This is a genomic window from Pigmentiphaga soli (genome assembly GCF_039541095.1).
Lineage (GTDB): Bacteria > Pseudomonadota > Gammaproteobacteria > Burkholderiales > Burkholderiaceae_B > Pigmentiphaga > Pigmentiphaga soli.
In genome coordinates this window covers 1-56498 of sequence record NZ_BAABFO010000026.1, presented here as the reverse complement: position 1 = coordinate 56498, position 56498 = coordinate 1, and the positions used below count along the sequence as shown (strand labels likewise).

The following is a 56498-nucleotide window of genomic DNA, read 5'->3' as shown; positions in this document are numbered from 1 at the left end:
CGCGATAGGCCGAGAACGGCAGCCCCGAACGTTCGATCTGATCGCGCATCTGGCTGACGGTGACCTTGTTGTCTTCGGCGATGCGGCTGATGGCGCGGTCGAGCGTGAAATCGTCGATCTTGATGCCCGACTGCGCGGCCTCCTGCAACTGCGTGCGCTCGACGATCATCCGTTCGAGCACCTGCCGCTCGATGGTGCGATCGTCGGGCAGCGGAATGTTCTGGCGCGCCAGCGTGGCGCGGGCAGCCTGCACCCGGGCGTCGAGTTCGAGCCGCGTGATGGCTTCGCTGTTGACCACCGCGACGATCGAATCGCCGTTCTCGATCCGCCGGCCGGAAGGCGCCGGCGACGGCGATGGCGTGAGCATGGGTCCCGGCGAGGTTTGCGGCGGGCTGCCCGGCTGCATGAGCGAGCCCCCGGGCTGCGGGATATCGGGCGCATCGGGCAGCTGCCCCATGCCGTTGAGCGCGTCGCCGGGCAACCGCAGGCCCTGGGCGGCCACGGAACCGGCCGCGGCCGCCAGCGCCAGCGCGACGGCGCGGCGGCAAATGCGAGACATGACCTTGCAAGACATCATTCGTACCTTTGGAACACGCTGCCCGGCGGGGGCGGCGGGTTGATCGATTCATAGCCCGGAATGCTCCGGCGCAGCGTCATGAGGGGACTTGCTCCGATCCCGCCGAAGCCGGTGAGTTCCAGCTGGACGAACATCGCGGTGGTGGCGTTGTTGCGGGCCACCGCGTAGCGCTGCGCAACCACCCGCACCGCATAGCAGCAGCCGCCGCTGTACTCGAAGCCCGCCACCGACTCGGCGATGCGGTTCTCGAGCAGGGAATAGTCGAAACGGCCGATCGCGAACCAGCGCGGCGCGATCGGCCACTGGAAGGCGATGTCGACCTGCTCCTGGCCCGGCACCTCGTAGGCCTCGCGCTTGTAGCGATACGCCAGCGAAATCGTGCTCAGGCGCGCCGGGTTCCACCGCGCCCCCACCGTGGAGCGGGAGATCCGGCTGATCTTCGGATTGTATTGCACCGTGGTCTCGCCGCTCAGCGTCGAGGTCAGCGCGCCGTACACCGACACCAGGAAGTCGGAACGGCCGTCGGAACTGGGCTCCATGCCGGGCAGGGTGACGCGCTGGTCGCTGAAATACAGCCGCTGGGCGCCGGTGATGCGGGCCCGCTCCACGCCGGTCTTGGGATCGAGCCAGCGCGAGGTCAGCGCGGCGGTGAGCTGGTTGGCCTCGGCGATGCGGTCGGAACCGGCGAACAGGTTCTCGGAGAAGATCTGCGCGAAATTGAAGTCGGCCAGCGCGGTGTCGAACACCGGCAGCTGGCTCTGGTCGCGGTACGGCACGCGCAGGTAGAACAGACGCGGCTCCAGCGTCTGCTTGACGGCCTGGCCCAGCAGGTTGCTGTCGCGCTCGAAGATCAGGCCGGTGTCGACCGACATGATGGGCAGCGTGCGCGACGGATCGGTCGACGGATTGCCTTGGAACGACTGGATATCGTAGTGCGTGGAATGGATGCCGATCTTCGGGATGAAGAAGCCGCCCGGCCGCACGATCGGGTAAGACACCGACGGATAGGCATACAGGCGCGTGCCCGAAACCTGGGTCGAGTCGGGGCTGACGAAGCGGGTGGCGTCGGCCTCGAACCTGACGTCGAAGCCGCCCCAGTCGTAGCGCGCGCCGGTCAGGTGGAACTGCGGCGACCGGTCGTAGGGCGGCACGATCGGCGCCAGCGGATCCTGCAACGTCTGGTAACGAATGCTGCGCGCGTAGGCATCCCAATACCCGCTGTGCCAGGTCAGCGCGAACGATTGTTCCAGCGTGGCGGTGGTCGACAGCCCCGTGCCCAGCGCCGACAGGTCGCGGAAATAGGCGTCGTCGGAGGCGCGCGAGTAGTTCCAGTTGAACCCCAGCGTATCGGTCAGCTGCTGGCGGTGCTGCGACGAAAACAGGTAGCGGTCGTCTTTGTAGACGGCGTCGTCGGGCAGGTAGGTCAGCCGCGTCTCGCCGCTGAACCTGGGTTCGAGATAGCGGAACTCGCCGCCCAGCTGCAGCCCGCGGCGCGCCATGTACTTGGGCGTCAACGTCGCGTCGCGGTTGGGCGCGATGTTGAAGTAATACGGCAGCATGAATTCGGGGCCGGTCTTGCTGGTGATCCCGAAGGTGGGCGACAGGAAGCCCGATTTGCGCGCGTCGTTGAGCGGGAACGAGATCAGCGGCGAGGCCAGGATCGGCACGCCCTTGAAATACAGCACGCCGTTGCGGCCGGTGGCCTCGCCGGCGTTGTAGTCCAGGTCGAGCTGGGTGGCCTTCACCCACCAGTCGGGCTGCTCGCAGGTACACCCGCTGTAGCGCACGCCCAGCGCGCGCAGCCGGTTCTGGCCCAGCAGCTCGAGGCGGTCGGCGGTGCCGGAGGAGCCCGTCTGGACGAAGCGGAAATGCGGCTGTTCGACCTCGCCCACGCCCGAACCCAGGTTCAGCTTCAGCCGCGGCCCGGTGATCAGGTTGCCCTCGCGCAGCAGCCGCACGTTGCCCTGCGCTTCCAGGTCGTTCTCGACCTGGTGGTATTCGATGCTGTCGGCCTTCAGGATGACGTCGGCGCGGCGCACCTGCGCGTTGCCGTCGAGCCGGTAATTTTCCTGGCCCTCGCCTTTCAGGCTATCGCCTTCGAGGAACACCGGCAGCGAGTCGGGATCGCGCGCCGGCCGCTCCTGCAGCGACGGCGACAGGCGCAGGCCCTGCCCCCCCAGCGGCGCCGGCGCGGATGCCTGGGGCGGCGGGCTGCCCTGCGCGCAGGCCAGGGGCGCCGCCACGGTCGCGGCCACTACGCTGAACCACCGGATCACTTGCACGGGTATAGAGAAATAGAGAAGACCAGGGAGAAAAGACGCAAGAATATACGACATGGCGCGGCGGGGCCGCGCGCAAGCAGGCAAGACGATAGCAGGGAATCGACGCCCGGTATTATAGGAGCCATGAATCCCGTTACACCCGCCCCCGCCGGCCCGGCCGGCAACGATCCGCGCCTGGCGCTGCTGACCGCCTGGCTGCGCGCCCTGCCGGCCGGACTCGGCCTGGACCCCGGCACCGTGCGCCCGGCTTCCAGCGACGCCAGCTTCCGCCGCTACTTCCGCGTCGACGCCGCCGGCCGCACCCTGGTCGCGATGGACGCCCCGCCCGGCCGCGAGGACTGCCGCCCCTTCCTGCACGTGGCCGGCCTGCTGCGCGCCGGCGGCCTCAACGTGCCGGAAGTGCTGGCGCAAGACCTGGAACAGGGCTTCCTGCTGCTGTCCGACCTGGGCCACACCACCTACCTGGCGCATCTGCAGGCCGGCTCCACGCCGGCGCGCATCCACCAGCTCTACCTGGACGCGCTGGCCGCGCTCACGGCCATCCAGCGCTGCGCCACCGACGGCCTGCCGCGCTACGACCACGCCCGCCTGGAAACCGAGCTCGGCCTGTTTCCCGAGTGGTACGCCGCGCGCCATTGCGGCATGCCGCTGGGCGAGGCGGACCTGGCCGAGCTGCATGGCGTATTCCGCATCCTGATCGACGCCAACCTGGCGCAGCCGACGGTCCTGGTGCACCGCGATTTCCATTCGCCCAACCTGATGATCACCGACCTGCCCGGCGCGCCGGCGGCCTATGGCCCCAATCCCGGCGTGCTCGACTTCCAGGACGCGGTGGCCGGCCCCATCACCTACGACCTGGCCTCGCTGCTGACCGACGCCCGCACCACCTGGGACGAACCGCAGCAGCTCGACTGGGGCATCCGCTACTGGGAAATGGCGCGCAAGGCCGGCCTGCCGGTGCCGGCCGACTTCGCCGATTTCCACCGCGCCTACGAATGGATGGGGCTGCAGCGCAACCTGCGCATCCTGGGCGTGTTCGCGCGGCTGTCGCACCGCGACGGCAAGCACGGCTACCTGGACCACATGCCGCGCGTCAACGGCTACGTGCGGCAGGTGGCCGAGCGCTACCTGGCGTTCAAGCCGCTGGTGCGCCTGCTCGACAGGCTGAAATGAACCCACCCCCTACGCGCTTCGCGCGCCCCCTCAAGGGGGCGGCACTGGCGGACCGGCAAAGCCGGATCCGCTGTGCCCTGGATCGGCAGCAGCTTCATGCGGCGCGGGTCGTGCGCAGCACGGCGGAGAACTGAGATGCGCGCCATGATCCTGGCCGCCGGCCGCGGCGAACGCATGCGGCCGCTGACCGACACCACGCCCAAGCCGCTGCTCGAAGCCGGCGGCAAGCCGCTGATCGTCTGGCACATCGAACGGCTGGCCGCCGCCGGCCTGCGCGACATCGTCGTCAACCACGCCTGGCTGGGCGCGCAGATCGAGGCGCGGCTGGGCGACGGCGGCCGGTGGGGCGTGCGGCTGCGCTACTCGCCCGAAGCCGTCGCGCTCGAAACCGCCGGCGGCATCGCCCAGGCGCTGCCGCTGCTGGGGGAAGACCCCTTCCTCGTCATCAACGGCGACATCTGGTGCGACTGGGCCCCTGCCGGCGCCGCCGCGGCCGCCCGCCGGCTCGACGCCGAATCGCGCCAGGCCTGGCTGCTGCTGGTCGACAACCCGCCCCACCACCCCGACGGCGATTTCGAACTCGGCGCCGACGGCTCGGTGCGGCCGGGCGCCGATGCCCCTCGCCTGACCTTCGCCGGCATCGGCGTCTACCGGCCAGCGCTGTTCGAGCGGGTGCCGCGCGGCGCCCCGGCCCGCCTGGCGCCGCTGCTGGTCGACGCGATGCGGCGCGGCGCCGTGGCCGGCCAGCGGCATACGGGCCGCTGGGTGGATGTCGGCACCCCCGAGCGACTGGCCCACCTGGACGAGGAGTTGCCTCCCCCTGGCGGACCGGCGGAGCCGGATCCGCGGCGTCCTGGTTAGGGGCGGCGGCACTACAATGAGGGCCCGCGCCTTCAACGCTGCATGGATTCTCCGCCATGAGTCTTCCCGTCCAGGACATCGCCCCCTTCGTCGAACGGCGCCGGCAGGTGCTGCGCGCCATGCACGCCCGTGGCGGCGGCATCGCGATCCTTCCCACCGCGCGCGAGGCCATCCGTAACCGCGATGCCGACTACCCCTATCGGCACGACAGCGACTTCTATTACCTGACCGGCTTCATCGAGCCCGAAGCCTGGCTGGTGCTGATCGCCGGCGAACGCGACCGCGCGCTGCTGTTCTGCCGCGACAGGAATCTGGAACGCGAGATCTGGGACGGCTACCGCGTCGGCCCCGAAGCCGCCCGCGAGCGCTTCGGCTTCGACGAAACCTTTGCGGTCGACACGCTCGACGCCACGCTGCCGGGGTTGCTGGCCAACCAGCCGGCGCTGTACGTGCCGCTGGCCGACGACCGCCGCTTCGACCTGCGCCTGCGCGGCTGGCTCGACGGCGTGCGCCGGCTGGCGCGCAGCGGCGCCAGCGCGCCGGCCGCCCTGCACGACCTGCGGGCGCTGGTGGCCGAGATGCGGCTGATCAAAGACGCCAGCGAAATCGCCACCATGCGCGCCGCGGCCGAAATCTCCGCCGCCGCCCACGTGCGGGCCATGCGCACGGCCCGCCCCGGCCAGCACGAATACGAGGTGGAGGCCGAGCTGCTGCACGAATTCCGCCGCCGCGGTTCCCAGGCGGTGGCCTACAACTCCATTGTCGCCACCGGCGCCAACGGCTGTGTGCTGCACTACCGCGCCGGCGACGCCGTGCTGCAGGACGGCGACCTGCTGCTGATCGATGCCGGCTGCGAACTCGACGGCTACGCTTCCGACATCACCCGCACCTTCCCGGTCAACGGCCGCTACAGCGGCCCGCAGCGCGCGCTGTACGACCTGACGGTGGCCGCGCAGGCCGCCGCCGCCGCGCTGACCCGCCCCGGCGCGCGCTGGAACGAACCGCACGAGGCCGCGGTGCGCGTGCTGGCGCAGGGCATGATAGACGAAGGCCTGCTGTCCGGCTCGCTCGACGGCGTGATCGAATCCCAGCAGTACACCCGCTTCTACATGCACAAGACCGGCCACTGGCTGGGCATGGACGTGCACGACGTGGGCGACTACCGCGACCCGGCCGCGGGCGGCGCGCAGCGGCCCTGGCGCGCGCTGGCGCCCGGCATGGTGCTGACCATCGAGCCCGGCATCTACGTGCGCCCCGCCGACGACGTGCCCGAACGCTTCTGGAACATCGGCATCCGCACCGAAGACGACGCGGTGGTCACCGCCGACGGCTGCGAGCTGATCACCCGCGGCGTGCCGGTCGACGCCGCCGAGATCGAAGCGCTGATGCGCGGATGATGGCGGCGATACTCCCCGTGCCGGCGCAATCCGGCGTCGCCGGCGGCCCGCCCCCCGCCGCGGCCGCCGACCTCACCATCATCGGCGGCGGCCCGGTCGGCATGGCGCTGGCCCTGTTGCTCGCGCGCGACGCACGCGAACCGGGGCGTATCGTGCTGTGCGCGGCCGAACGCGCCGCCGGCGCCGCCGCGGCCGACCCGCGCGTGCTGGCGCTCAACCACGGCAGCCGCGTGCTGCTGCAAGCGCTCGGCGCCTGGCCGGCCGGCGGCGCCGACATCCTCGACATCCACGTCTCGCAGCGCGGCCGGCTCGGCCGCACGCACATTTCCCACAGCGACTTCGGCGTGCCCGCGCTCGGCACCGTGGTGCGCTACGGCGCGCTGGCCGACGCGCTGGCCCAGGCCGTGGCGCGCAGCGGCGTCGCCGTCCGCCACGGTACGGCCCGCATCGCCGCCCAGGAGGAATCCGTCGTCCTGGTCGAACAGGACGGCGCGGGCTGGCCGACCGCGGTCTGCGTCCAGGCCGAAGGCGGCGCCTTCGGCGAGCAGGCCCGCGGCGACGTCCACCGCCGCTACGGCCAGCATGCGGTGCTGGGCAGCGTGCTGGCCGCGCGGCCGCGCGCCGGCTGGGCCTGGGAACGCTTCACGCGCGAAGGGCCGCTGGCGCTGCTGCCGTACCCGGCCGCGCCCGGCGCGGCGCCCGACCCGCGCCGCCACGCGCTGGTCTGGTGCTGCGCGCCCGACCGCGCCCAAGCGCTGTGCGCGCTGGACGATGCGGCGTTCGCGCACGAACTGAACCATGCCTTCGGCGAGCGGCTGGGCCGGCTGGCGCCGGCCGGACCGCGCCACGCCAGCCCGCTGGGCATGAACCTGCGCCGCGAACCGGTCCACGGCCGCGCGGTGGCCATCGGCAACGCCGCCCAGACCCTGCATCCGGTGGCCGGCCAGGGGCTGAACCTGGGCCTGCGCGACGCCGCCCGCCTGGCGCAAACGCTGGCGCCGTGGCTGAACGCCACCGCCGGCGATCCGCGCCCGGCGCTGGCCCGCTACGCGGCCGCCCGCCGCGCCGACCGCTGGCTCACCGCCGGCCTGACCGACTTCCTGCCGCGCGTCTTCGCCTCCGGCCTGCCGCCGGTCGAGCACGCCGCCGGACTGGCCCTGCTCGCGCTCGACGCCTCGGCCGCGCTGCGCCGCCCGCTGGCGCGCCATCTGCTACAGGGATTACGAGCGTAGCCCGCCGCGCGAGGATGCGGAGCCTGCGCTCCACCGCCTCGCCCGGTAGCGGTACAATCCCTCCCCTTTCCCATTCTTCCTAGTCACCGCGGCCCGCGCCTGCAGCAGGAGCGAGCGGCCGCCTTTCCGCCATGCGCATCGGTCCCTACGAACTGCCGAACAACGTCTTCGTCGCGCCGATGGCGGGCGTGACCGACCGCCCGTTCCGGCAGCTGTGCAAGCGTCTGGGCGCGGGCCACGCGGTCTCGGAAATGGCGGCCAGCAACCCGCGCCTGTGGCACAGCGTCAAGACCTCGCGCCGGCTCGACCACCAGAGCGAAAGCGAACCGGTGGCGGTGCAGATCGCCGGCGCCGACCCGGCCATGATGGCCGAGGCGGCCGTGTTCAACATCGAGCGCGGCGCCCGCATCATCGACATCAACATGGGCTGCCCGGCCAAGAAGGTATGCGACGTGGCCGCCGGCTCGGCGCTGCTGCGCGACGAAGAACTCGTGGCCCGCATCGTCGGCGCCGTGGTCGAGGCCTGCGCGCCGCGCGGCGTGCCGGTCACGCTCAAGACCCGCACCGGCTGGCGGCGCGCCGAACGCAACGCGCTGCGCGTGGCGCGCCGGGCGCAGGAACTCGGCATCGCGGCGCTGGCGCTGCACGGCCGCACGCGGGAAGACCTCTACCAGGGCGCCGCCGAGTACGACACCATCGCGCAGGTGAAGGCGGCGCTGGCGATCCCGGTGATCGCCAACGGCGACATCGACTCGCCGGAAAAGGCAAAAGCGGTGCTCGACGCCACCGGCGCCGACGCCGTCATGATCGGCCGCGCCGCCCAGGGCCGGCCATGGCTGTTTCGCGAGATCGACCACTACCTGCGCACCGGCCACCGGCTGCCCGGCCCCACCCTCGACGAAATGCGCGCGCTGCTGCTCGAGCATCTCGACGACCACTATCGCTTCTACGGCGAATTCACCGGCGTGCGCACGGCCCGCAAGCACATCGGCTGGTATCTGGGGGGCCTGCCGGGCGGGCGCGAGTTCTGCGCCCGCATGAACCTGATCGACAACACCCGCGACCAATGGCAAGCCGTCGCCAGCTGGTTCGACCAGGCGCGGGAAGCCGGCGCAACGAGGCTGGCCGCCTGAGCACGCAAGAAGGAAAAACAATGAAAGAACATACGTTGGAAGAGTGCGTGCGGCATACGCTGGAACGCTACTTCCGGGATCTCGACGGCGAAAGCCCCAGCTGCATCTGGGACATGGTCCAGACGGCGATTGAACGGCCGATGCTGGAGGTCGTGCTGCAGCGCGCGCAAGGCAACCAGTCGCGCGCGGCCGACATGCTGGGCATCAATCGCAATACACTGCGCAAGAAGCTCGACCATTACCAGATCAAGTTCTGACCGGCCCCCGCGAGGCACCGCCCCCACCGTCCATAACGACCACACCATGACCATCGAACGCGCCCTCATCTCCGTTTCCGACAAATCCGGCATCGTCGACTTCGCCCGGGCGCTGGCCGAACGCGGCGTGCAACTGCTGTCCACCGGCGGCACGGCCAAATTGCTGGCGCAGGCCGGCCTGCCGGTACAGGAAGTGTCCGACTACACCGGCTTTCCCGAAATGATGGACGGCCGCGTCAAGACGCTGCACCCGAAAATCCACGGCGGCCTGCTGGCGCGCCGCGACGATCCGGCCCATCTCGACGCCATCGCCGGCCACGGTATCGGCCGCATCGACCTGCTGGTGGTCAACCTCTACCCCTTCCGCGAAGCCGTGGCGCGCCCCGACTGCAGCTTCCAGGACGCCATCGAGAACATCGACATCGGCGGCCCGGCCATGCTGCGCGCCGCCGCCAAGAACCACGGCACCGAGGCCGGCGGCGTGGCGGTGGTGGTCGACCCGGCCGACTACCCGCGCGTGCTGGAAGAACTGGATCGCGACGGCCGCACCTCGTACGCGCTGCGGCTCGACCTGGCCAAGAAGGTCTTCGCCCATACCGCCGCCTACGACGGCGCGATCGCCAACTACCTGACCAGCCTGGTCGACGCCCCGGCCCAGGACGCCGTGCCCGAGCGTGCCGCCTATCCCGACGTGCTGACCATCCAGGCGCGCAAGGTGCAGGCCATGCGCTACGGCGAAAACCCGCACCAGTCGGCCGCCTTCTACAAAGACGCGGCGCCCGGCGCGGGCCTGCTGGCCAACTACCGCCAGTGGCAGGGCAAGGAACTGTCGTACAACAACATCGCCGACGCCGACGCCGCCTGGGAATGCGTGCGCAGCTTCGACACGCCGGCCTGCGTCATCGTCAAGCACGCCAATCCCTGCGGCGTGGCGGTGGGCGCCGGCCCGCTGGAGGCCTACCGCCAGGCCTTCAAGACCGACCCCACTTCCGCCTTCGGCGGCATCATCGCCTTCAACCGCGCGGTCGACGCCGACACCGCGCGCGAGGTGGCCAAGCAGTTCGTCGAAGTCGTGCTGGCGCCTGCCTATGAAGACGGCGCGCGCGAGGTCTTCGCCGCCAAGCAGAACGTGCGGCTGCTCGAAGTGCCGCCCGGCGACGCCATCAACCCGATCGACGTCAAGCGCGTGGGCGGCGGCTGGCTGGTGCAGCAGCCCGATGCGTACAACGTGCCGCGCGACGCGCTGCGCGTGGTCACCCGCAAGGCGCCCACCCCGCAGCAGATGGACGACCTGATGTTCGCCTGGAAGGTGGCCAAGTTCGTCAAGTCCAACGCCATCGTGTTCGCCGGCAACGGCATGACGCTGGGCGTGGGCGCCGGCCAGATGAGCCGGGTCGACTCGGCCCGCATCGCCTCGATCAAGGCGGCCAACGCCGGCCTCACGCTGCAAGGCTCGGCGGTCGCCTCCGACGCCTTCTTCCCGTTCCGCGACGGCCTGGACGTGGTGGTCGACGCCGGCGCCGGCTGCGTGATCCAGCCCGGCGGCAGCATGCGCGACGCCGAAGTCATCGCCGCCGCCGACGAACGCGGCATCGCGATGGTCCTCACCGGCACCCGCCACTTCCGGCACTGATGAGCCCCCCCCTACACGCTTCGCGCGCCCCCCAGGGGGCGGCACCGGCGGACCGGAAGGAAAGCCCCCCCCCGGGCGGCCTTCGGCCGCTCCCCCCCAAGGGGGCGGCACCGGCGGACCGGCGGAGCCGGATCCGCGGTGCCCTGGATAGAGCGGCGCGGGATGAGGCGCCGGGGCGGGCGCGTGGCGTTATGGGGCATCGGGATCATGCGCATACTTGGGGTTGATCCGGGCCTGCGGCGCACCGGCTTCGGCGTGATCGAGGTCGAGGGCGCCCGGCTGCGCTACGTGGCCAGCGGCACGATCGTCGTGCCGGCGGACTCGGACTTGTCGGTGCGGCTGAAGGTGATCCTGGATAACTTGCGCGACATCGTGCGCGATACCTCGCCCCAGGCGGCCGCTATCGAGAAGGTGTTCGTCAACGCCAACCCGCTGTCCACCCTGCTGCTGGGCCAGGCGCGCGGCGCGGCGCTGTGCGCGCTGGCCGACAGCGGGCTGGGCGTGCACGAATACACGGCGCTGCAGATCAAGAAATCGGTGGTCGGCACCGGCCGCGCCGCCAAAACCCAGGTGCAGGCCATGGTGCAGCACCTGCTTGCCTTGAACGGCGCGCCGGCCGCCGACGCCGCCGACGCCCTTGGCTGCGCCATCTGCCATGCCCACGTGGCGCCGCTGGCCGAACGGCTGCGCGGCGCCGCCGTGCTCGACCAACCCGCCTTCGGCCGCCGCGGCACCCGCCTGCGCGCCGGCCGTATGCTCGGAAGCCCCTGACGCCATGATCGGACGCCTGACCGGCACCCTCGTCGAAAAACTGCCCCCCACCATCTGCGTCGACGTGGGCGGCGTCGGCTACGAACTCGACGTGCCGATGAGCACGCTGTACGCGCTGCCCGAAACCGGCGCCCGCGTCACGCTGCTGACCCACCTGGCCATCCGCGAAGACGCCCACGTGCTGTACGGCTTCGCCACCGCGGCCGAACGCGCCACCTTCCGCGAATTGATCAAGGTCAGCGGCGTGGGCGCCCGCATCGCGCTGGCGGTGCTGTCGGGCATGACCGTGGCCGAACTGTCGCAGGCCGTCACGCTGCAGGAGGCCGGCCGGCTCACGCGCGTGCCAGGCATCGGCAAGAAGACCGCCGAGCGCCTGCTGCTCGAACTGCGCGGCAAGCTCGGCGCCGACCTCGGCCCCGCGCACGCCGCGGCCCCCGACGGCCAGGCCGACGTGCTGAACGCGCTGGCCGCGCTGGGCTACTCCGACCGCGAGGCGCTGGCCGCGGTCAAGACGCTGCCCGCCGGGGTGGGCGTATCGGAAGGCATCAAGCTGGCGCTGAAGGCCCTCGCCCGCTGAGCCGGCGATAACCCCTATACTGGTCGCCAGCAGACTCACACGACCCCATGGCCATCCAGTCCGACAAACTCCACGCCCGCGACGACGGCGCGCCGGATACCCGGGTGATCTCCCCCCGCGCCGCCTCGCCCGGCGAGGAGGCGATCGAACGCGCGCTGCGCCCCAAGGCGCTCGACGAATACGTCGGCCAGCGCCGCATCCGCGACCAGCTCGAAATCTTCATCGCCGCCGCCCGCCAGCGCGGCGAATCGCTCGACCACGTGCTGCTGTTCGGCCCGCCCGGCCTGGGCAAGACCACGCTGGCCCACATCGTCGCGCGCGAAATGGGCGTGCAGCTGCGGCAGACCTCCGGTCCGGTGCTCGAACGCCCGGGCGACCTGGCCGCGCTGCTCACCAACCTGGAACGCAACGACGTGCTGTTCATCGACGAGATCCACCGGCTGTCGCCGATCGTCGAAGAAATCCTGTACCCGGCGCTGGAAGACTTCCAGATCGACATCCTGATCGGCGAAGGCCCCGCCGCGCGCAGCGTCAAGCTCGATCTGCAGCCCTTCACGCTGGTGGGCGCCACCACGCGCGCCGGCATGCTCACCAACCCGCTGCGCGACCGCTTCGGCATCATCGCCCGGCTGGAGTTCTACACGCCCGACGAACTGGCCGCCATCGTCACGCGCAGCGCAAGCCTGCTCAACGCCCGCATCGGCAACGACGGCGCCCACGAGATCGCGCGCCGCTCGCGCGGCACCCCGCGCATCGCCAACCGCCTGCTGCGGCGGGTGCGCGACTACGCCGAGGTCAAGGCCGGCGGGCGCATCGACGCCGGCGTGGCGCAGGCGGCGCTGTCGATGCTCGACGTCGATCCCGCCGGGCTCGACGTGATGGACCGCAAATTATTGGAGGCCGTGGTCCACAAATTCGACGGCGGCCCGGTAGGCCTGGACAGCCTGTCGGCGGCAATAGGCGAAGAACGCGACACCATCGAAGATGTGATCGAACCCTACCTGATCCAGCACGGCTACCTGCAGCGCACCTCGCGCGGCCGGGTGGCCACCCAGGGCACCTACCGCCACCTGGGGCTGGTACCGCCGTCGGCGGCGGGCGGGGGCGGCCTGTTCGATTGACGCCGCGCGCGGGCAAACAAAAACCCGCGCCGGGCATACCCCGGTTCGCGGGTTTTTTCGTGCGGGAGCACGATCTGGAGGACCGCCGGCGGCGATGCCGCAACGGCCCGGAAAAGGGCGGAAGCGTCGACAGATCCCAGACGGCGCCACCCACGCACCCGAAGCCGGCCAGGCTCACGATCAACGCTTCCTGTTGGTCAGACGCAGCCGGGCCGCCAAAGTTTCCCGCTTTACACGCCGTCACATTTCATGCCGATCGACGCACGCGCGGGTCGCTGGCGGCGGCCGGGTTGATTACAATTCCGATGCGCCGCGGCCCGCCCGCCGCAACGCAGCATGCGCCGCTACCACTCTGAACGTTCACTGAAAGGCACTTCCGCAGTGTTCCCCTCCGCCACGGCCGATGCCCTGTTTACCGTCCGCGTGTACTACGAAGATACCGACGCGGGCGGCGTCGTGTACTACGCCAACTACCTCAAGTTCTTCGAGCGCGCGCGCACCGAATGGCTGCGCGAACTCGGCTTCGAACAGCAGCGCCTGGCCGAGCAGGCCCGGCGCATTTTCGTCGTGCGCGGCCTCGACATGCAGTACCGCCGCCCGGCCCGGCTCGACGACGCGCTCACCATCCGCAGCCGCGTGGCGCGGCTGGGGCGGGCCTCGATGGACTTTTCGCAGTCGTGCGAACGCGGCGATGAACTGTTGGCGGCCGGGCAGGTCCAGGTAGGCTGCATCGACCGCGTCACCTGGCGCCCCGCGCCGCTGCCGGAAGATCTGGCCAGGGCCCTGGCGCCGCTCGCTCTAGAATCACAGGCGGCGGCCTTCTGAAGCCGGCGCCTTTCCTCCCAGTTTTCCCAGCCCATTCCGGTTTGCTAAAGGACTTTGCATGAACGTCAACCAGGACATGTCGATCCTGTCCCTGATCCTGCAGGCTAGCTTCACGGTACAGATAGTGATGGCGATCCTGGCGGTCGTCTCGCTGATGTCCTGGACCTACATCTTCCGCAAGAGCTTCGCGATCAAGCGCGCCAAGAGCCAGACCGACCGCTTCGAGGCCGACTTCTGGTCCGGCGGCGACCTCACCATGCTGCACCAGGCCGTCTCCACCCGCCGCTTCGAACACGGCGCGCTGGCCCGCATCTTCGAGGCCGGCATGTCGGAGTTCCTGAAAGGCCGCCAGAGCAAGCTGACCGACGTCAACACCCTGCTCGACGGCGCGCGCCGCGCGATGCGCGCGGCCTACCAGCGCGAGATGGACTCGCTCGAATCGCACCTGAGCTTCCTGGCCTCCACCGGCTCGGTCAGCCCCTACGTCGGCCTGTTCGGCACGGTGTGGGGCATCATGCACGCCTTCCGCGGCCTGGCCAACGTCGAGCAGGCCACGCTGTCCAACGTCGCGCCCGGCATCGCCGAGGCCCTGGTGGCCACCGCCATCGGCCTGTTCGCGGCGATCCCGGCGGTGGTGGCCTACAACCGCTACTCGCACGACATCGACCGGCTGTCGATCCGCTTCGACAGCTTCATCGACGAGTTCCTGAACATCCTGCAAAGACAGGTGCGCTGATGCCCTCGATGCGCTCCCGCGGCCGCAGCGGCCGCCGTTCGATGAACGAGATCAACGTCGTGCCGTACATCGACGTCATGCTGGTGCTGCTGGTGATCTTCATGGTCACCGCGCCCATGGTGTCGCCCGGCGTGATCGACCTGCCGCGCGTCGGCAAGGCCTCGCAGGTGCCGGTCAAGCCGCTGGAAGTCGTGCTGGCGGCCGACGGCAGCGTCTCCGTCCGCGACCGCCAGCGCGGCGAAAGCCAGCCGCGCAAGATCGCGCGCGGCGAACTGGCCCGCATCGCGCGCGAGCGCCAGGAGGCCCAGCCCGGCCAGCCGGTGGTGATCTCGGCCGACCGCAAGGCCGAATACGAATCGGTGCTCAAAGTGATGGACGAACTGCAGCGCGAAGGCGTCTCGCGCGTCGGGCTGCTGGTCCGCCAGCAAGGATCCTGACCGAGCATGGCGCCCAACGATCCGAGCCGCCGCCCCGTCGACGTCCCGCCCGAACCGGGCAAGTGGCGCGCCATCGCGCTGGCGGTGCTGATGCACCTGCTGCTGCTGGCGGCGCTGATCTTCAGCCTGTCGTGGAACAACCGCACGCCGGGCCCGGTGCAGGCCGAACTGTGGACCGACCTGCCGGCGCCCAACCGTCCCGAGCCGCAACCGCAGCCCGAGCCCACGCCCCAGCCCGAGCCGGTCAAGCCCCCGCCCCCGCCGCCTCCACCGCCGCAACCCCAGGTCCAGCCCGACCAGCCCGACATCGCGATCGAACAGGAACGCAAGCGGCGCGAACAGGAACGGCGCGACGCCGAGCAGCGCCAGGCCGACGCGCGCGAACAGCAGCGCAAGCTGGAACAACAGCGCGAGCAGGCCGAAAAGGCCGCGGCCGAGAAAGCGGCTGCCGACAAGGCGGCGGCCGCGAAAAAAGCCGCCGCTGAAAAGGCCGCAGCCGACAAGGCTGCAGCGGAAAAAGCCGCGGCGGAAAAAGCGGCCGCCGACAAGAAGGCCGCCGCTGAAAAGGCCGCAGCCGACAAGAAGGCGGCCGCCGAAAAAGCCGCCGCCGCCGAACGCGACCGCAAACTGCGCGAAGCTTTCCGCAACGACACCGCGCGCGCCGCCGGGCTCGAAGGCGGGCGCGCGGGCGGCACCGCCGACCGCAACCAGGCCGGCGGCGCCGGCGGCAACCCGGGCTATGCCGACCTCGTGCGCGCTTGCATCAAACCCGGTGTAGTCTATAGTCCCTCCGGCGACGCCTCGGGCGGGAACCCGACTGCCGTCTTCCAGGTCCAGTTGCTACCCTCCGGCTCTCAGGCGGGCGCGCCGACGCTGAAACGTTCGTCCGGGATACCGGCCTTCGACCGCGCGGTCGAGACCGGCATCAGGCGCTGCGACCCGTTCCCGCGCCCGCCGTCCGGCCGCTTCGAGTCCAACATAGAAGTTCAATATCGGATGTTCGACTGATGACACCTGCTTTCCATGCCTCCCTGCCCGACGGCGCCGCCGCGCCCCGCCTCTTCCGCGGCGTCCACCGCCTGCTTAGGCTCGGCATGCTGGCGCTGGGCGCAGCCGCCGGCGCGCTGCTCGCGCCCGCCGCGCAAGCGCAGCTGACGGTCCAGATCTCGGGCGTCGGCGCCAGCCAGTACCCGGTAGCCGTCGCCAACTTCGAATCGGCCGACCAGCAAGGCAAGGCGGTGGCCGACATCATCCGCGCCGACCTCGGCCGCACCGGCCTGTTCAAGCTTATCGACACCGGCGACACGCCGCTGTCCGAATCGGCGATGATCGGCTTCGCCGCCTGGAAGACCCGCGGCGCCGACTCGCTGGCGGTCGGCAGCGTGCAGCGCGCGGCCGACGGCCGGACGGACGTCCGCTACCGCCTGGTCGACACCGTCAAGGAAGCGCAGATGGACGGCGTGGCGTTCTCGACCTCGCCGGCCGAAATGCGCCGCACCGCGCACCAGATCGCCGACCGCATCTACGAAAAGCTGACCGGCGACCGCGGCGTGTTCGCCACACGCATCGCCTACGTGCTCAAGCGCGGCGACATCTACGAACTGCAGATCGCCGACGCCGACGGCCAGAACGCCCAGACCGCGCTGCGTTCGCGCGAACCCATCATCTCGCCGGCATGGTCGCCCGACGGCTCGCGGCTGGCCTATGTCAGCTTCGAATCGCGCAAGCCCGTGGTGTATGTACACACCATCGCCACCGGCCAACGCATTCCGGTAGCCAATTTCAAGGGCAATAACAGCGCGCCGGCCTGGGCGCCGGACGGCAGCCGGCTGGCGGTGGTGCTCACCCGCGACGGCCTGTCGCAAATCTACCTGCTCAACGCCGACGGCTCCGGCCTGCGGCGGCTCACCCAGTCGCCCGGCATCGACACCGAGCCCACCTTCACGCCCGACGGCCGCGCCATCCTGTTCACCAGCGACCGCGGCGGCAGCCCGCAGATATACCGCCTGAACCTCGACACCAATCAAGTCGAGCGCGTCACCTTCAAAGGCAATTACAATATCTCACCCAAATTGTCGCCCGATGGCAAAACCTTGCTGTACGTTACCCGCCGCACCGGCTACCAGATCGCGTCGCTAGACCTCGCCACGGGCAATGAATTCCTGCTCACCAATGGCGGCCGCGACGAATCTCCCAGCTTCGCGCCCAACGGCAAGATGATTCTCTACGCTACCGCGCAAGGCGGACGCGGCGTGCTCGCCGCGGTATCGAGCGATGGCCGCGTCACGCAGACGCTATCGGTATTGAGCGGCGACGTCCGCGAACCCACTTGGGGGCCCTTCCTGAATAATTAGAACCGGCCCGTCATGGGCGGTGTCGCGCCGCCGCATCGTTGTCACCTCTTGCTACGATCCAGCGCGCTCGCTCCATGTAACACTTCCGAGGTGTAACGATTTGGTCGGTACGGCAGATTATTACTCCACTTTTTTCGGAACCACCCCCAAGGAAAAAAACATGTCCAACAGCGCACTCAAACTGCTTGCCGCCGTGGGTATCGCCCTCGCGGTCACTGCTTGCAGCAGCCCGGTCAAGCTCGACGAAAATGCCGGCGCACCGGTCGAAGACCGCAGCGCCATGACCAACCCCAATGCCAACGCCAACGGCGTGGCGCGGGTCGACACGACGCAGCAAGGGCTCGATCCGCTCAACGATCCGAAGGGCGTGCTCGCGCAGCGTTCGGTCTATTTCGATTTCGACAGCTACACCGTCAAGGATGAATACCGCCCCGTGATCGAAAACCACTCGCGCTACCTGTCGGCCCATCCCGACCGCAAGGTCGTGATCGAAGGCAATACCGACGATCGCGGCAGCAGCGAGTACAACCTGGCGCTCGGCCAGCGCCGCTCCGAGGCCGTCCGCCGCGCCATGGTTCTGCTGGGCGTGCGCGACAACCAGGTCGAAGCCATCAGCTACGGCAAGGAAAAGCCGAAGGCCACGGGCAGCGACGAAGCCTCGCGCGCCGAAAACCGCCGCGCCGACATCGTCTACCGTTAAGGATCTGCCGCAATGACGTTTCGCGCTTCCTGCCGCGCAGCGGCCATCGCCGTCGGCCTGGCCGCGGCGATGGCCAGTTTCCAGGCGCCCGCCGCGTTGTTTTCCGACGACGAGGCGCGCCAAGCCATCATCGACCTGCGCAAGGAAGCGCGCGACCGCGCCGACCAGCAGGCCAAGCAGCTGAGCGATGCGCTGGCCCGCATCGAAAACAACCAGCGCGCCCAGCTGCAACTGGCCGACCAGATCGACCAGTTGCAGCAGGAAATCGCCAAGCTGCGAGGCCAGATCGAAATCCTCACCAAACAGGTTGCCGACACCCAGCAGGCGCAGAAAGACCTGTACCTCGACATCGACACCCGCCTGAAACGGATCGAGCCGCAACAGGCATCGATCGACGGCCAGGAAGCGATGGTGGACCCGAACGAAAAACGTTCGTACGACGCCGCCATCGACCTGTTCCGCAACGGCAATTACACCGACGCCATTCCCGCCCTCTCGGCCTTCCTGCGCCAGTATCCGCAAAGCCCTTACGCGCCGGCCGCGCAGTTCTACGTCGGCAGCAGCTACTACGCGCTGAAGGACTACAAGTCCGCCATCGCGCAGCAGCAGGCGCTGGTCAAGAACTACGCCACCAACGTGCGGGCGCCCGACGCCCTGCTGGTGATCGCCGGCAGCCAGGTCGAACTCAACGACCGCCGCGGGGCCCGGGCCACGCTTGAACGGATCCTGCGGGATTATCCGGGTACACCGGCGGCGCAGACGGCGAAGGATCGGCTGGATCTGCTCAAGTGAAACAAGAGCCGTCCATCGGTGCGCTGACACGTTGGAGCGGCTCCTCTTGTTTGACAGGCCCATTCTGCGCTGCCATAATTAAAAGCTTCGGGTCGTTAGCTCAGCTGGTAGAGCAGCGGACTTTTAATCCGTTGGTCGTGGGTTCGAATCCCGCACGACCCACCATTTCAAAAGGCTTCGCTCGTCGAAGCCTTTCTTCCTTCAATGACTAGCTCACTGTTGATCACGGGGGGCGCCGGATACATCGGCTCGCATACGCTGGTAGAGCTGATCGCGACCGGGCACCGGCTTGTCGTTCTGGACAATTTCTCCAACAGCTCGCCCAAAGTCCTGCGCCGGGTGGAAGAATTAACCGGTACCCAGATAGAGCACGTGCCCGGCGATATTCGGGATGCCGCCACGCTGGATACCGTATTCCAGCGGGCTGCCGATGCCGGGTATCCGGTCGATTGCGTCGTACATTTCGCCGGGCTCAAGGCGGTGGGCGAGTCGCACCGCGATCCGCTGGGCTATTACGATAATAACGTCCGGGGCAGCCTGGTCCTCCTGCAGGCGATGGACCGGGCCAATATTGAAAAAATCGTATTCAGTTCTTCGGCCACGATATACGGGCCAGGTACGCTGCCCTACGTGGAAGATTGCGTGTCGGCCCCCGCCAATCCCTATGGCAGGACCAAGGCGGTCGTGGAACAATTGCTGCGCGACTGGTGCGGCGCAGGCGCCAGGCGAACCGCCATCAATCTCCGGTATTTCAATCCCATCGGCGCCCATGTCAGCGGCCGTATCGGCGAGGCACCGCGCGGAACGCCGAACAATCTTTTCCCGTATATCACGCAGGTCGCCGTCGGCAAACGGGACAAGCTGGTCGTTTTCGGCAATGACTATCCCACCGTCGACGGGACCGGGGTGCGCGACTATATTCATGTCGTCGACCTCGCCATCGCCCACGTCCGGGCGGTCGACTACGCCCGCCGGTCGGCACCGGGCTGCACCGCCTTCAACCTGGGAACCGGCCGCGGCACCAGCGTCCTCGAGCTTATCGGCATGTTCGAAAAGACAACGGGCGTGAAGATTCCGTACGAGATCCAGTCCAGGCGCCCCGGCGACATCGCGGAGGCATGGGCCGATCCCACGCTGGCCCAGAAAACGCTGCAATGGGCCGCATCCCGGGGCGTTGAAGAAATGTGCCGCGATGGATGGCGGTGGCAGTCGCAGAATCCGGATGGCTACGGCGATTGACCCGGCTTGCGGCGCAGCCCGCATCGCCATCTTGATGTGTACCTACAACGGCCGGCATTTCCTCGAAGAACAACTCGAGTCAATTGCCCAGCAGCGCTATCGGCACTGGTGTCTGTGGGTGTCGGACGACGGATCCACCGACGGTACGGCTGAACTATTGGCTCGTTATCGGGCAACGTGGGGTGCCGACAAGATCCATATACTTAAAGGGCCATCCTGCGGGTCCGTGGCGAATTTCATGTTTCTCATTCGCCATCCTGGCATTACAGCCGACCTTTATGCCTACGCCGACCAAGACGATGTATGGCTGCCGCACAAGCTGGAGCGGGCCGCGGCGTGGTTTGACTCGCAACCGCGCAGCCGGCCGGCGCTTTATGGCACCCGAACTGAGCTAATCGACGCGCAAGGCCATAGCCTGGGATTGTCGCCCCTATTTACACGACCGCCCGACTTTCGCAATGCGCTGGTACAGACCATGGCGGGAGGCAATACTATGGTCATCAATCAGCTGGCGCGGCACTTGCTGATGCAGCTTCCTCACGACACCCTGCCGTCGTACCACGACTGGTGGACTTACATGGCGATCAGCGCGGTAGGAGGTGGACTACACTACGATCCGCGTCCTTCGCTACGCTATCGACAGCACGGCAATAACCTGAACGGCGAAAACCGCAGTTTCAGAGAACGGATGCGTCGCCTGGCCATGCTTTTGCGCGGCGATCTGCGTACTAACAACACGACCAACCTGCGCGCGCTCCGCGCCTTAAATGCGAACCTCCCGCCGGAACACAAAGACGTGCTGTGCCATTACGAAATGGTGCGCGAGGGAAATCTCCTGCAACGTCTGTACGCTCTGGCTCAGAGTGGCATTTATCGCCAATCGCGAACGCAGCAGCCTGCGCTCTATCTGGCGGCGGCGCTGCGCAGGCTATAAGATCAGCGTAACCCCAAGCGGATCATCAATTCGCCCCACAGCGTTTGGTTGCGGGCAGAACCCTTCTTCCGCAGCTCAAGGATGATCGCTTCCACCAATTCAGGCTCCACCCGGCCTTCTAGCGCCATCCGTATTTGCGGTAGGTCGAAAATCTCATGGTAGTACACGTCCCGCTTTAAAAACGGGGCGTCGAACATAGTAATCAATTGCAAACCCACTGAATGAGGGATGCTGCTTGCCTCCAACCGCTTCCGGAGTTCGTCAATTAGCACCAGGCTTCGCTCTTCGCCGTCAGGCTCCATCGAAAGAAGCGAACGCTTAAGCGGACCGAAGAAAGGATCCGAAAGCAGGTGAAAAATCCGGGGTAGTTGGAAATCCGAGCTGAAAGCCGCCAGGAATTGCTCGGTGAGGCGCTCTTTTGAATAGATAATTCGAATATTCTTCGCTTGCCGATAGAGCACCTTGCTTAGACCACACTCCCCCTTGCGGATGGCGTGAAAGCGCGAATTGTACCGGCGGTATTTCGTCCAGTAAGCGCGACAGGCCGGAGAACAGAACACGGAGGTGGCGATTTCGATGAAGAACGATCCGATGTGCCGGGCGGTCTCGGAATTCTCGCACAGGCCCACCACGTCGGCCCTTTTCACTGCCTCCTCCAGTTCACGTGTGAACTGTTCGGTAGCGCCGATCGGAAAAAAGATGCTGTCATTGACCATCAAGACTCGGTCGTATTCTGCAATCGCGTCGAATCCGATTGCCAGAATGGCATCACAGAACGATCCGAAATCGCGTCCGAAGTTGGGCCTTTTGATTCGGAAGCGGCAAAGAGAATCCAGCATCTTCTCTTGATCCGGTGGCAAATCGTGCGGGATGGAAATCGCGACGTCGTAGCCCAATGAAATGAGATACTGTAGTTCCCGAACCACGAAGGTAGAGAGCCCTCGGGGCTGGAAAATGGCGAAGAGGGCGAGTTTGTTCGAACGCCTGGGCCCCGTCTTGACCAGCTTTCCTCGCTTCAGGTGATTGAACGTCCAATATTGCAACCGGTCCAGGATCCAGACGATGAGCCTATGAATCGACGTGACCCGAATAAGTCTGGAAAGCCGGGCGATCAACTGCTGGCGAGTCATGAAATGGCGGGTCCTCAGTTAGACAGGCAGCCGAGCCGCTGCGTCATTCAGTTTTATAGACTTTTTGAGAGGTACCAACGTCGGAACGAAGCTTGATGATACGTTCCACGTCGGCATCGCCTTGCTGGGAGTCGCGCGCGGCAAATAGCGCACGCCCGCGCTCGTCCACTCCCGCAGCAGGCTGACATAGATAATAGACGGCAAAACTCTTCCGGAAAATATCCTCCGGCTGGGAAAGCGGACGGCTCATGCCATGCCACGAATTCTGGGTAGTGTCGAACAATACCGCGCGGTTGAATCTAGGCTGCACCTCCTTCTGCAAGACGCCCGGTCGCCGCTTCTGTTCATCATGGTCCCACAGGCCGAGATAACCGCCATGTTCAGCCTGCAGCCGTTCGGACAGATAGATGATGATGTTCAACTTGCGCTGGAGTCCCAGCTTGGGATGAAGAGAATAATCAAGATGGGGATTCAGGTTGCCGCCAGTGGCATGCATATGCCACCCTCCTCCGTGGAGGCCATTGTCGGCGTACAGCCGGATATCGAGAACCGGCTCGATGAGCGAGATGAATTCGCGTGAATTCAGATATGAAAACGCTTGGTACGTGAGCTTCGGGAAGGCATTCCAGTCGTTGAGGGCCTTTTTATCCTCGATCGGATTTTTGTAATAAAACCACTTCTCGCTATCATACGGCAGGAATTCTGCCTCCAACGCACGGGCCAGTTCTGGATCGAAAAAGTTATCGATGACGCAGTGGTCAAAAGGCTCCGCATTCCTGAAGCTTTGCAAGCCCGCGGCAAGCGCCTGTTTGTTGATCATTCTATAGCCTCTTACAGAATTTCGTCCGAAACGACGCGCCCGTGCTCCAGCCTTATGACCCGGTTGCATACGCGTTCAATGAGTTCGGGCTGATGGGACGCCAGCACCAGGATCCGCGCCTTGGCTATGACCTCTTCCAGGCGCCGGCTGGCCTTTTCCTGGAAGGCGGCGTCGCCCACCGACAGCCACTCATCCATCAGGAGGATGTCGGCCTCGACCGACGTCGAAATCGCGAACCCCAGCCGCATCCGCATGCCGCTGGAATAGGTCCTGATCGGCAAATTGAGATACTCGCCCAGACCGCTGTGCTCGGCAATGCTGTCCATGCGGCTACGCATCGCCGAGGGGGGAATGCCAAGATAGACGCCGCGCAGCAGGATATTCTCGTACCCCGACGCCTCATCGTCCATTCCGAGCGACACGTCGAGCAGGGAGGCGACGTGGCCTGTCATCGAGGCGGCACCGGCGGTAGGCGCGTACACGCCCGCCAGTACCTTGAGCAGCGTGCTCTTTCCCGACCCGTTGTGCCCAAGCAGGCCCAGCTTGCAGCCGGCCGGGATGTCCAGATTGATGTCGTCGAGCGCACGTATCACGGTCAGCTTGCGGGAGGAAGCCGCGAAGCGCCCGCCGGTGCCCAGGCTGATCAGCGAGCTCTTCAACGAGCGATTGGGCGTCCCGTAGAGCGGGAAATCGATGCTGACGTTGCGCAGAGTGATGGAGGCCATACCGTTGTCAAAGCCAGAAAGTGATGCGCAGCCGGTATCGCCCGAACAGCAGAAGCGCCACTGCCGAGGATACGACCATGATCAGGATGGCCCCGATCCATACCTGCAGGCCGCCGGTACTGCCGAACAGAGGCTGGCGGACGATCTCGATCAAATAGTAAACCGGATTCAGCCGGACGATCAGCGCCCGCATCCCCCCGCCGAGGATGTCGGCCTTCCAGAAAATCGGCGAAAGGAAAAAGAGTATCTGCAAGACCGACGACACGACTTGATTCAAGTCACGGAAACGGGTGCAGAGAACGCCGATCGTCAGCGACATCGAGAACAGCGTGATCGTGAGGATGACGAAACCCGGTATCAGCAACAGGACATTGGCCGAGAAGTTGAACCCGAACACCAGGAAGGTCACCGCGATGATCACCGCATTGTGTGCGAAGATGATGATGTTTCTTGTCAGGATGCGCAGCACACAGGATGTCAGCGGGATCCTGACCTGACGCAGGATATTCTCGAACTGGGTGAAAGAAGTCACCGCCTCGTTGATCTGGCCGGAGAACAGAAGCCAGAACACCTGCCCCACGGCAAAGTGGGGCAGGTAATCCGAAATGCTGCTCTTGAATATGCCGGCATAAAGAAAACCCATCGATGCCACCAGGATGCCGGTACTGATCGTTACCCACCAGGGCCCGAGAGTGGACCGGCGGTAACGCAGTCTTATGTCCTGCAGTCCAGCCCACAGCCAGAGCTGCGACTGAATCATCGATTGCCGAAAATCCTCGAAAGCCGAATATAGAAAAGACATAGAATGAAAAGCGATCCCTCGGGACGCCGGCTAGATTTCCTGCATGCAAAGGCGCAGGGCCTCGCGCCAGTCGGGAGCCGAGAGCCCGAAGGTCTGCCGGAAGCGGTCGCCGGCCAATCTGGAATTGGCGGGACGCCTGGCCGGAACAGGATATTCTGAAGACGGAATGCGCGTGACCGCGGGCGCGGCGGCGGCATGCTGCCGGGCAAAGATCTCTTCGGCAAAATCCGCCCACGATGCGGCCCCGGAGGCCGTCAGGTGGTAGATGCCGCTCCGCTCGGCGGCCCATTGCGCGAAGCGTTCCGCATCGCGCGGACCCTGGGCAATGGCATGCGCGGTCAACGTCGCGATCGTCCGCGCCCATGTGGGCGCCCCGATCTGGTCGGCGACGATCCTGAGCGAGGCCTGTTTCTGCGCCAGGCGCAGCATCGTCAGCAGGAAATTGGCCCCTCGGCGGCTGTACACCCAGCTGGTACGGAAGACGAAATGCGGCACGCCCGATTCCGCCAGCGCCCGCTCACCCGCCAGTTTAGACGCGCCATAGACGTTCAAGGGCGCAGTGGCGTCCGACTCGATATACGGCCCTGCCTTGGACCCGTCGAACACATAGTCGGTCGAATAATGGATGACGGTCGCATTCAGCAGCCGGGCCTCTTCGGCCAGCACCGCGGGCAAACCGGCATTGAGGTGGTGAGCCGCTGCGGCGTCGGTCTCGGCCCGGTCGACGGCGGTATAGGCGGCGGGGTTGACGATCAGGTTCGGGCGCAGATCGCGCAGGAACGATCGGACCTTCGCGAAATCCGAAAGATCGAGCTCGGCGCGCAACGGCGCACAGATCCGCCCCAATCCTTGCAGGGAACGCACAAGTTCGAAGCCGACCTGGCCGTTGGCGCCGGTAACGAACACGACAGGCTCAGCCATGATGCGCGCGCTCATTCGAACAAGTCCGCGTCCGCCAGCAGCGGCGCCCGCGCATCCTTTTCCGCCAGCAGCGGCGTGCCGGAAAACTGCCAGTCGATCCCGATGGCCGGATCGTTCCACAACACGCTGCGTTCGTGATCGCGATACCAGTAGTCGGTGGTTTTATACAGAAATTCCGCATGGTCCGACAGTACCAGGAAACCATGGGCGAAGCCTTCCGGCACCCATAGCTGGCGCTTGTTTTCGGCGGACAGCCTGACGCCGACCCAGCGGCCGAAGGTGGCGGAACTCTTGCGCAGGTCCACCGCCACATCGAGCACTTCGCCGAGCACCACCCGGACCAGTTTCCCCTGGGGATGCCTGATCTGATAATGCAGCCCCCGCAACACCCCATGCGAGGATCGCGAGTGGTTGTCCTGGACGAATTCGACGCTGCGTCCGATGGCCTGTTCGAATTCCCGGCTATTGAAGCTCTCGAAAAAAAACCCCCGGGCGTCGCCGTAGACCGCAGGCTCGATGATCTTGACGTCCGCCAGCGCGGTATCGACTACTTTGATGACCATAACACCTTGTCGCGAAGTATATTCAGCAGATACTTGCCATAGCCGTTCTTGGCCAAGGGTTGCGCGAGACTGCTCAACTGATCGGCGTCGATCCATCCGAGCCGGAAAGCGATCTCTTCGGGACAGGCCACGACCAGCCCCTGGCGCTTTTGCAACGTGGCGATGAACGTGGCGGCCTCGATCAGGGAATCGTGCGTTCCCGTGTCGAGCCAGGCATATCCGCGCCCCATGATCTCTACGTTCAACCCGCCTTGCTCGAGGTATTTGAGATTCACGTCGGTGATCTCGTATTCTCCGCGCGGCGACGGCCTGACTTCGGCCGCGATATCGCAAACCCGATTATCGTAGAAATACAGCCCCGTCACGGCATAGTTGGAACGGGGGGTGAGCGGCTTTTCTTCGATCGACAGCGCCCGGAATTCGCGGTCGAACTCGACCACGCCATAGCGCTCCGGATCCTGGACATGATAGGCAAACACCGTCGCGCCGTCGGCCCGCGCATTGGCGCGATCCAGTTGCTTGACGAGTTCGTGGCCGTAGAAAATGTTGTCGCCCAGGATGAGGGCCGACGGATCGTTGCCGATGAAGTGACGGCCGATGACGAAAGCTTGCGCCAGGCCGTCGGGCGACGGCTGCGCGGCGTACTGGAGATTGATTCCCCACTGGCTGCCGTCTCCGAGCATCGCCTCGAAGCGCGGCAGATCGGCGGGAGTGGAGATGAGAAGGATGTCCCTGATGCCCGCGATCATCAGCGTGGAAAGCGGGTAGTAGATCATGGGCTTGTCGTACACCGGCAGCAATTGCTTGGATACGACATGCGTCAACGGATACAGGCGCGTGCCGGACCCGCCGGCGAGGATGATGCCCTTGCGGCTCATGCGGCGACCCCCGCCGACCGGTCGGCATAATTCAGTTCGACCCATTTGCGATAGTCGCCCGATTTCACCCCGTTCACCCAGTCTTGGTTGGCCAGATACCATTCGACCGTCTTGCGCAGCCCCGTCTCGAACGTTTCCATGGGACGCCAGCCTAGGCTGCCCATGATTTTCCCGGCGTCGATCGCATAGCGGCGGTCATGCCCCGGCCGGTCGGTCACGAACTGGATCAGTTCCCGATACGATCCCTTGGGGGCGGGCTTCAATTCGTCCAGCAGGTCGCACAAGGTATGCACCACCTCGAGGTTGCTCTTCTCATTGCAACCTCCGACGTTGTAGGTTTCTCCGGCCGCTCCGTTCGCCAGCACTTCCCTGATTGCCGAACAATGGTCGGCCACGTAAAGCCAGTCCCGGATGTTCTGTCCGTCGCCATACACGGGCAATGGCTTGCCGCTCAAGGCGTTGTCGATCATCAACGGAATGAGCTTTTCGGGGAACTGCAGCGGCCCATAATTGTTGGAACAATTGGTGGTGAGGACAGGAAGTCCGTAGGTATGGAAGTAGGCCCTTACCAAATGATCCGAACCCGCCTTGGACGCCGAATAAGGGCTGTTTGGCGCATACGGCGTGGTTTCCGTAAAGGCCGGATCGGCCGGGCCGAGCGAGCCGTAGACTTCGTCGGTGGAAACGTGGAGAAACCTGAAGGCTTCACGCCGCTCTGCGGGCAGGGAGACGAAATAGGCCTTCGCCGCCTCCAGCAATGTGAAGGTACCGACGACATTGGTCTGCACGAACTCGGCCGGGCCATGGATCGAGCGGTCCACATGGCTTTCCGCGGCGAAATGGAGTACGGCGCGAGGCTGGAAAGTGGCCAACAGGTCGTCGACCACCTGACGGTCGCAAATATCGGCCTGCACGAACTTGTGCCGATCGTCCCCTTGCAGGCTCCTCAACGAGCCGAGATTGCCTGCATAGGTGAGCTTGTCCACATTGACGACCGGCTCGGACGTAGAACGCAGCCACTCCAGAACGAAATTTGCACCGATGAAGCCGGCGCCGCCCGTGACCAGAATCATGAACAACCCTTTCTTAAAAGCGACAGTATCGAGGTCGAGGCGCCCGCGATGGCGCATCTTCGATAAGCGGAGAACCGGCCCACATGCGCCACAATGCCAATCTGGCGCGCCGCAGTGCCATCGCACCGCCATCGGGACACGGCTCTCGGGGATCCAGGGGGCAACAATCGCCAGCGGCAGCAGAGCGTCGGTAGTCGCGTATCTTAGCCGTTTTCCAGGCCCTCACCAACTGACGGCGAGGCTCTCAGGGGCACGCCGACCGCGCTGCGCTGATGAGACGGCACGATCTGTTGCAGTGTGATTCAATTAGGCCTGAACAGAGTGCCGAGCCTGGCCGCGATGACGGCGGCCGCGCCGCTACGTGACCGCCGGAGGCCGTGTCGTGCTTCATCCCCCGCCATCGGAAGGCGCCTTCCCCGAAGCCGTCCGGCTTCCGGTGCCCGAAACGTTGTACCGCAACGCCCTCGAGTCCCTTCCCTGCGGCGCCTTCGTCTGCGACGCCCGCGGCATCTTCCGCCTGGTCAACCCCGCCTACGAACGGCTCACCGGCTACTCCGCCGCCGAACTCGTCGGCTGCCGCAGCTTCGAATCCCTGCACGACCCCGCCGAACTGGCGCGCCGCCGCGGCCAGCTGCTGTCGCGCCCCGAACTGGCCGGCACCGCGCTGGCGGGCGGCCCCTTCGGCGCCGACCTCGGTCCCGACTCCGACTGGATCTACGTCCAGCGCAACAATACCCGCATCCACGTATCGCTGGCGCTGTCGCAACTGAAAGACACACTCGGCCAGCCCGCCGGCTACGTCGGCGTCGTATTCGACAACACCCGCCGCGCCCGCCACGAGGCGCGCCTGTGGTACCTCTCCTACCACGATCCGCTCACCGGTCTGCCAAACCAGAGCCAGCTGGAAGAACACCTGGGGCTGACGATCCAGCGGCGCAGGGCCAGCGGCGAGCCGGTGCTGCTTACCTTCCTCGAGATCGACAACCTGCGCAAGCTGTACGACACGCTCGGCCAGCCCGCCGCCGAAGTGGCCGTGCGGCAGATCGCGCAGCGCCTGCGCGAGGCCTGCGAATCGCACCAGATGCTGTGCCTGGTGGGCGGCACGCAGTTCGCGATCGTGTCGGCCGGCACGGCCCGGCTCGAGCCGCAACGCGAAGCGGCCCTGCTGGCCGCCGCCAGCGAGCCGATCGATTACCTGCGCACCGCGCTGCACCTGACGGCCAGCATCGGCAGCAGCGCCTTCCCCGATTCGGGCGACGAACCCGGCACGCTGATGCGCCGCGCGCAGCTCGCGCTGAGCGCGGCGCGCACCGAAGGCGGCAATTGCGCGCGCCATTTCGACTTCAGCATGCAGACCCGGTCCGCGCACCGGCTCGACATCGAAGTGCTGCTGCGCGAAGCGCTCGCCAAGCAGCAGTTCTGGCTCGCCTTCCAGCCGCAGGTCAACCTCGCCACCGGCCGCATCATGCTGGCCGAGAGCCTGCTGCGCTGGCGCCATCCGGTGCGCGGCGCGATCGGCCCGGCCGAGTTCATCCCGGTGGCCGAAGAGATGGGCCTGATCCTGCCGATCGGCGAATGGGTGCTGCAGAACGCCTGCCGCCAGGCCGCGCGCATGGTTTCCAAATTCGGCACCGCGCCGCGCATCGCCGTCAACGTATCGCCGGTACAGTTCCGCCGGCAGGACGTGCTGGGCGTGGTCCGCCAGGCGCTCGACGCGGCCGCGCTCGATCCGCGCCATCTCGAAATCGAAATCACCGAAGGCGTGCTGCTCAACGACACCGAGCACGCGGTGGCGACACTGTCCGGCCTGCGCGAGATGGGGGTCGAGATCGCCATCGACGACTTCGGCACCGGCTACTCCAGCCTGTCATACCTGACCCGCTTCCAGGTCGACCGCATCAAGATCGACCGCTCGCTGGTCAACGCGATGACCTCGGTACGCAACGGCGACGCCATCGTCAGCGCCATCATCGCCATGGCCCATGCGCTGGACATCCGCGTCACCGCGGAAGGCGTGGAAACGCAAGCCCAGGCCGAACGGCTGCGGGCGCTGGGCTGCGACGAAGCGCAGGGCTATTGGTTCAGCCGGCCGCTGACGCCGCAGGCGCTGGAAAATACGCTGGCGCCAGTGGGCGCCTGACCCCGTCCCCAAAGCACCGGAGATAAAGCATGGAATTCCGACAACTCGGCCGCTCCGGCCTCAAAGTCCCCGCCCTCAGCCTCGGCACCGGCACCTTCGGCGGCACCAACCAGTTCTTCCAGCGCTGGGGCCAGACCCAGGTCGACGAGGCGACCCGCATGGTCGACCTCTGCCTGGACCACGGCCTGAACTTCTTCGACACCGCCGACACCTATTCGCAAGGCGCCGCGGAAGAGATCCTGGGCCAGGCGCTCAAGGGCCGGCGCGATCGCGTGCTGATCTCCACCAAGGGCACCTTCCCGACAGGCGATGGCCCCAACGACAAGGGCTCTTCGCGCTTCCACCTGATCCAGGCCTGCGAGGCCAGCCTGAAGCGCCTGCAGACGGACCACGTCGATCTCTATTTCATTCACGGCTTCGACGCCCTGACGCCGGTGGACGAAACGCTGCGCGCGCTGGACGACCTGGTCACGGCCGGCAAGATCCGCTACATCGGCGCGTCGAATTTCTCCGGCTGGCATCTGATGAAGTCGCTGGCCACGTCCGAGAAGTACGGCCTGGCGCGCTACGTGGCCTACCAGGGCTATTACTCGCTGGTGGGGCGCGACTATGAATGGGAGCTGATGCCGCTGGCGATCGACCAGGGCGTGGGCACCATGGTGTGGAGCCCGCTGGGCTGGGGCCGGCTGACGGGCAAGATACGCCGCGGCCAGACCGGGCAGGGCCGCATCGCGGCGGGCGGCGCGCAGGGCGGGCCGCCGGTTGCTGACGAGAAGCTGTATGCCGTGGTGGACGTGCTCGACGAGATCGCCAAGGCCCGCGGCAAGACCATTGCGCAGGTGGCGCTGAACTGGCTCCTGCAACGGCCCACGGTGGCCAACGTGGTGGTGGGCGCGCGCAACGAAGAACAGCTGGCGCAAAACCTGGGCGCGGTGGGCTGGTCGCTCGACACCGGCGAGATCGCCAGGCTGGATGCCGCCAGCAAGACCACGCCGGCCTATCCCTATTGGCACCAGATGGGCTTCGACGAGCGCAATCCGAAGCCGACCGCGTGGTAGCGTCCGCACCGGAATTTTGTGCGAAAGAGTAATCGCGCGGCTTCAACATGAGGCCGCGTCGATAACATTGCGATCGATGACACTCCGTCCGGCGCCAGCCGGAACCACAAGGAGGTTCGATCCGATGTCCAAGCCTGGCATTTCCGCGCCTCGGCGCATGTTCCTGCGCACCGCCCTGGCCAGCGCGCCCGCCGCGCTGGCGGCCGCCGGCGCCGCCGATGTGCTGGTCCCGGCCCAGGCCGCCGAAAACCCGCCCCCCTACACGCCGAAGTTCTTCCAGGAACCCCACTGGAGCACGCTGCAGCGGCTGGTAGACGTGCTGATTCCGCCCGGCGACGAAGGCCCGGGCGGGCTGGAAGCCGGCGTGGCCGAATTCATCGACCAGCAGATGGATACGCCCTACGGCCAGGGCAAGCTCTGGTACATGGACGGCCCGCACGATCCCAAGGCGCCGGGCAACATGGGCTACCAGCTGCCCTATGCGCCGCGCGATCTCTACCCCAAGGCCCTGGCCGCGTTCGAAGCGGCCGTGCGGCAGGCCCACGGCAAGCCCTTCGCCGAACTCGACGCCGACGCCAGGGAAGGGGCCGTGTCCGATCTCGAACAGGGCAAGCTCGCGCTGACCGACGACATTCCGGCCGCGGCGTTCTTCGCGCTGCTGCTGCAGAACGTGCACGAAGGCTATTTCTGCGATCCGGTACACGGCGGCAACAAGGGCATGGCGGCGTGGAAGATGGTGGGCTTTCCCGGCGCGCGCGGCGATTACTACGACTGGGTCGACCAGTACAGCAAGAAGTATCCGCTGGGCCCCGTTTCGATCCGCTAAGCAAGGCATTCATTCCCATGGCAGACACAACGATGAAGCCGACCGACGTCGTGATCGTCGGTTTCGGCTGGACGGGCGCGATCATGGCCAAGGAGCTGACCGAGGCCGGCCTGGCGGTGGTGGCCCTGGAGCGCGGCGCCTACCGCGACACCTATCCCGACGGCGCCTATCCGAAAACGATGGACGAACTGCCCAATCTTCAGCGCTGGAAGCTGTTCCAGAACCTGAACCAGGGCTCGTTCACCTTCCGCCACCGCCCGGGCGACACGGCCCTGCCCTATCGGCAGATCGGCGCCTTCAAGCCGGGCGCCGGCGTGGGCGGCGCCGGCCTGCACTGGTCGGGCCAGCACTGGCGCGTGCTGCCGGAAGAACTGCGCATCCGCAGCTACTACGAAGAGCGCTACGGCAAGAACTTCATCCCCGCCGACATGACGATCCAGGACTGGGGCATCACCTACGAGGAACTCGAACCCCACTTCGACTTCGTCGAGAAGATGATGGGCACCTCCGGCGGCGCCTATCGCGTCAAGGGCAAGGTGGTGAACCTGCAGGGCAACCCGTTCGAGGCCGACCGCTCCGACGATTACCCGCTGCCGCCGCAGAAAGACCACTACGCGGCCACGCTGTTCAAGGCGGCCGCGCGCGAGGTCGGCCTGCATCCGTTCTCGGAGCCGTCGGCCAACGCCTCGCAGCCCTACACCAACCAGTACGGCTGCCAGATGGGCCCCTGTACCTTCTGCGGCTACTGTTCGGGCTACGCCTGCTACAACTATTCCAAGGCCTCGCCGCAGGTCAACATCATGCCTGCGCTGCGCCGGGAAAAGAACTTCGAGCTGCGCCCCGACAGCCACGTGCTGCGCATCGAGCTGGACAGCGACCGCAAGCGCGCCACCGGCGTCACCTACCTGGACGCCTCGGGCAAGACGGTGTTCCAGCCGGCCTCGATCGTGATCGCCAGCACCTTCGCCTACAACAACGCGCGGCTGTTCCTGCTGTCGGGCATCGGCAAGCCCTACGATCCGGTCACCGGCACCGGCGTGGTGGGACGCAACCTGGCCTACCAGACCATGGCGACCATCCAGCTGTTCTACGAGCCCGGCAAGAACACCAATATGTTCATCGGCGCCGGCGGCAACGGCGTGGCGGTGGACGACTACAACGAGTTCGGCTACGACCGCGGCCCGCTGCAGTTCGTGGGCGGCTCGCCGGCGTGGTGCAACCCGGCCGGCGCCAAGCCCATCTCGGGCATCCCGGTGCCCGAGGGCACGCCGGCCTGGGGCCGCAAGTGGAAGGCGGCGGTGCGCGACAGCTTCCTGAACTACGCGTCGTTCGACATGCACGGCACCAATATGGTCTACCGCGACGTCTATCTCGATCTCGACCCGACCTACAAGGACGCCTACGGCCAGCCGCTGCTGCGCTTCACCTTCGACTGGAAGGACAACGACATCCGCATGAGCCGCTACGTGACCGGCCGCATGATGGAAGTGGCGCGCGCGATGAACCCGAAATCGATCAAGGTCACCCAGAGAAACTTCGGCGATGCCTTCGACCTGCGCCCCTACCAGACCACGCACTGGGCCGGCGGCGTGGCGATGGGCGCCGATCCGGCCACCAGCGTGGTCAACCGCTATCTGCAGAGCTGGGACGTGCCCAATGTATTCGCGGTGGGCTCGGGCGTGTTCCCGGTGGGCCTGGGCTACAACCCTACCGGCATGGCGACCGCGCTCGCGTACTGGTCGGCCAAGGCCATCCGCGAGCAGTACCTGAAACAGCCGCGCCCGCTGGTGGACGCCTGAAAGCGAGCCGACGATGAAACCCTTCCTGCGTAGGTCCATCCCGGCGCTGGCGGCTGCGGCGGTCATCGTGGCTGTTGCCGCCACCGGCCATGCCCAGCCCACCTCGGGCTCCCAGCCCATCGCGGTGGGCCGCGCCCTGCCCAACGTCAGCCTGCCGCCGCACGTGCCGCCGGCCACGCCCACGCCGGATCCCGACCTGCCCGCCTCGGCGGGCAAGGACGTGCTGCAGGGCGCCTACCTGGCGCGCATCGGCGACTGCACCGCCTGCCACACCGCCAGGAACGGCGCGCTGTTCGCGGGCGGCCTGCCGCTGGCGTCGCCGATCGGCACCATCTATTCCACCAACATCACGCCCGACAAGGAACACGGCATCGGCGACTGGAGCTACGACGATTTCGCCCGGCTGATGCGGCGCGGCATCAGCAAGGACGGCCACACCGTCTACCCCGCCATGCCCTACCCTTCGTATTCGCGCCTGACCGACGACGACCTGCGCGCGCTCTACGCCTATTTCATGCAGGGCGTGAAGCCGGTGGCCCAGGCCAACAAGAAGAACGACATCCCGTGGCCGCTGTCGATGCGCTGGCCGCTGGGCATATGGCGCACGCTGTTCGCGCCCAGGCCCGAGCCGTTCGCCGGCGATGCCGGCGCCGACGCGCAGATGCTGCGCGGCGCCTATCTGGTGCAAGGGCTGGGCCACTGCGGCAGCTGCCATACGCCGCGGTCCTTCACGATGAAGGAAAGGGCGCTGACCGACCGCGACGGCACCGCCTACCTGGCCGGCGGCCAGATCGTCGACGGCTGGACGGCGCCGTCGCTGCGCAACGAGCACGGCGGCGGCCTGGGCGACTGGAACGAGGCGGAGATCGTGGAGTTCCTGAAGACCGGCCGCAACGGGCGCACGGCTTCCTTCGGCGCGATGAACGAGGTGGTGCACGATTCCTTCCAATACCTGACCGATACCGACCTGGCCGCCGTCGCCAAGTACCTGAAGTCGCTGGCGCCCGCCAATAACGCCGCGCCCTACCGGTACGACCCGGCCGTCGCCCAGCAGCTCTACGAGGGCCATCCCGCCTCCACCGGCGCCCAGCTCTACCTGGACCGCTGCGCCGCCTGCCACCGCTCCAACGGCACCGGCAACGGCAAGGCCTTCCCCGCGCTGGCGGGCAACCCCATCCTGCAGACGGCCGATCCCACCTCGGCCATCCACATCGTCCTGTCGGGCAGCAGCCAGCCCTATACCGAGGCCGCGCCGTCCATGCTGACCATGGCGCCGTATGCCGACATTCTTTCCGACCAGCAGATCGCCGACGTGGTGACCTTCATCCAGCAGAGCTGGGGCAACCGGGGCGGCACGGCCACGGCGGACCAGGTGGCCAAGGTGCGCAAGACGGCCACGCCGGTGGAAGCGCCGCCGCCGGTGGGCCGGCGCGGCGACCGGCCGTAGCGGATGCCGGCTGGCGGCGCTCGCAAGCATCAATCGACGATGGCGGCGCCGAATGCCGATGTCGGCCTTGCCCTCGTTCTTGAAGGAATAGACGAGACTGGGCCTGAACCCACACGCGGCGGTACTGGAGATGAAATCGTCGCAAAACCGGTACAGCGCGTGGGATTTCTACCGGCCGGCTCTCGCCAGCGTCCTGCGTGCCTGCAGCACCACCGGCGCGTCGACCATCTTGCCGTCCAGCCGCACGGCCGCGCCTGCCGATGCCGCATCGGCTTCCAGAACCCGCCGCGCCCATGCCAGTTCGTCATGGCCAGGTTGCATCGCCTGGTGCACCACCGCAACCTGGCGCGGATGGATGCACAACTTCCCGCCGAAGCCGAATCGCAGCGCGCGGCGCGTGTCCCGGCGCAGGGCATCGTCATCGTCGATCGACACCGTTACGCCGTCCACCGCGGGGGCCAGCCCGTGGCATCTCGTGGCGACGGACACGGCAAAGCGAAGCGGAGCCAGCTCGGCCTGGTCCTCCGAGCACCCCATGCCCGTGTCGGCCTGGAAGTCTATATGGCCCACCACCAGCCGCAGAACGCCCTGGGCGGCGGCGATGTCGGCGAGCGAGCCATAGGCAGCCGCCGATTCGATCAGAGGCAGGATTGCCGCGCCCGGCGCCGACGACAGCACGGCACCGAGCATCGCGCCGCTGTCGGCCTTGGGTACCATGATGCCCGCCGGGGCCTCCAACCTTGCCAGCCAGCGCAGATCCTCGCGGCCTTGCGGCTCGGCTGGCGTGTTGATGCGGATTACCAACGGTACGCCCGCGTTGCGCAGCGCCGGCCACGCATCGTCGATAGACGCTCGGGCGCTTTCTTTTTCGGCCGGGGGCACGGCGTCTTCGAGGTCGAATACCACGGCATCCGCGCCGCTCTTTACCGCCTTGTCGAAACGTTCGGGCCGGTTGCCCGGCACGAAAAGAAAAGTCCTGGCGTCAGCCAGCGGGGTCGGGGCGGTGCGCATCGCGTCTCCTATGCCGTGCCTTCCCGGCAGAGGGCGTCGATGGCGTCCGGGGCGTAGCCCAGCTCTCGCAAGATCGCCTCCGTATGTTCGCCCAGGTCCGGCACGGCTTCCATTTTCGGCGCATACGCGGGATTCCTTCCAGGCGGCAGCAAGGCCGGGATCGGGCCTTGGGGAGTGTCCACCTGGACCCAGCGCCGGCGCGCCTCCAGTTGGGGATGCTGCCAGATGGCCCGCATATCGTTGACGCGCGCATTGGCGATCTGGGCCTCTTCCAGCCGCTGCACGACCTGGCTGGCCGTAAGCGGAGAGAACGCATCCAGAATCAGGCGCCGCAACGCCTCTCGATTGGCCGAGCGGCGCGTGTTGGACGAGAATCGTTCATCGGTGGCCAGTTCGGGCCGTTGCAGCACCGTCTTGCAGAAGGCCTCCCATTCCCGCTCGTTCTGCAGGCCCAGCATGACGGCCACGCCGTCGCCGGCGGAAAACGGACCGTACGGATAAATGGTGGCATGCGACGCGCCTGTCCGCGCCGGCGGCGGAGCGCCATCGAAAGCATAGTAGAGGGGAAAGCCCATCCACTCGACCATGCTTTCGAGCATCGATATATCGATGCTGCTGCCCAGGCCGGTCCTGCCCCGCTGGATGATCGCGGCCATGATGCCCGTGTACGCATACATGCCGGCGGCGATGTCGGCGATGGAACAGCCCGCCTTGACCGGCTCGTCGCCGGTGCCCGTGACCGACAAAAAGCCCGATTCGCTCTGGATCAACAGGTCGTAGGCCTTCTTGTCGCGATAAGGCCCGTCCTCGCCATAGCCGGAAATGTTGCACACGATCAGGCGTGGATGCCTTTCGCGCAAGGCATCGAAAGACAGACCCAGCCGGTCGGCGGCGCCGGGCGCAAGGTTCTGGACCAGCACATCGGCTTTTCCGAGCAACCGGTCCAGTACGTCCGATGCCAGCGGATGCTTGAGGTCCAGCGCCAGGCTTTCCTTGGAGCGGTTGGCCCAGACGAAGTGCGAGGCCATGCCTCGTACCCGGTCGTCGTAGGCGCGGGCGAAATCGCCCGTGCCCGGGCGTTCGATCTTGATTACGCGCGCGCCGAGATCGGCAAGCTGCCGGGTGCAGAACGGCGCCGCGATGGCATGTTCCAGCGTGACTACCGTCACGCCATCCAATGGACGGGACATGGCGCACTCACCTCAGAACGATCGTGGCATGCCAAGCACGTGCTCGGCCACATAGGCATAAATCAGGTTGGTGGAAACCGGCGCCACCTGGTAGAGCCTCGTCTCGCGGAATTTCCGTTCTACGTCGTACTCATTGGCGAAGCCGAAGCCGCCGTGCGTCTGCAGGCAGACATTGGCCGCCTCCCAGCTCGCCTTGGCCGCCAGGTACTTGGCCATATTGGCCTGCGCACCGCAGCTCTGGTGCGCATCGAAGCGCCGCGCCGCCTCGAAACGCATCAGGTTGGCCGCCTCCACCTCGATGAACGCATCGGCGATCGGGAACTGCACGCCCTGGTTCTGACCGATCGGACGGTCGAACACCACCCGTTCACATGCGTATTTCCGGGCCTTTTCTATGAACCAGTAGCCGTCGCCGATGCATTCGGCGGCGATCAGCGTTCGTTCGGCGTTCAAGCCATCCAGGATGTAGCGAAACCCCTTGCCTTCTTCGCCGATCAGGTTCTCTTCCGGTATTTCGAGATTCTCGAAGAACAGTTCGTTGGTCTCGTGATTCACCAGATTGGGAATCGGGCGAACCGTCAGCCCTCGCCCGATGGCCTCATGCAGGTCGACGATGAAGATCGACATTCCCTCCGACTTCTTCCGTACCTGGGCCAATGGCGTGGTGCGCGCGAGCAGGATCATCAGGTCGGAATGCTGAACCCGCGAAATCCATACCTTCTGGCCATTGACCACATAGCGCCCGTCTTTCTTGACGGCGGAGGTCTTGATGCGGGTCGTGTCGGTACCCGTGGTCGGCTCGGTCACGGCCATCGACTGGATACGCAATCTGCCGGCGGCTATGTCGGGCAGGTACTTCTCTTTCTGGGCCGCGCTGCCGTTGCGCAGCAAGGTTCCCATGTTGTACATCTGGCCATGGACGGCGCCCGCGTTGCCGCCGCAACGGTTGATCTCTTCCATGATGACGGTGGCTGCCGTCAATCCCAGGCCGGCGCCGCCGTACTGTTCCGGGATCATTGCGGCAAGCCAGCCGGCGTCGATCAGCGCGTCGACGAATTTTTCGGGATACCCCTTTCTGGCGTCGACTTCGCGGAAGTATTCATCGGGGAACTGCCGGCACAGCTGGCGCACCGCGTCGCGGATTTCCTGATACTGGTCGATTTCGTTGAACATGATGAAGATTTCCTATACGGACTCAGTCCAGCGTCGCCGACGCGTCCATCGCCAAATGCCCTTCTGCCGACCGGGCCCAGAGCCGGACGGTCTTGTCGCTTTCGAGCCGGCCGCACACGCAGAAGGGAGCGTTGTCGAACAATGGGCTCGCGGCACGAAACCCGAAAGAGGAAACGCGCGCCTGCGGCAGTTCGCGGCGCAGCAGGTCCAGCAGCAGCGTGGCGATCAATGGGCCATGCACCACCAATCCAGGGTAGCCCTCGGTCTGGATCGCATAAGGACGGTCATAATGAATGCGGTGCCCGTTGAAGGTCAATGCGGAATAGCGGAACAGCAGCACCGGGTCGGGCAGGACATCGCGCCTCCATGAGCAATTCTCCGGTGCGGCCGCAGGCACGGTGGCGGCCTCTCCGGGCTTCTGCGCCTGGCGATAGACGATGTCCTGCCGCTCGGCGATCGCCAGCCGCCCCTCGGCATGAATCTCGTGGTCGATGTTGACGAACACGAGCGGGCCGGTGCGGCCGGCCTTCATGCTGACGTCGGAAACGCGGGAAATGCGCAGCAGCGGCTGCCCCACGCGCAGCGGCTGGTGGAACCGCAGCCGGCTGCCGGCCCACATGCGCCGCGGCAACGGTACCGGCGGCAGCATGCCGCCTCGCCGGGGATGGCCGTCGGGGCCGATTTCCGACTGGCGGACCACGGGCAGAAAGTACAGCCAGTGCGAGCCTGGCGGCAGCTCGCCAGGCCGGGCCGTGGCCGCATCATCGCTGTCGAGCGTTGCCGCAAGCGCCCTGAGCGGCGCCGGCGTCGCCACGTCCTCAAGCGTTTCGGTACGACCTATCCAGCCGCGAAGATGGTCGATGTCCAACCGCATCCTGTTGCCCCCTGGATGAACAATGCCTGCCTATCTGAACAATGCCTGCCTATCCTCCTGCCTTTGCGTCCCGGAGGGGGATGCATGCGGATCGGCAAGCACATTCTGACCAGTCGCTCGCTATCTGTGAAATACTTGTTCGAGCTAGTCGATATAGGTTTTTGACTTAGCCCATCTTCGGGCGGGGAATATGGAATTCCGGCAGTTTCGCTATTTTGTGGCCGTGGTGGAGGCCGGCAGCCTGCTCAAGGCGTCGGCCAGGCTGCATGTGGCCCAGCCGGCCCTGGGCCAGCAGATCATGGCCCTGGAGCGGGAACTGGGCACCCAGTTGTTCGACCGGTCCAGCCGGGGCATGGCCCTGACCGAATCGGGAAGGCTATTCCTGGCTCATGCCCAGATCGTGCTGGCCGACGCCGAACGCGCCCGCCTGGCGGTACGCGAGTCCGTCGACCTGCCGCGCGGCGACGTCGCCCTGGGCCTGCCTACCACGGTGGCCCTGGTCGCCACCTTGCCGATTCTCCAGGCGTGCCGGGAAAGACTGCCGCACGTCCGGCTGAAGCTGGTGGAGGCTTATAGCGGGTTCCTGCGCGAATGGCTGCTATCGGGCCGGCTCGACATCGCCTTTCTGTATGGCGACATGTCCGAACCTGGGCTGGCCAAGCAGCTGCTTCTCGACGACCGGCTCATGTTCGTGACCCGTGCCGACGGCACGCGCCTACCCAGGCGGCTCTCCCTGCAGGCGCTCGCGCGCTGGCCGTTGGTCCTGCCCGGCGTGGAGCATGGATTGCGCCGCCAGATCGACGCGGCATGCGCGCCGCTCGGGCTGCAATTGAACGTGGTGGCGGAGATCGAGTCGCTGGGAAGCGTAAAGCGCGCCGCCGAAGTCGGCATAGGCAGCACTATCCTGCCCTTGGGGTCCGTAGCCGAAGAGGTCGCAGCCGGAAGCCTGCGCGCGGTACGGATCGACGATCCTGGCATGCTGCGCCGGATGGTATGCGCCACCAATATAGGCCGGCCCCAGACATTGGCCGCGACCGCGGTATTGACGCTGGTGCGCGAGGTCGTGCGCGACATGACGATTTCCGGCGCCTGGCCTGCCCGTTGGCGCGGCACCGCGGAAACGGCGCCGGACCGCCCATAAGGCGACGGTCAGCCGTTTTCGCCCGCGGGCGCGGCGGGTTCATGAGGCCCGCTATCCTGAGGGACGTCGGCCTGAGCCAGCGTCTGCGCCGGCCCCGGCATCACCCGCTCTTCGCTCAGCACGCCGGGCAGGTGCGCGCGCGGCGGCAAGGCGCGACCGCGCGCATGCTTGGGCAGCGCATCGGACGAGGTCCACTGCGGATCCGGTATCTCGGAAAACACCTGGCGCAGCCGTTCGCCCCAGGTGGACGAGATCATGCGGAAATAGGCGTTGTCGTTGTCCAGCATCGCGAACTTGGTCACCCGCAGCGTATCGCGATGGTAGACCAGCAGGTCGAGCGGCAGGCCCACCGACACATTGGACCGCAGCGTCGAATCCATCGAGATCAGCGCGCATTTGGCGACTTCGTCGAGCGGCGTGGAAGGCTCGATCACGCGATCGATGATCGGCTTGCCGTACTTCGCCTCGCCGATCTGGAAATAGGGATTCATGGTCGACGCTTCGATGAAATTGCCCGCCGCGTAGACCTGGAACAGCCGCATCCCCTGCCCGGCGATCTGCCCGCCCAGCAGGAAGCTGCAATTGAATTCGATGTTGAAATCATGGAGGGCGCCCGCATGGACGCGGTGTACCTCGCGTACCGCGTCGCCCACCAGCTGGGCCGCCTCGAACATGGTGCGCACCGTCCACAGCGTGGGCCGGTCGGGCTCGGGCGGGTCGGTCAGGATCTGCACCACCGACTGGGTCAGCGACAGGTTGCCGGCCGTCATCAGCACCAGCACGCGCTCGCCCGGCTGCTCGAACACGGTCATCTTGCGAAAGGTGCTGACGTGGTCGATGCCGGCATTGGTGCGCGTGTCGGACAGGAACACCAGGCCGTCGCTGACGCACATTGCGACACAGTAAGTCATGCTGAAGTTACGTTCGTTGGGGTCAAACGCCTAGTTTAGCCGCTTCACTGGTCGCAGCGACCGCCTACGCTGACGTCCACCGCCATCGATTCGCCGCCGCCGCCCACCCGCATGCCGCGCACCGGCGCGGCGGCGTCGTAGTCGCGGCCGACGGCGATGCGGCAATAGTGTTCGCTGGCGAAGCGGGCATGCAGCGCGTCCACCGACACCCAGCCCGAGTCGCCCAGCCAGACGTCGGCCCAGGCATGGCTGGCGGCCTGCGACACGTCGCCGGCGTCGATGTAGCCGCTGACGTAGCGCGCCGGCAGGCCGAGCGTGCGGCAGCAGGCGATCAGCAGGTGGGCGTAGTCCTGGCACACGCCCTGGCCCAGCGCCAGCGCCTGAGCGGCGGTGCTGCCGACCTCGGTGATGCCGGGCTGGTAGGCCATGCGCTCGCCGATGGCGGCGGCCAGGTCGAGCAGGCGGGCCGGCGTATCGAGCCCGTCGAAACGCGAGGCCAGCGCCCGGATCGCGTCGTCGGGCTCGGTCAGCCGGGTGGCGCAGGTGAAATGTTCCAGCGGGATGCGGCCGGGCCCTTCCAGCAGGCGGCCGTCGCGCAGCGGCGTGGTGTCGACCTCGCCGCGCACGGCGAAGGAAATCTCGGTGGTCGGGCGCATCAGCACCAGGGTGCGCACCGTGTTGCCGTAGGCGTCGATCGAGGCGTCGAGCTTGCCCGGCGCCGAGAAATCCCAGTCCACCACAACCTGGCTGGGCGTCGACACCGGCACCAGCCGCAGCTGCTGGATCGAGTACTGGACCGGACTGTCGTAGCGGTAGGACGTGACGTGGCGGATCGACATGCGCATGGCGGCACTACCTTGTAGTTCAGACGTTCGGAGGCAGCAGGAAAGTCGAGCTGATCTTGTTGCCGAGGATGTATACGCGCAGCAGGAATTCGGTCAGGTATTCGTGCAGGCCTTGCTCGAGGATGGGCAGGATGTCGGCGTACACCAGCTCGGCGCGCAGCTTGCCTGCGTAGCGTTCGCAGTCGCGCGAGTTGCCGTTGCTGAGCATGGCGAGGTTGGTGCAGACGCCGTCGATGGAGGCCAGCAGGGAACGCGGCATCGACGGATTCAGGATCAGAAGCTCGGCCACCCGCGGCGGCGTCAGCACGTCGCGGTACACCTGGCGGTAGACCTCCAGCGCGGACACCGAACTCAGGATCGAGGTCCAGTAGTAGAAATCGTCGAGCTGGCCGCCGTCGACCGCATGGCCGTCGCGCCCGGCGTTGACGAAGCGTACGTCGAGGATGCGCGCGGTGTTGTCGGCGCGCTCCAGGAAGGTGCCGAGCTGGTTGAAGTAGAAGGCCTCGTCCTGCAGCGCGGTGCCGAGCGTGACGCCGCGCGACAGGTGCGAGCGGAACTTGACCCATTCGAACACCTCGCTCGGCTCGGCCTCCAGCCAGCCTTCCGACAGGCGCTTGCTGAAGTCCAGCCAGGTGTGGTTGATGGTCTCCCACGACTCCGTGGTCAGCGCGCCGCGCACCGCGCGCGCGTTCTCGCGGGCGTTGTGCAGGCTCGACAGGATGCTGGAAGGGTTGCCGGGATGGGCCACCATGAAATGCAGCACGTTGGCCGGGGTCAGCGCGTCGTATTCGCGCGCGAAGGCCTCGCCCAGCTCGGAAATGTCGAGCACGGCGCGCTGGCTGCCCAGCGCGCTGTCGTCGGACTGCGGCAACAGCAGCGCCTTCATGGTCACGTCCAGCATGCGGGCGGTGTTTTCGGCGCGCTCCATGTAGCGCGCCATCCAGAACAGGTGGTCGGCGGTGCGGCTGAGCATGTCTATTTCTCGGTGATCCAGGTGTCCTTGGTGCCGCCGCCCTGCGACGAGTTGACCACCAGCGAGCCTTCGCGCAGCGCGACCCGCGTCAGGCCGCCGGCGACCATCGACACGTTCTTGCCCGACAGCACGAAAGGCCGCAGGTCGATGTGGCGCGGCGCGACGCCGGCATCGACGTAGGTGGGGCAGGTCGACAGCGCCAGCGTGGGCTGCGCGATGTAGCCCTGCGGCCGCGCCATCAGGCGCAGGCGGAAGGCCTCGATCTCGGCCCTGGAGGCCGTGGGCCCGACCAGCATGCCGTAGCCGCCGGCGCCGTGCACCTCCTTGACCACCAGCTCCGGCAGGTGGGCCAGCACGTAGGACAGGTCGGCCGGCTTGCGGCACTGCCAGGTCGGCACGTTGTTCAGGATCGGCTCTTCCGACAGGTAGAACGAGATCATGTCGGGCACGAAGGGGTAGATCGACTTGTCGTCGGCCACCCCGGCGCCGATGGCGTTGGCCAGCGTGACGCGGCCGGCGCGGTACACCGTCAGCAGGCCTGGCACGCCCAGCACCGATTCGGAACGGAAGGCCAGCGGGTCGAGGAAGTCGTCGTCGATCCGGCGGTAGATCACGTCCACCCGCTGCGGGCCGCGCGTGGTGCGCATGAACACGCTGTTGTCGTTGACGAACAGGTCCTTGCCCTGCACCAGCTCCACGCCCATCTGCTGGGCCAGGAAGGCGTGCTCGAAATAGGCCGAGTTGTAGATGCCCGGGGTCAGCACCACCACGGTCGGGTCGTCGACGCCGGCCGGGCCGACCGAGCGCAGCGTCTCCAGCAGCAGGTCGGGGTAGTGGGCGACCGGCGCCACCTTGTTCTGCACGAACAGTTCGGGAAACAGCCGCATCATCATCTTGCGGTTTTCCAGCATGTACGACACGCCGGACGGCACGCGCAGATTGTCTTCCAGCACGTAGAAATGGGCGTCGCCGTCGGTGCCGGCGCGCACGATGTCGACCCCGGCGATGTGCGCGTAGATATCGCGCGGCACCGCCACGCCCTGCATCTCGGGCCGGTACTGCACATTGGTGTAGACCTGCTCGGCCGGGATGATGCCGGCGCGCACGATGTGCCGCTCGTGGTAGACGTCGTGCACGAACATGTTCAGCGCCCGCACCCGCTGGGCCAGGCCTGCCTGCAGCAGGCTCCATTCTTCGCCCGGGATGATGCGCGGGATCAGGTCGAAGGGGATCAGGCGCTCGGTGCCGCCGGCGTCGCCGTCGACCGCGAAGGTGATGCCGACCCGCCTGAACACCAGGTCGGCCTCGGCGCGCTTGCGCGCCATGCCCTCCCCGGTCTGGCGGGCCTGCCATGCGCAGAACCGCTCGTAGTGGCGGCGGAACTGCCCATCCTCGTACTGCATTTCGTTATAGGAACGCATGGGGGCCCTTGCATGCTGCACGGTATTCGAAGGTTACAAAGCAAAGGACGTACCTGCCCATGCGCGGGCGCGGCCTGCTCGACCGGCTCCCTGGCCTGCGCCCGCCGCACCAGATCGAGGCGCGCGCCACGCCGGCGGCCGCCCGCAACTGGTGCATCGGCGCAGCCGCCCGCTCCCTGGCTTGCGGTAAGCTCGAACCGTCCATGTTACGCCTGACCATTCCAAGCCGTGCCCCTGCCCGACCCGCCCGCGCGCCATGCCGCGCCCGACGATGCCGAAAAACGCCGGCGCCTGCGCCGCATGCAATGGACCGCCGGCGCGCTGCTCGGCGCGGCGGCCGTGCTCTACGTGGCCGCCACCGCCCTGGCCGGGCACGGCGCCGCCTGGCCCTACGTGGCCGCCTTCGCCGAGGCGGCGATGGTCGGCGCGATCGCCGACTGGTTCGCGGTGACGGCGCTGTTCCGGCATCCGCTGGGGCTGTCCTTCATCCCGCACACCGCCGTCATTCCCCGCAACAAGGACCGCATCGCCGACAATCTCGGCCGCTTCGTGCAGGACGAGTTCTTCGCCCCCGAGCGGATCGCCGGCGTGATCCGCGAGCTCGACCCGGCCGCGCGGCTGGCGGCATGGCTGGCGCAGCCGGCCCACGCGCAGTCGGTGGCGGCGGCGCTGGCGCGCTCGCTCGACTACGCGCTCGGCGCCTTCGACGACGAACGGGTGCGCCGCTTCCTGGACCGCAACGTGGCCGCGCTGGTGCGCCAGATCGACCTCGCCTCGCTGGCCGGCGGCATGCTGGAAGGCCTGACCCGCGACGGCCGGCACCAGGCGCTGCTCGACCAGGTGCTGGCCGCCTTCGACGGCTTCATGCGGCGCCCGGAAATCAAGACCGGGCTGGCGACGCAGATGGCGGCCAAGGTGCCGCTTTACTTCGACCGGCTCAAGGCATCGGTGGCCGGCGGGGTGCTGGAGCGCATCCTCGACGCGCTGAGCGAGATGATCGCCGCCATCGCGGCCGACCCGGCGCATCCGCTGCGCGCCGATTTCGACCGCGCCGTCGAGACTTTCGTGCGGCGGCTGCGGGAAGATCCCGAAATGGCGCGCACCGTGAAAGCCTACCAGGCGCGGCTGGCCCGCAACGACGCGCTGCGCGCCTACGTGCACGAGGTCTGGCGCGACCTGGCCGGCGCGCTGCGGGCCGACCTGGCGCGGCCCGACTCCGCCCTGCGCGCGCGGGTGGCCGGCGTGGTGCAACGGGCCGGCGCCCTGCTGCGCGACGACCCGGCCATGCGCGCCTGGATCAACGGCGAGATCCTGGACCGCGTGCCGGCGGTGCTGGACCGGCTGCGCCCGCGCATCGGCGCGCTGATCGCCGGCAAGATGAAGGAATGGAAAGACCGCGAGGTGGTCGACAAGCTGGAGCTGAACATCGGCCGCGACCTGCAGTACATCCGCATCAACGGCACGCTGGTGGGCGGCCTGGTCGGCCTGGCGATCTACGCCGCCACCGAGCTGATCAGGTACTTTCGCGCTGGATGATCTCGAAGCCGAGGTCGACCCGCTGCGGCGTGTCGTGCCGGCCTTCCAGGCGCTGCAGCAGCAGTTCGGCGGCGCGGCGGCCGATCTCCAGTCGCGGCAGCTTCAGGCAGGTCAGCCGCGGCACCGTGTGCTGCAGGATGTCGAGGTCGTCGAAACCGGCGATCGCGATCCGTTCTGGCACCTTCCAGCCGCGCCGCTGGGCCTCGAACAGGGCGCCGATGGCGAACACGTCGCCGGCGAAGAAAATGGCGTCCACGTCCGGCGCGCGCTCGATCATGTCGAGCATGGCCTGGGCGCCGGCGCCGAAGCCGGACTCCACCGCCGCCACCAGCGCCGGATCGCGCGGCCGGTCGAGCGAGGCCAGCGCCGAGTGATAGCCCTTGAGCCGCTCGCGCGAACGCAGGTTGGTGCGCGGCGACAGGCTGACGAAGCCGATCCGGCGGTAGCCGCGCCCGGCCAGGTGCAGCGTCATGGCGCGCGCGGCATTGGCGTTGGAGTAGCTGACCGCCATGTCGAGCGGATTGCGGGCCAGGTCGCCGGTCTCGATCACCGGCACGCCGGCGCGGCGGATCATCTCGACCGCGCGCGGCGTGTGCTGGGTATTGTGCAGCAGCAGCCCGCACACGCGCTGCGCCAGGAAGGCGCCGATCAGCGCCTCTTCCTCCTGCAGCGAATAGCCGCTGTCGGCCAGCAGCAGATGCAGGCCCGACTGGCGCAGGATGTCGGCCGTGCCCTGCACGGTGTTCGAATACAGCGAATTCTGGATGCTGGGAACGATCTGGCCGACCACGTTGGAGCGGTTCGACGCCAGATTGGCCGCGATGTGGTTCGGCACGTAGCCGATCTTGTGGATGGTGTCGAGCACCAGCCGCCGCGTTTCCTCCGACAGCTTGTCGGGCTGGCGCAGCGCGCGCGACACCGTCATCAGCGACACGCCCGCCGCGTTGGCCACATCCAGCATGCGGACGGCGCTGCCGCCGGCGCGACTCTTGTTTGCGGTCACTTCGATCCCCTCATAGGCCGGCGCCGGTGCGCCGGCCGCTTCCCCTGACCCGGAACCGGGCGATTGTATTCCATGACCGCGCCTGCCGCCTTCCCCCGGCCGGCAGGGGGAAAAGGGTCAGGCTTCGACGAACACCACGCCGTCTTCGATCTTGACCGGGTACACGGGCACGTCTTCGCGCGCGGGCGGGCCCAGCACCTTGCCGGTGCGGATGTCGAAGCAGGACTGGTGCATCGGGCATTCGATGACGCCGTCTTCCAGGAAACCCTCCGACAGCCGGACGTCGCGCTGGTGCGGGCACATATCGCCGATCGCGTGGACCTCGTCGCCCAGCAGGTACAGCGCGATCTCGGCTTCGCCGGCGCGCAGCGTGCGGGGCTCGCCCTCCAGGAACTGGGCCAAGGGGGCGACGCGATGCCATTCAGTCATTCGATTCTCCGGAAAGGCTCGGGGCTCAAAGCCCCATTTTCTCGCGATAATAGCTGTAGAAGCCGCGGATCAGCGTCTCGGTCACCATGGTTTCCTGGGGCGAAACGTCGCGGCCGCCCATCTCCACCACCTGCACCGAATCCGGCGCCGCGTTGACCGAAGGCTGCATCATCGCCAGCACCTCGCTGTCGTCGATCGCCACGTAGCCGGCCGGGCCCATCAGGTTGGCCTGCTTGATGCGGCGGTTTTCCATCGCTTCGTCGTCGTCGGCGAAGCCGTAGTGGGTCCACGACAGCTCAGTCTGGGTGGGCGACTTCGGGATGATGTGCCGCAGCGCCAGCGAATTGCCGTGCTGCTGGAAGAACACCGACGGCAGCACCGAGAAGTTGATCATCGAGCTGTCGCCGAATTCGTCCACCGGCTTGACCAGCTCCATGTCTTCGAGCCGGAAATCGCTTTTCAGCGAGGCCAGCTCCTTGGTGACTTCGTTCTGCGTATTGGCGGTGGCGGCCGAGTAGGTCGAGGCCATGATCGCGTGGCGGCCGCCGATGGTCGGCACCGCCTTGAACGCGGTGTCGGTGCGCAGCAGGCCGAAGGTCACGAAGAAGCTGTGCAGCAGCGTGGCGTGGTAGGGGTCGCGGCTGTTTTCCAGGTACAGCTTCCAGTTGCAGGGCAGCAGCTGGCGGTTGTAGCCCAGCAGCTTGAGCGGGCGGCCGCCGCCGGCCGCGCGGTCGACCAGCGCGCCGATCTCGGGGCCGAGGTAGTCGTCCAGCGGCGGCGTTTCGTCGCTGTAGGTGGCCCACACCAGGCCGCCGCGCAGCGCCACGCGCAGGCGGCGCAGGCTGTGCTCGGCCTTCTTGAAGTCGCGCGGCATGCCGCCCTTGCCCATGGCGCCGCGGAAGAACGGCAGCCCCAGCAGGTTGCCCTGCAGGTCGTAGTTCCAGTGGTGGTAGGGACAGGTGAAATCCTTCACCACGCCCTTGTTCTCCCAGACCAGCATGGCGCCGCGGTGCGCGCAGCGGTTCTCCAGCACCTGGATCTCGCCGTTCTCGTCGCGCACCATCACCACCTGGCGGGTGCCGATCCAGCTGCGCTTGTACGCGCCGGGCTGGGCGATCTCGCATTCCAGGCCCACGAAATTCCAGGTGGGACCGGTGTGGAAGACTTCCATTTCGCGCTCGAACAGCGCCGGGTCGGAGTAGATCCAGGCGGGGATGCGGGCGTCGCGCTGCTGCTCGGGCCAGCTGCGGACGGCGGAAGCTTCGAGGATAGAGGTCGAATTCATGGCGGTCCTTCCTTCAAACCGGATAAACGAGCGAGGTGCGGATGCGGTAGTTGTCGTACACGCAGACCCGCTCGCGGAACTTCAGCGCGCCGCCCTGCCGCACGATGCGGTCGAGGTAGCGGCCGACCAGCAGCAGCTGCGATTCGCGGTCGGACTGGCTTTCGAACAGCGCGAAGTTGCCCTGGGAGACGATCTCGCTGCCGGCCTCGAGCAGGCGCACGCCGCCGACGATGTGGCGCACCACGCGCTGCTCGAACACGGCCGTGACGCCCAGCGCGGCGATGCGGTCGTGGATCATGGCGATGCCGCGGCACGCGACCGTCGAGATCGGGAGGCCTTCCTTGAAGTTCTCCAGCGACACGATGCGGTAGTGGCAATCGTCGGTGAAGAAGGTCGCCCAGCGGGGCAGGTCGAAATCGTCGAGGGCGGCGGCGTAGTCGTCGTACAGGTCGCGCAGTTCCGCACGCAGTGCGGAGGCGCTTGCAGTGTCAGTCGTCATGATGTTGCAGAAACTCCAAACCAGGTGTCGTCAAAATCCATCACCTCCCAACCAACCCCGGATGCCGCGGATCCGGCTTCGCCGGTCCGCAGGCATCGCCCTTGAGGGGCGGCCATAGGCCGCCAGGGTGGACCTTCCCATCCGGTCCGCCGGCGTCGCCCCTTGAGGGGCGCGCGAAGCGCCTAGGGTGGGCCTAATTCAATTCGAGCTTGGCGTCGGCGATCACCTTCTTCCAGCGATCGTTCTCGCTCTTGATGTAGGCGCCGAAGTTCTCGACCGTATCGGGGTGGATCGCGGCGCCGAGGTCGACCAGCTTCTTGCGCACTTCGGGCATGGCCAGCGCGTCGTTGGCGGCCTTGTGCAGCTTGGCCACGATGGCCGGCGGCGTGCCGGTGGGCGCGACGATGCCGAGCCAGCCGCTGACCGCGTAGCCGGGCACGCCGGCCTCGGCCACGGTCGGGATGCTGGGTTCGGACTCCAGGCGCTCCTCGCCGCTGACGGCCAGCGCGCGCACCTTGCCGGCGCGGATCTGCGGCAGCGTGACCAGCGGATCGCTGAAGGCCATTTCGATGTGGCCGCCCATCAGGTCGTTCAGCGCCAGCGCGGCGCCCTTGTACGGCGCGTGCACGATGTCGATGCCGGCCATCTGGCCGAACACCAGCGAGGCCATGTGGGGCGAACCGCCCACGCCGGGCGAGCCGTAGTGCAGGTCGCCGGGATGCTTCTTGGCGTAGTCGATCAGTTCCTTGACGGAGTGGATCGGCAGCTGCGGGTTGACCACCAGGATGTTCGAGAACGACACCAGGCGCGCCACCGGCGTGAAGTCGCGCAGCGGGTTGAAGCGCACGTCTTTGTAGATCAGCGGGTTGATCGCCATCACGCCGATGGTGCCCATCATGATGGTATAGCCGTCGGGATCGCTGCGGGCGACGTGTTCGGCGGCGATATTGCCGTTGGCGCCGGCCTTGGGCTCGACCACCACGGGCTGGCCCAGGCTCTGCTGCATCTTGTCGGCCACGATGCGGGCCACGATGTCGGAGGCGCCGCCGGCGGCGGTGGCCACGATGAAGTGGATGGGCTTGGTGGGGTAGTCGGTATCGGCGGCGTGCGCGCCGAACGAGGCGGCCAGCATCAGGCTCGCGGCGAGGGTGGTCATGCGCTTGATCATGCGGGTCTCCTTGTGCGCCAATGATAGCGCTAACTTTTTTAGAACAAGTCTATTCAGATAGCCAACAGGTGTCAAGTAGGAGTCAAACTCCCGATACCTGTCAAATCCGGTATAACCCCCGCCCGGCCGCAGGCATGCCGGCAGCCGCGCGGAGGCGCATCATACCCCCAACAGCCCGTGCAGCGTCTCCATCCGCGATTCGAGCTGCGAGGCGGGGAAGGTATCGGCGATATTGCCGTGCTCCATCACGTAGAAACGGTCGGCCAGCGGCGCCGCGAAGCGGAAGTTCTGCTCGACCAGCAGGATCGTGTAGCCCTTGGATTTCAGCAGCACGATCAGCCGCCCCAGCGCCTGCACGATCACCGGCGCCAGGCCTTCGGAAATCTCGTCCAGCAGCAGCAGCCGCGAGCCGGCGCGCAGGATGCGGGCGATCGCCAGCATCTGCTGCTCGCCGCCCGACAGCCGCGTGCCCTGGCTGTGGCGGCGCTCGGCCAGGTTGGGGAACAGCTGGTAGATCTCCTCCACCGACATGCCGTCGCTCGAGACGTCGGGCGGCAGCAGCAGGTTTTCCTCGGCCGACAGCGACGAGAAGATGCCGCGCTCTTCCGGGCAGTAGCCCACTCCCAGGTGGGCGATGCGGTGGGTCGGCATGCCGACCGTCTCCACGCCGTTGATCCGGACCGAACCCTTGCGCGTGGTCAGGCCCATGATGGCGCGCATCGTGGTCGTGCGGCCCGAACCGTTGCGGCCCAGCAGGGTCACGACCTCGCCCTGCCCGACCGTGACGTCGATGCCGTGCAGGATGTGCGATTCGCCGTACCAGGCCTGCAGGCCGGAGATTTCGAGTGCGGGGCGGGTCATGCGGGGTGTCCTTCCGCGGGATCGGCGCTGCCCATGTAGGCCTCCATCACTTGCGGATTGTTCGAAACGTCGCGATAGCTGCCTTCGGCCAGGATCGAACCGCGCTGCAGCACGGTGATGCGGTCGCTGATGCCGGCCACCATCTTCATGTTGTGCTCGACCATCAGCACCGTGCGGCCCTTGGCCACGCGCCGGATCAGGTCCGTCACGCGGTCGACGTCTTCATGGCCCATGCCGGCCGTGGGCTCGTCGAGCAGCATCAGCTCCGGGTCCATCGCCAGCGTGGTGGCCAGCTCCAGCGCGCGCTTGCGGCCGTAGGAAAGATCGACCGCCGGCGTGCCGGCGAAATCGGCCAGGCCGACGTCGTCCAGCAGCTGCATGGCGCGCGCGTCCAGGTGCGACAGCACTTTTTCGCTGCGCCAGAAATCGAAAGAATTGCCGCGCTTGCGCTGCAGCGCCACGCGCACGTTGCGCAGCGCCGTCAGGTGCGGGAACACGGCAGAGATCTGGAACGAGCGGATCACGCCCTGGCGCGCGATCTGCGCCGGCCGCGCCGCGGTGATGTCGCGGCCGTTGAAGACGATGCGGCCGGCGCTGGGCGCCAGGAACTTCGTCAGCAGGTTGAAGCAGGTCGTCTTGCCGGCGCCGTTGGGGCCGATCAGCGCGTGGATGTGCCCGCGCTGTACGTTCAGGTTGACGTCGTTGACGGCCACGAAGCCCTTGAACTGGCGGGTCAGGCCCTTGGTCTGCAGGATGTAGTCAGTCATGGCGGGCCTCCAGCGCCGGGCGCGCGCGCTGCCGCCACGCCAGCCATTCGCCGATCACGCCGCGGCGGAACGCCAGCACGCAGATCATGAACACCAGGCCGATCACCAGCATCACCGACACGCCGATCGAGTGGAACCACTGCACGCCGGTCAGGCCGGCCATGTAGTCGCCGAAGTCGCCCAGCCGGTCTTCCAGGATGACGACGATCAGCGCGCCCAGTACCGGGCCCACGAAGGTGCCCATGCCGCCCATCAGCACCATCAGGATCACCAGGCCCGACATCGCCCAGTGCGCGTCGGTGAGCGTGGCAAAGCCCAGCACCAGCGTCTTGGTGGCGCCGGCCAGGCCCGACAGCGCGGCCGACAGCACGAAGGCCAGCAGCTTGTAGCGGTTGACCTCGTAGCCCAGCGACAGCGCGCGCGATTCGTTCTCGCGGATGGCGCCCAGCACCTGGCCGAACGGCGAATGGATGATGCGCACGATCAGCGCGAAGCCGGCCGCGGTAACGGCCAGCACCACGTAGTAGAGCGCCAGGTCGTTGCCCAGGTCCAGGCCCAGCAGCGTGCCGCGCGGCACGCCCTGCAGCCCGTCCTCGCCGCCGGTGAACGGCGCCTGCAGGTACACGAAGTACAGCATCTGCGCCATGGCCAGCGTGATCATCGAGAAATACACCCCCTGGCGGCGGATGGCCAGCGCGCCGATCACCCAGCCGCCGGCCGCCCCGGCCAGCGCGCCGAAGGCCAGGCCGGCCAGCGGCGGCCAGCCCAGGCTGGCCAGGGCGTAGCCGGCCAGGTAGGCGGCGCCGCCGAAGAAGGTGGCATGGCCGAACGACACCAGGCCGGTGAAACCGATCAGCAGATTGAAGGCGCAGGCGAACAGCGCGAAACACAGCACCTTCATGATGAACAGCGGGTAGAAAGCAAAGGGCGCCGCCAGCAGTGCGAGCAGCAGCAACCCGTAGCCGAAAGCAACTTTCTTGTCGTGCATGGGGAGGTCGCCTATTTTTCCTTGCCGAACAGCCCGGCGGGACGCAGCAGCAGCACGATCGCCATGATGACGAACACCACGGTGGACGACGCCTGCGGATAGAACACGCCGGTCAGCGATTCCACCACGCCCAGGACCAGGCCGGTGACGATGGAGCCGAGAATGGAGCTGAGGCCCCCGATCACCACCACCGCGAACACGACCACGATGAGATTGGAGCCCATGACCGGCGTGACCTGGAAGATCGGCGCGGCCAGCACGCCGGCCAGCGCCGCCAGCGCCACGCCGAAGCCGTAGGTCAGCATGACCATCAGCGGCACGTTGATGCCGAAGGCCTCGGTCAGCTTGGGGTTTTCCGTTCCGGCGCGCAGCCGCGCGCCGATCCGGGTCCGCTCGATCAGGAACCAGGTGCCGAAACACACCACCGCCGACACCAGCACCACCCAGGCGCGGTAATTGGGCAGGACCATGAAGCCGAGATCAGTGGCGCCCGACAGCGCCTCGGGGGCCGAATACGACTTGCCCGAGACGCCGTAGAACGAGCGCATGATCCCTTCCAGGAAATGCGACAGCCCGATCATGAACAACAGGCCATACGTGTGGTCGAGCCGGTACAGCCGCCGCAGCATGGTCCGCTCGATCACGATGCCGATGGCGCCGACGACGAGCGGGGCGATCAGCAGCATCGGCCAGTAGCCGATGCCGAAATAGGCCAGCCCCATCCAGGTCGCGAAAGCGCCCAGCATGTAAAGGGCGCCGTGCGACAGGTTGATGACGTTGAGCAGGCCGAAAATGATCGCCAGGCCGAGCGACAGCAGGGCGTAGAACGACCCGTTGACCAGGCCCAGCAGCAGTTGCGCCAGCAGGGCCGGGAGTGGGATGCCGAATATATCCATGGAAAATCCGCAATACGTGCGCGCTCAGCTCACTTCCACAGCGCGCATTTCGTTTCGGCCTTGGTCGTGTAGGCCTCGTCGCCGGGGATCGTCTTGATGGTCTTGTAGTAATCCCACGGGTACTTCGATTCGGCCGGCGTCTTGACCTGGCGCAGATACATGTCGTAGACCATGCGGCCGTCGGGGCGGATCACGCCGTGCTTGGTGAACATGTCGCTGATCGTGGTCGACTTCAGCGTGGCCATGACCTTGTCGCCGTCGTCGGTGCCGGCGGCCTTGACCGCCTTCAGGTAGGTCAGCACCGAGGAGTAGTCGCCGGCCTGCATGGCGGTCGGCATCTTCTTCATCTTCTCGAAATAGCGCTTGGCCCAGGCGCGCGATTCGTCGCTCTGGTCCCAGTACCAGCCGTCGGTCAGGTACATGCCCTGCGTGAGCTGCAGGCCGAGCGCGTTGATCTCGGTGATGTGGGTCAGCACGGCTGCCAGCTTCATGGTCTTGTTGATGCCGAACTCGTTGGCCGCCTTGACCGCGTTGATCAGGTCGTCGCCGCTGGTGGCCAGGCCCAGGATCTGCGCCTTGGAAGCCTGCGCCTGCAGCAGCAGGGTCGAGAAATTGGGCGAGGTGCCCACCGGGTGCTTGACCGAGCCCAGCACCTTGCCGCCCTTGGCCTTGATCACGCGGGTGGCTTCGTCTTCCAGCGAGGTGCCGAAGGCGTAGTCGGCGGTCAGGAAATACCAGCTCTTGCCGCCCTGGTCGACGATGGCGCCGGCGGTGCCGCGCGCCACCGACACCGTGTCGTAGGCGTAGTGCACGGTATAGGGCGTGCACTCTTCGTTGGTCAGGCGCGCGGTGGCGGCGGTGACGGCGAAGAAGGGCTTCTTCTTGTCGGCCGACAGCTTGGCCAGCGCCAGGCCGACGCCGGAGTTGGCGCCGCCCACCAGCATGTCGAGGCCGTCGCGGTCGAACCACTCGCGCGCCTTGCTGGCGGCGATGTCGACCTTGTTCAGGTGGTCGGCGTAGAGGAATTCGATCTTCTTGCCGTTGACGGTGCCGCCGAAGTCTTCGATGGCCATCTTGATGGCCTCGACGCCGCCTTGGCCGTCATTGTCGGAATAGGTGCTGGAAATGTCGGTCAGGAAACCGATCTTGACGGTGTCGCCGGATACCTGGGCGCTGGCGGGCGCCGACAGGCCGGCAACCAGGGCGGCGCCGGCAGCCAGCATCAGGGCGTGGGGGGTCTTTCGCATCGTCTCCTCCTGGAACACGGATTTGCGTCAAAGGTTGGTGTGTTGGCGCCGCGTTCCGGCGCGATTCGGTCCGCTCGCGCAGGCCGGCCGGAATGCCGCATGGAAACCGCCCCGGCTCAGCCGGCGCGGCAGAGTCTGCCGCCGTCCACGACCAGCAGCTGGCCGGTGACGTAGCTGGACATGGACGAGCACAGGTATAGCACCGCCCCGGTTACATCTTCGGGCGCGCCCACCCGTCCCAGCGGCAGGCCGTTGGCGGCGGCCTGCAGGCTTTCCGGCGTGCTGAGCGTGGCGCGGTTGAAATCGGTCAGGATGGTGCCCGGCGCGACGCCGTTGACCCGGATGCCGAACGGCGCGAGTTCCACGGCGGCCGAAACGGTCATCTGCCGGATGCCGCCCTTGGTCACGTCGTAGGCCAGCTCGGGCACGCGCGAGGCGACGAAGGCCGAGGTCGACGAAAACGTGACGATGACGCCCTTGCGGCGCGGCACCATGGCCCGCGCGGCTTCCTGCACCGAGAAGAAAGTGCCCTTGAGGTTGACGCGCACCAGCGCATCCCAGTCTTCTTCCTCGTGGTCGAGGAAAGGCTTGACCTTCAGGATGGCGGCCGCGCAGACGGCGATGTCGAGCGGCGCCTCCAGGGAACGGAAGAAGGCGCGCACCTGGCCGACGTCGGAAACGTCGAGCCGGACACCGCGGGCCTGGCCGCCGGCGGTCGCGATGGCGCCCGCCACGGCATCGGCGTTGCCGCCGTCGATGTCGGCCACGGTAACGTGGGCGCCGCGGGCGCCGAGCGCCAGGGCCACGTCGCGGCCCATGCCGCGGCCGCCGCCCGTCACGACGGCGTGCTGCCCATCGAAACGTAAGTCTTCCACACTCGCTCCACGAATCGTGTTTTGGTTGAGTCGGCGCTGCATTTCCCAGGTAGCGCTAACAGTATTGACAGTGACAGGCTGTGTCAACCTGTCACCACTTATACCTAGGGTTTCTGCTCGTGCGACGACCACTGCTGGATGAACTGCACCATCGAGGTCATGTCTTTCGCGGCGCCGTCCTGCCGGTAGGCC

The 56498-nt window shown here is 66.9% G+C and carries 55 protein-coding genes and 1 tRNA gene (1 of these 56 running past the window's edge); 27 read left to right on the top strand and 29 right to left on the bottom strand.

Features of this window, described 5'->3' with window-relative positions; genetic code table 11:
- Both ABD927_RS20630 and ABD927_RS20625 read right to left on the bottom strand, forming a co-directional pair.
- Window positions 1–559: the start of a peptidylprolyl isomerase gene (locus ABD927_RS20630; protein WP_345251747.1), read on the bottom strand. It extends 935 nt beyond the left edge of the window; only the first 559 of its 1494 coding nucleotides appear in the window; its start codon is at window positions 557–559; its stop codon lies beyond the left edge, outside the window.
- Window positions 560–573: 14 nt separating this feature from the next.
- Entirely contained in the window at window positions 574–2859 is a 2286-nt protein-coding gene (locus ABD927_RS20625) for an LPS-assembly protein LptD (protein ID WP_345251746.1), read from the bottom strand.
- A 123-nt stretch (window positions 2860–2982) separates the two neighbouring features.
- Here ABD927_RS20625 and ABD927_RS20620 point away from each other — a divergent pair, with 123 nt between their 5' ends.
- The 20 genes from ABD927_RS20620 to ABD927_RS20525 all read left to right on the top strand — a co-directional run bounded on the left by ABD927_RS20620 (window position 2983) and on the right by ABD927_RS20525 (window position 21031).
- Window positions 2983–4032, top strand: coding sequence for an aminoglycoside phosphotransferase family protein (locus ABD927_RS20620; RefSeq protein WP_345251745.1), 1050 nt, complete (start codon window positions 2983–2985; stop codon window positions 4030–4032).
- Window positions 4033–4167: 135 nt separating this feature from the next.
- Complete coding sequence (gene murU, locus ABD927_RS20615; RefSeq protein WP_345251744.1) at window positions 4168–4893, top strand: N-acetylmuramate alpha-1-phosphate uridylyltransferase MurU; 726 nt, start codon at window positions 4168–4170, stop codon at window positions 4891–4893.
- A 56-nt stretch (window positions 4894–4949) separates the two neighbouring features.
- On the top strand, window positions 4950–6290 hold the full coding sequence (locus ABD927_RS20610; protein WP_345251743.1) for an aminopeptidase P N-terminal domain-containing protein: 1341 nt from the start codon (window positions 4950–4952) through the stop codon (window positions 6288–6290).
- 17 nt (window positions 6291–6307) lie between these two features.
- Entirely contained in the window at window positions 6308–7522 is a 1215-nt protein-coding gene (locus ABD927_RS20605) for a UbiH/UbiF/VisC/COQ6 family ubiquinone biosynthesis hydroxylase (RefSeq protein ID WP_345251742.1), read from the top strand.
- A gap of 131 nt (window positions 7523–7653) precedes the next feature.
- Complete coding sequence (dusB, locus tag ABD927_RS20600; protein ID WP_345251741.1) at window positions 7654–8655, top strand: tRNA dihydrouridine synthase DusB; 1002 nt, start codon at window positions 7654–7656, stop codon at window positions 8653–8655.
- Window positions 8656–8675: 20 nt separating this feature from the next.
- Window positions 8676–8912, top strand: coding sequence for a helix-turn-helix domain-containing protein (locus ABD927_RS20595; protein ID WP_345251740.1), 237 nt, complete (start codon window positions 8676–8678; stop codon window positions 8910–8912).
- A gap of 46 nt (window positions 8913–8958) precedes the next feature.
- A complete protein-coding gene (gene purH / locus ABD927_RS20590) occupies window positions 8959–10545 on the top strand; it encodes a bifunctional phosphoribosylaminoimidazolecarboxamide formyltransferase/IMP cyclohydrolase (RefSeq protein ID WP_345251739.1) in 1587 nt (528 codons plus the stop codon).
- Window positions 10546–10752: 207 nt separating this feature from the next.
- Window positions 10753–11316 carry a crossover junction endodeoxyribonuclease RuvC gene (gene ruvC, locus ABD927_RS20585; RefSeq protein ID WP_345251738.1) on the top strand — a complete coding sequence of 188 codons (564 nt, stop codon included), beginning with the start codon at window positions 10753–10755 and terminating at the stop codon, window positions 11314–11316.
- A gap of 4 nt (window positions 11317–11320) precedes the next feature.
- Window positions 11321–11893: a Holliday junction branch migration protein RuvA gene (ruvA, locus tag ABD927_RS20580; RefSeq protein ID WP_345251737.1), complete on the top strand. Its 573-nt coding sequence runs from the start codon at window positions 11321–11323 to the stop codon at window positions 11891–11893.
- Window positions 11894–11940: 47 nt separating this feature from the next.
- Window positions 11941–13014 carry a Holliday junction branch migration DNA helicase RuvB gene (gene ruvB / locus ABD927_RS20575; protein ID WP_345251736.1) on the top strand — a complete coding sequence of 358 codons (1074 nt, stop codon included), beginning with the start codon at window positions 11941–11943 and terminating at the stop codon, window positions 13012–13014.
- 336 nt (window positions 13015–13350) lie between these two features.
- Complete coding sequence (ybgC, locus tag ABD927_RS20570) at window positions 13351–13839, top strand: tol-pal system-associated acyl-CoA thioesterase (protein WP_425570318.1); 489 nt, start codon at window positions 13351–13353, stop codon at window positions 13837–13839.
- Between the two features lie 58 nt (window positions 13840–13897).
- Complete coding sequence (gene tolQ, locus ABD927_RS20565) at window positions 13898–14575, top strand: protein TolQ (protein ID WP_345251734.1); 678 nt, start codon at window positions 13898–13900, stop codon at window positions 14573–14575.
- Window positions 14575–15012: a protein TolR gene (gene tolR / locus ABD927_RS20560; protein WP_345251733.1), complete on the top strand. Its 438-nt coding sequence runs from the start codon at window positions 14575–14577 to the stop codon at window positions 15010–15012. The genes tolQ and tolR overlap by 1 nt, the downstream gene beginning before the upstream one ends.
- Before the next feature lie 6 nt (window positions 15013–15018).
- The gene (gene tolA, locus ABD927_RS20555) at window positions 15019–16020 is read left to right on the top strand and encodes a cell envelope integrity protein TolA (RefSeq protein ID WP_345251732.1); all 1002 of its coding nucleotides are present in this window, start codon (window positions 15019–15021) and stop codon (window positions 16018–16020) included.
- Complete coding sequence (gene tolB / locus ABD927_RS20550) at window positions 16020–17366, top strand: Tol-Pal system beta propeller repeat protein TolB (RefSeq protein WP_425570317.1); 1347 nt, start codon at window positions 16020–16022, stop codon at window positions 17364–17366. Before tolA ends, tolB begins: the two co-directional genes overlap by 1 nt.
- A 160-nt stretch (window positions 17367–17526) precedes the next feature.
- The gene (gene pal / locus ABD927_RS20545) at window positions 17527–18066 is read left to right on the top strand and encodes a peptidoglycan-associated lipoprotein Pal (protein WP_345251731.1); all 540 of its coding nucleotides are present in this window, start codon (window positions 17527–17529) and stop codon (window positions 18064–18066) included.
- Window positions 18067–18078: 12 nt separating this feature from the next.
- The gene (gene ybgF, locus ABD927_RS20540) at window positions 18079–18858 is read left to right on the top strand and encodes a tol-pal system protein YbgF (protein WP_345251730.1); all 780 of its coding nucleotides are present in this window, start codon (window positions 18079–18081) and stop codon (window positions 18856–18858) included.
- 89 nt (window positions 18859–18947) lie between these two features.
- Window positions 18948–19023 (top strand) — tRNA-Lys (locus tag ABD927_RS20535).
- 39 nt (window positions 19024–19062) lie between these two features.
- Window positions 19063–20097, top strand: a complete 1035-nt coding sequence (gene galE, locus ABD927_RS20530) for a UDP-glucose 4-epimerase GalE (RefSeq protein ID WP_345251729.1) — start codon at window positions 19063–19065, stop codon at window positions 20095–20097.
- Complete coding sequence (locus ABD927_RS20525; protein ID WP_345251728.1) at window positions 20081–21031, top strand: glycosyltransferase family 2 protein; 951 nt, start codon at window positions 20081–20083, stop codon at window positions 21029–21031. Before galE ends, ABD927_RS20525 begins: the two co-directional genes overlap by 17 nt.
- Window positions 21032–21033: 2 nt before the next feature.
- Here ABD927_RS20525 and ABD927_RS20520 read toward each other — a convergent pair whose 3' ends face one another.
- The 8 genes from ABD927_RS20520 to rfbB form a co-directional block, all read right to left on the bottom strand.
- Window positions 21034–22161, bottom strand: a complete 1128-nt coding sequence (locus tag ABD927_RS20520; protein ID WP_345251727.1) for a rhamnan synthesis F family protein — start codon at window positions 22159–22161, stop codon at window positions 21034–21036.
- A 43-nt stretch (window positions 22162–22204) separates the two neighbouring features.
- Window positions 22205–22981: a 2OG-Fe(II) oxygenase gene (locus ABD927_RS20515; protein ID WP_345251726.1), complete on the bottom strand. Its 777-nt coding sequence runs from the start codon at window positions 22979–22981 to the stop codon at window positions 22205–22207.
- Window positions 22982–22992: 11 nt separating this feature from the next.
- A complete protein-coding gene (locus tag ABD927_RS20510; protein WP_345251725.1) occupies window positions 22993–23706 on the bottom strand; it encodes an ABC transporter ATP-binding protein in 714 nt (237 codons plus the stop codon).
- Between the two features lie 7 nt (window positions 23707–23713).
- Window positions 23714–24466: an ABC transporter permease gene (locus ABD927_RS20505; protein WP_345251724.1), complete on the bottom strand. Its 753-nt coding sequence runs from the start codon at window positions 24464–24466 to the stop codon at window positions 23714–23716.
- 72 nt (window positions 24467–24538) lie between these two features.
- A complete protein-coding gene (gene rfbD / locus ABD927_RS20500; RefSeq protein ID WP_345251723.1) occupies window positions 24539–25444 on the bottom strand; it encodes a dTDP-4-dehydrorhamnose reductase in 906 nt (301 codons plus the stop codon).
- Window positions 25441–25992 carry a dTDP-4-dehydrorhamnose 3,5-epimerase gene (gene rfbC / locus ABD927_RS20495; RefSeq protein ID WP_345251722.1) on the bottom strand — a complete coding sequence of 184 codons (552 nt, stop codon included), beginning with the start codon at window positions 25990–25992 and terminating at the stop codon, window positions 25441–25443. Before rfbC ends, rfbD begins: the two co-directional genes overlap by 4 nt.
- A complete protein-coding gene (gene rfbA, locus ABD927_RS20490; protein WP_345251721.1) occupies window positions 25977–26870 on the bottom strand; it encodes a glucose-1-phosphate thymidylyltransferase RfbA in 894 nt (297 codons plus the stop codon). The genes rfbC and rfbA overlap by 16 nt, the downstream gene beginning before the upstream one ends.
- On the bottom strand, window positions 26867–27943 hold the full coding sequence (gene rfbB / locus ABD927_RS20485; protein WP_345251720.1) for a dTDP-glucose 4,6-dehydratase: 1077 nt from the start codon (window positions 27941–27943) through the stop codon (window positions 26867–26869). Before rfbB ends, rfbA begins: the two co-directional genes overlap by 4 nt.
- A gap of 382 nt (window positions 27944–28325) precedes the next feature.
- Here rfbB and ABD927_RS20480 point away from each other — a divergent pair, with 382 nt between their 5' ends.
- The 5 genes from ABD927_RS20480 (at window position 28326) to ABD927_RS20460 (ending at window position 35213) form a co-directional block, all read left to right on the top strand.
- The gene (locus tag ABD927_RS20480; RefSeq protein WP_345251719.1) at window positions 28326–30083 is read left to right on the top strand and encodes a putative bifunctional diguanylate cyclase/phosphodiesterase; all 1758 of its coding nucleotides are present in this window, start codon (window positions 28326–28328) and stop codon (window positions 30081–30083) included.
- A 29-nt stretch (window positions 30084–30112) separates the two neighbouring features.
- Complete coding sequence (locus ABD927_RS20475; protein WP_345251718.1) at window positions 30113–31141, top strand: aldo/keto reductase; 1029 nt, start codon at window positions 30113–30115, stop codon at window positions 31139–31141.
- 124 nt (window positions 31142–31265) lie between these two features.
- Window positions 31266–31967 carry a gluconate 2-dehydrogenase subunit 3 family protein gene (locus ABD927_RS20470; RefSeq protein WP_345251717.1) on the top strand — a complete coding sequence of 234 codons (702 nt, stop codon included), beginning with the start codon at window positions 31266–31268 and terminating at the stop codon, window positions 31965–31967.
- Between the two features lie 17 nt (window positions 31968–31984).
- The gene (locus ABD927_RS20465) at window positions 31985–33766 is read left to right on the top strand and encodes a GMC family oxidoreductase (RefSeq protein ID WP_345251716.1); all 1782 of its coding nucleotides are present in this window, start codon (window positions 31985–31987) and stop codon (window positions 33764–33766) included.
- 13 nt (window positions 33767–33779) lie between these two features.
- Window positions 33780–35213: a c-type cytochrome gene (locus ABD927_RS20460; RefSeq protein ID WP_345251715.1), complete on the top strand. Its 1434-nt coding sequence runs from the start codon at window positions 33780–33782 to the stop codon at window positions 35211–35213.
- A gap of 168 nt (window positions 35214–35381) precedes the next feature.
- Here the strand turns inward: ABD927_RS20460 and ABD927_RS20455 are convergent, their stop codons facing one another.
- From ABD927_RS20455 to ABD927_RS20440, 4 genes are read right to left on the bottom strand one after another with little or no spacing between them, the layout of a single operon-like run.
- Window positions 35382–36224, bottom strand: coding sequence for an HpcH/HpaI aldolase/citrate lyase family protein (locus ABD927_RS20455; RefSeq protein WP_345251714.1), 843 nt, complete (start codon window positions 36222–36224; stop codon window positions 35382–35384).
- 8 nt (window positions 36225–36232) lie between these two features.
- Window positions 36233–37414 (bottom strand): CaiB/BaiF CoA transferase family protein, encoded by a 1182-nt coding sequence (locus tag ABD927_RS20450; protein WP_345251713.1) that lies wholly within the window; start codon window positions 37412–37414, stop codon window positions 36233–36235.
- A gap of 12 nt (window positions 37415–37426) precedes the next feature.
- Window positions 37427–38587: an acyl-CoA dehydrogenase family protein gene (locus tag ABD927_RS20445; protein ID WP_345251712.1), complete on the bottom strand. Its 1161-nt coding sequence runs from the start codon at window positions 38585–38587 to the stop codon at window positions 37427–37429.
- Between the two features lie 22 nt (window positions 38588–38609).
- Window positions 38610–39461 (bottom strand): HTD2 family dehydratase, encoded by an 852-nt coding sequence (locus ABD927_RS20440; protein ID WP_345251711.1) that lies wholly within the window; start codon window positions 39459–39461, stop codon window positions 38610–38612.
- A 190-nt stretch (window positions 39462–39651) separates the two neighbouring features.
- Here ABD927_RS20440 and ABD927_RS20435 point away from each other — a divergent pair, with 190 nt between their 5' ends.
- Window positions 39652–40602, top strand: coding sequence for a LysR family transcriptional regulator (locus ABD927_RS20435; RefSeq protein WP_345251710.1), 951 nt, complete (start codon window positions 39652–39654; stop codon window positions 40600–40602).
- 8 nt (window positions 40603–40610) lie between these two features.
- On the opposite strand, the gene ABD927_RS20430 is transcribed toward ABD927_RS20435, so the two are convergent.
- The 4 genes from ABD927_RS20430 to ABD927_RS20415 are packed head-to-tail and all read right to left on the bottom strand — an operon-like array spanning window position 40611 to window position 44752.
- On the bottom strand, window positions 40611–41513 hold the full coding sequence (locus tag ABD927_RS20430; protein ID WP_345251709.1) for a proteasome-type protease: 903 nt from the start codon (window positions 41511–41513) through the stop codon (window positions 40611–40613).
- A 44-nt stretch (window positions 41514–41557) separates the two neighbouring features.
- Window positions 41558–42358: a transglutaminase family protein gene (locus ABD927_RS20425; RefSeq protein ID WP_345251708.1), complete on the bottom strand. Its 801-nt coding sequence runs from the start codon at window positions 42356–42358 to the stop codon at window positions 41558–41560.
- 19 nt (window positions 42359–42377) lie between these two features.
- Window positions 42378–43331: an alpha-E domain-containing protein gene (locus tag ABD927_RS20420; RefSeq protein ID WP_345251707.1), complete on the bottom strand. Its 954-nt coding sequence runs from the start codon at window positions 43329–43331 to the stop codon at window positions 42378–42380.
- Between the two features lie 2 nt (window positions 43332–43333).
- Complete coding sequence (locus ABD927_RS20415; protein ID WP_345251706.1) at window positions 43334–44752, bottom strand: circularly permuted type 2 ATP-grasp protein; 1419 nt, start codon at window positions 44750–44752, stop codon at window positions 43334–43336.
- A 228-nt stretch (window positions 44753–44980) separates the two neighbouring features.
- On the opposite strand from ABD927_RS20415, the gene ABD927_RS20410 reads away from it, so the two are divergent.
- Window positions 44981–46288 carry a DUF445 domain-containing protein gene (locus ABD927_RS20410; protein WP_345251705.1) on the top strand — a complete coding sequence of 436 codons (1308 nt, stop codon included), beginning with the start codon at window positions 44981–44983 and terminating at the stop codon, window positions 46286–46288.
- Here the strand turns inward: ABD927_RS20410 and ABD927_RS20405 are convergent.
- From ABD927_RS20405 to ABD927_RS20355, 11 genes are all read right to left on the bottom strand, one after another.
- A complete protein-coding gene (locus ABD927_RS20405) occupies window positions 46266–47291 on the bottom strand; it encodes a LacI family DNA-binding transcriptional regulator (protein WP_345251704.1) in 1026 nt (341 codons plus the stop codon). The genes ABD927_RS20410 and ABD927_RS20405 overlap by 23 nt on opposite strands.
- A gap of 117 nt (window positions 47292–47408) precedes the next feature.
- Window positions 47409–47720 (bottom strand): non-heme iron oxygenase ferredoxin subunit, encoded by a 312-nt coding sequence (locus ABD927_RS20400; RefSeq protein WP_345251703.1) that lies wholly within the window; start codon window positions 47718–47720, stop codon window positions 47409–47411.
- Between the two features lie 25 nt (window positions 47721–47745).
- Window positions 47746–49005 (bottom strand): aromatic ring-hydroxylating oxygenase subunit alpha, encoded by a 1260-nt coding sequence (locus ABD927_RS20395; protein ID WP_345251702.1) that lies wholly within the window; start codon window positions 49003–49005, stop codon window positions 47746–47748.
- Window positions 49006–49018: 13 nt separating this feature from the next.
- A complete protein-coding gene (locus ABD927_RS20390; protein WP_345251701.1) occupies window positions 49019–49504 on the bottom strand; it encodes an aromatic-ring-hydroxylating dioxygenase subunit beta in 486 nt (161 codons plus the stop codon).
- A gap of 193 nt (window positions 49505–49697) precedes the next feature.
- The gene (locus tag ABD927_RS20385) at window positions 49698–50672 is read right to left on the bottom strand and encodes a Bug family tripartite tricarboxylate transporter substrate binding protein (RefSeq protein ID WP_345251700.1); all 975 of its coding nucleotides are present in this window, start codon (window positions 50670–50672) and stop codon (window positions 49698–49700) included.
- A 159-nt stretch (window positions 50673–50831) separates the two neighbouring features.
- Window positions 50832–51533, bottom strand: coding sequence for an ABC transporter ATP-binding protein (locus tag ABD927_RS20380; RefSeq protein ID WP_345251699.1), 702 nt, complete (start codon window positions 51531–51533; stop codon window positions 50832–50834).
- Window positions 51530–52300, bottom strand: coding sequence for an ABC transporter ATP-binding protein (locus tag ABD927_RS20375; RefSeq protein ID WP_345251698.1), 771 nt, complete (start codon window positions 52298–52300; stop codon window positions 51530–51532). The genes ABD927_RS20380 and ABD927_RS20375 overlap by 4 nt, the downstream gene beginning before the upstream one ends.
- Window positions 52293–53288, bottom strand: a complete 996-nt coding sequence (locus ABD927_RS20370) for a branched-chain amino acid ABC transporter permease (RefSeq protein ID WP_345251696.1) — start codon at window positions 53286–53288, stop codon at window positions 52293–52295. The genes ABD927_RS20375 and ABD927_RS20370 overlap by 8 nt, the downstream gene beginning before the upstream one ends.
- A gap of 11 nt (window positions 53289–53299) precedes the next feature.
- Window positions 53300–54184 carry a branched-chain amino acid ABC transporter permease gene (locus ABD927_RS20365; RefSeq protein WP_345251695.1) on the bottom strand — a complete coding sequence of 295 codons (885 nt, stop codon included), beginning with the start codon at window positions 54182–54184 and terminating at the stop codon, window positions 53300–53302.
- 29 nt (window positions 54185–54213) lie between these two features.
- Window positions 54214–55431 (bottom strand): ABC transporter substrate-binding protein, encoded by a 1218-nt coding sequence (locus tag ABD927_RS20360; RefSeq protein WP_345251694.1) that lies wholly within the window; start codon window positions 55429–55431, stop codon window positions 54214–54216.
- 116 nt (window positions 55432–55547) lie between these two features.
- Window positions 55548–56306, bottom strand: coding sequence for an SDR family NAD(P)-dependent oxidoreductase (locus tag ABD927_RS20355; RefSeq protein ID WP_345251693.1), 759 nt, complete (start codon window positions 56304–56306; stop codon window positions 55548–55550).
- Between the last annotated feature and the right edge of the window lie 192 nt (window positions 56307–56498).

Coding starts and splice junctions, on each gene's coding strand:
- ABD927_RS20525 (WP_345251728.1), top strand. CDS start 20,081: ATGGCTACGGCGATTGACCCGGCTTGCGGCGCAGCCCGCATCGCCATC.
- ABD927_RS20505 (WP_345251724.1), bottom strand. CDS start 24,466: ATGATTCAGTCGCAGCTCTGGCTGTGGGCTGGACTGCAGGACATAAGA.
- dusB (WP_345251741.1), top strand. CDS start 7,654: ATGCGCATCGGTCCCTACGAACTGCCGAACAACGTCTTCGTCGCGCCG.
- ABD927_RS20380 (WP_345251699.1), bottom strand. CDS start 51,533: ATGACCCGCCCCGCACTCGAAATCTCCGGCCTGCAGGCCTGGTACGGC.
- ABD927_RS20455 (WP_345251714.1), bottom strand. CDS start 36,224: ATGCGCACCGCCCCGACCCCGCTGGCTGACGCCAGGACTTTTCTTTTC.
- ABD927_RS20435 (WP_345251710.1), top strand. CDS start 39,652: ATGGAATTCCGGCAGTTTCGCTATTTTGTGGCCGTGGTGGAGGCCGGC.
- murU (WP_345251744.1), top strand. CDS start 4,168: ATGCGCGCCATGATCCTGGCCGCCGGCCGCGGCGAACGCATGCGGCCG.
- ABD927_RS20400 (WP_345251703.1), bottom strand. CDS start 47,720: ATGACTGAATGGCATCGCGTCGCCCCCTTGGCCCAGTTCCTGGAGGGC.
- rfbD (WP_345251723.1), bottom strand. CDS start 25,444: ATGAGCGCGCGCATCATGGCTGAGCCTGTCGTGTTCGTTACCGGCGCC.
- ABD927_RS20425 (WP_345251708.1), bottom strand. CDS start 42,358: ATGCGCATGTCGATCCGCCACGTCACGTCCTACCGCTACGACAGTCCG.
- ABD927_RS20610 (WP_345251743.1), top strand. CDS start 4,950: ATGAGTCTTCCCGTCCAGGACATCGCCCCCTTCGTCGAACGGCGCCGG.
- tolQ (WP_345251734.1), top strand. CDS start 13,898: ATGAACGTCAACCAGGACATGTCGATCCTGTCCCTGATCCTGCAGGCT.
- galE (WP_345251729.1), top strand. CDS start 19,063: ATGACTAGCTCACTGTTGATCACGGGGGGCGCCGGATACATCGGCTCG.
- ABD927_RS20620 (WP_345251745.1), top strand. CDS start 2,983: ATGAATCCCGTTACACCCGCCCCCGCCGGCCCGGCCGGCAACGATCCG.
- rfbA (WP_345251721.1), bottom strand. CDS start 26,870: ATGAGCCGCAAGGGCATCATCCTCGCCGGCGGGTCCGGCACGCGCCTG.
- ABD927_RS20440 (WP_345251711.1), bottom strand. CDS start 39,461: ATGCGGTTGGACATCGACCATCTTCGCGGCTGGATAGGTCGTACCGAA.
- ABD927_RS20395 (WP_345251702.1), bottom strand. CDS start 49,005: ATGAATTCGACCTCTATCCTCGAAGCTTCCGCCGTCCGCAGCTGGCCC.
- ABD927_RS20375 (WP_345251698.1), bottom strand. CDS start 52,300: ATGACTGACTACATCCTGCAGACCAAGGGCCTGACCCGCCAGTTCAAG.
- ABD927_RS20465 (WP_345251716.1), top strand. CDS start 31,985: ATGGCAGACACAACGATGAAGCCGACCGACGTCGTGATCGTCGGTTTC.
- ABD927_RS20475 (WP_345251718.1), top strand. CDS start 30,113: ATGGAATTCCGACAACTCGGCCGCTCCGGCCTCAAAGTCCCCGCCCTC.
- ABD927_RS20595 (WP_345251740.1), top strand. CDS start 8,676: ATGAAAGAACATACGTTGGAAGAGTGCGTGCGGCATACGCTGGAACGC.
- ybgC (WP_425570318.1), top strand. CDS start 13,351: ATGCGCCGCTACCACTCTGAACGTTCACTGAAAGGCACTTCCGCAGTG.
- ABD927_RS20470 (WP_345251717.1), top strand. CDS start 31,266: ATGTCCAAGCCTGGCATTTCCGCGCCTCGGCGCATGTTCCTGCGCACC.
- ABD927_RS20390 (WP_345251701.1), bottom strand. CDS start 49,504: ATGACGACTGACACTGCAAGCGCCTCCGCACTGCGTGCGGAACTGCGC.
- ABD927_RS20420 (WP_345251707.1), bottom strand. CDS start 43,331: ATGCTCAGCCGCACCGCCGACCACCTGTTCTGGATGGCGCGCTACATG.
- ABD927_RS20430 (WP_345251709.1), bottom strand. CDS start 41,513: ATGACTTACTGTGTCGCAATGTGCGTCAGCGACGGCCTGGTGTTCCTG.
- pal (WP_345251731.1), top strand. CDS start 17,527: ATGTCCAACAGCGCACTCAAACTGCTTGCCGCCGTGGGTATCGCCCTC.
- ABD927_RS20370 (WP_345251696.1), bottom strand. CDS start 53,288: ATGCACGACAAGAAAGTTGCTTTCGGCTACGGGTTGCTGCTGCTCGCA.
- rfbC (WP_345251722.1), bottom strand. CDS start 25,992: ATGGTCATCAAAGTAGTCGATACCGCGCTGGCGGACGTCAAGATCATC.
- tolB (WP_425570317.1), top strand. CDS start 16,020: ATGACACCTGCTTTCCATGCCTCCCTGCCCGACGGCGCCGCCGCGCCC.
- ABD927_RS20510 (WP_345251725.1), bottom strand. CDS start 23,706: ATGGCCTCCATCACTCTGCGCAACGTCAGCATCGATTTCCCGCTCTAC.
- ABD927_RS20450 (WP_345251713.1), bottom strand. CDS start 37,414: ATGTCCCGTCCATTGGATGGCGTGACGGTAGTCACGCTGGAACATGCC.
- ABD927_RS20520 (WP_345251727.1), bottom strand. CDS start 22,161: ATGACTCGCCAGCAGTTGATCGCCCGGCTTTCCAGACTTATTCGGGTC.
- tolR (WP_345251733.1), top strand. CDS start 14,575: ATGCCCTCGATGCGCTCCCGCGGCCGCAGCGGCCGCCGTTCGATGAAC.
- ruvC (WP_345251738.1), top strand. CDS start 10,753: ATGCGCATACTTGGGGTTGATCCGGGCCTGCGGCGCACCGGCTTCGGC.
- tolA (WP_345251732.1), top strand. CDS start 15,019: ATGGCGCCCAACGATCCGAGCCGCCGCCCCGTCGACGTCCCGCCCGAA.
- ABD927_RS20460 (WP_345251715.1), top strand. CDS start 33,780: ATGAAACCCTTCCTGCGTAGGTCCATCCCGGCGCTGGCGGCTGCGGCG.
- ruvB (WP_345251736.1), top strand. CDS start 11,941: ATGGCCATCCAGTCCGACAAACTCCACGCCCGCGACGACGGCGCGCCG.
- ruvA (WP_345251737.1), top strand. CDS start 11,321: ATGATCGGACGCCTGACCGGCACCCTCGTCGAAAAACTGCCCCCCACC.
- ABD927_RS20365 (WP_345251695.1), bottom strand. CDS start 54,184: ATGGATATATTCGGCATCCCACTCCCGGCCCTGCTGGCGCAACTGCTG.
- ybgF (WP_345251730.1), top strand. CDS start 18,079: ATGACGTTTCGCGCTTCCTGCCGCGCAGCGGCCATCGCCGTCGGCCTG.
- ABD927_RS20360 (WP_345251694.1), bottom strand. CDS start 55,431: ATGCGAAAGACCCCCCACGCCCTGATGCTGGCTGCCGGCGCCGCCCTG.
- rfbB (WP_345251720.1), bottom strand. CDS start 27,943: ATGATTCTGGTCACGGGCGGCGCCGGCTTCATCGGTGCAAATTTCGTT.
- ABD927_RS20385 (WP_345251700.1), bottom strand. CDS start 50,672: ATGATCAAGCGCATGACCACCCTCGCCGCGAGCCTGATGCTGGCCGCC.
- ABD927_RS20445 (WP_345251712.1), bottom strand. CDS start 38,587: ATGTTCAACGAAATCGACCAGTATCAGGAAATCCGCGACGCGGTGCGC.
- purH (WP_345251739.1), top strand. CDS start 8,959: ATGACCATCGAACGCGCCCTCATCTCCGTTTCCGACAAATCCGGCATC.
- ABD927_RS20415 (WP_345251706.1), bottom strand. CDS start 44,752: ATGCGTTCCTATAACGAAATGCAGTACGAGGATGGGCAGTTCCGCCGC.
- ABD927_RS20515 (WP_345251726.1), bottom strand. CDS start 22,981: ATGATCAACAAACAGGCGCTTGCCGCGGGCTTGCAAAGCTTCAGGAAT.